44 protein-coding genes and 1 pseudogene are annotated in these 42,783 nt (G+C 61.0%); 34 read left to right on the top strand and 11 right to left on the bottom strand.

Annotated elements, in window-relative coordinates; all coding sequences use genetic code 11:
• A partial coding sequence (locus Q7T10_RS13605; protein ID WP_304749133.1) for a phosphoenolpyruvate carboxylase occupies positions 1-1,864 on the bottom strand: 1,864 nt, incomplete at its 3' end.
• Positions 1,865-1,967: 103 nt separating this feature from the next.
• On the opposite strand from Q7T10_RS13605, the gene hemC reads away from it, so the two are divergent.
• From hemC to Q7T10_RS13580, 5 genes are read left to right on the top strand one after another with little or no spacing between them, the layout of a single operon-like run.
• Positions 1,968-2,921, top strand: coding sequence for a hydroxymethylbilane synthase (gene hemC, locus Q7T10_RS13600; protein WP_304749130.1), 954 nt, complete (start codon positions 1,968-1,970; stop codon positions 2,919-2,921).
• Positions 2,922-2,923: 2 nt separating this feature from the next.
• Complete coding sequence (locus Q7T10_RS13595) at positions 2,924-3,721, top strand: uroporphyrinogen-III synthase (protein WP_304749128.1); 798 nt, start codon at positions 2,924-2,926, stop codon at positions 3,719-3,721.
• Positions 3,718-4,788: a uroporphyrinogen-III C-methyltransferase gene (locus Q7T10_RS13590; protein ID WP_304749125.1), complete on the top strand. Its 1,071-nt coding sequence runs from the start codon at positions 3,718-3,720 to the stop codon at positions 4,786-4,788. Before Q7T10_RS13595 ends, Q7T10_RS13590 begins: the two co-directional genes overlap by 4 nt.
• Before the next feature lie 2 nt (positions 4,789-4,790).
• On the top strand, positions 4,791-6,077 hold the full coding sequence (locus tag Q7T10_RS13585; RefSeq protein WP_304749122.1) for a heme biosynthesis protein HemY: 1,287 nt from the start codon (positions 4,791-4,793) through the stop codon (positions 6,075-6,077).
• 34 nt (positions 6,078-6,111) lie between these two features.
• Complete coding sequence (locus tag Q7T10_RS13580; RefSeq protein WP_304749119.1) at positions 6,112-7,185, top strand: GGDEF domain-containing protein; 1,074 nt, start codon at positions 6,112-6,114, stop codon at positions 7,183-7,185.
• Positions 7,186-7,260: 75 nt separating this feature from the next.
• On the opposite strand, the gene Q7T10_RS13575 is transcribed toward Q7T10_RS13580, so the two are convergent.
• Complete coding sequence (locus tag Q7T10_RS13575) at positions 7,261-10,254, bottom strand: Rne/Rng family ribonuclease (RefSeq protein ID WP_304749116.1); 2,994 nt, start codon at positions 10,252-10,254, stop codon at positions 7,261-7,263.
• A gap of 522 nt (positions 10,255-10,776) precedes the next feature.
• Here Q7T10_RS13575 and Q7T10_RS13570 point away from each other — a divergent pair.
• The 4 genes from Q7T10_RS13570 (at position 10,777) to Q7T10_RS13555 (ending at position 13,997) form a co-directional block, all read left to right on the top strand.
• The gene (locus tag Q7T10_RS13570) at positions 10,777-11,796 is read left to right on the top strand and encodes an RluA family pseudouridine synthase (protein ID WP_304749114.1); all 1,020 of its coding nucleotides are present in this window, start codon (positions 10,777-10,779) and stop codon (positions 11,794-11,796) included.
• A complete protein-coding gene (locus Q7T10_RS13565) occupies positions 11,774-12,460 on the top strand; it encodes an HAD family hydrolase (protein ID WP_304749112.1) in 687 nt (228 codons plus the stop codon). The genes Q7T10_RS13570 and Q7T10_RS13565 overlap by 23 nt, the downstream gene beginning before the upstream one ends.
• 93 nt (positions 12,461-12,553) lie before the next feature.
• A complete protein-coding gene (locus tag Q7T10_RS13560; protein ID WP_304749110.1) occupies positions 12,554-12,925 on the top strand; it encodes a Rieske 2Fe-2S domain-containing protein in 372 nt (123 codons plus the stop codon).
• A 1-nt stretch (position 12,926) separates the two neighbouring features.
• Positions 12,927-13,997 carry a S49 family peptidase gene (locus Q7T10_RS13555; protein WP_304749107.1) on the top strand — a complete coding sequence of 357 codons (1,071 nt, stop codon included), beginning with the start codon at positions 12,927-12,929 and terminating at the stop codon, positions 13,995-13,997.
• Positions 13,998-14,004: 7 nt separating this feature from the next.
• Here Q7T10_RS13555 and Q7T10_RS13550 read toward each other — a convergent pair whose 3' ends face one another.
• Positions 14,005-14,793 carry an SAM-dependent methyltransferase gene (locus tag Q7T10_RS13550; protein WP_370653769.1) on the bottom strand — a complete coding sequence of 263 codons (789 nt, stop codon included), beginning with the start codon at positions 14,791-14,793 and terminating at the stop codon, positions 14,005-14,007.
• 2 nt (positions 14,794-14,795) lie between these two features.
• Positions 14,796-15,389, bottom strand: a complete 594-nt coding sequence (locus tag Q7T10_RS13545; protein ID WP_304749102.1) for a Maf family nucleotide pyrophosphatase — start codon at positions 15,387-15,389, stop codon at positions 14,796-14,798.
• A 25-nt stretch (positions 15,390-15,414) separates the two neighbouring features.
• On the opposite strand from Q7T10_RS13545, the gene Q7T10_RS13540 reads away from it, so the two are divergent.
• The 22 genes from Q7T10_RS13540 to nagZ all read left to right on the top strand — a co-directional run bounded on the left by Q7T10_RS13540 (position 15,415) and on the right by nagZ (position 34,854).
• Positions 15,415-15,963, top strand: a complete 549-nt coding sequence (locus Q7T10_RS13540; protein ID WP_304749099.1) for a DUF177 domain-containing protein — start codon at positions 15,415-15,417, stop codon at positions 15,961-15,963.
• Positions 15,964-16,071: 108 nt separating this feature from the next.
• Positions 16,072-16,254: a 50S ribosomal protein L32 gene (gene rpmF, locus Q7T10_RS13535; RefSeq protein ID WP_105259923.1), complete on the top strand. Its 183-nt coding sequence runs from the start codon at positions 16,072-16,074 to the stop codon at positions 16,252-16,254.
• Positions 16,255-16,361: 107 nt separating this feature from the next.
• Entirely contained in the window at positions 16,362-17,411 is a 1,050-nt protein-coding gene (plsX, locus tag Q7T10_RS13530) for a phosphate acyltransferase PlsX (protein ID WP_304749087.1), read from the top strand.
• Positions 17,412-17,414: 3 nt separating this feature from the next.
• Entirely contained in the window at positions 17,415-18,392 is a 978-nt protein-coding gene (locus Q7T10_RS13525; protein ID WP_304749085.1) for a beta-ketoacyl-ACP synthase III, read from the top strand.
• Positions 18,393-18,454: 62 nt separating this feature from the next.
• The gene (gene fabD, locus Q7T10_RS13520; RefSeq protein ID WP_304749082.1) at positions 18,455-19,411 is read left to right on the top strand and encodes an ACP S-malonyltransferase; all 957 of its coding nucleotides are present in this window, start codon (positions 18,455-18,457) and stop codon (positions 19,409-19,411) included.
• 1 nt (position 19,412) lies between these two features.
• Positions 19,413-20,159 carry a 3-oxoacyl-ACP reductase FabG gene (fabG, locus tag Q7T10_RS13515; protein WP_304749079.1) on the top strand — a complete coding sequence of 249 codons (747 nt, stop codon included), beginning with the start codon at positions 19,413-19,415 and terminating at the stop codon, positions 20,157-20,159.
• Positions 20,160-20,271: 112 nt separating this feature from the next.
• A complete protein-coding gene (gene acpP, locus Q7T10_RS13510; protein ID WP_114973157.1) occupies positions 20,272-20,511 on the top strand; it encodes an acyl carrier protein in 240 nt (79 codons plus the stop codon).
• 150 nt (positions 20,512-20,661) lie between these two features.
• Positions 20,662-21,909 carry a beta-ketoacyl-ACP synthase II gene (gene fabF, locus Q7T10_RS13505; protein WP_304749074.1) on the top strand — a complete coding sequence of 416 codons (1,248 nt, stop codon included), beginning with the start codon at positions 20,662-20,664 and terminating at the stop codon, positions 21,907-21,909.
• 50 nt (positions 21,910-21,959) lie between these two features.
• Entirely contained in the window at positions 21,960-22,427 is a 468-nt protein-coding gene (locus tag Q7T10_RS13500) for a hypothetical protein (RefSeq protein ID WP_304749071.1), read from the top strand.
• Positions 22,405-23,082 (top strand): RNA polymerase sigma factor RpoE, encoded by a 678-nt coding sequence (rpoE, locus tag Q7T10_RS13495; protein ID WP_304749068.1) that lies wholly within the window; start codon positions 22,405-22,407, stop codon positions 23,080-23,082. Before Q7T10_RS13500 ends, rpoE begins: the two co-directional genes overlap by 23 nt.
• 24 nt (positions 23,083-23,106) lie before the next feature.
• Positions 23,107-23,748: a sigma-E factor negative regulatory protein gene (locus Q7T10_RS13490; protein WP_304749065.1), complete on the top strand. Its 642-nt coding sequence runs from the start codon at positions 23,107-23,109 to the stop codon at positions 23,746-23,748.
• 71 nt (positions 23,749-23,819) lie between these two features.
• A complete protein-coding gene (locus tag Q7T10_RS13485; RefSeq protein WP_370653770.1) occupies positions 23,820-24,842 on the top strand; it encodes a MucB/RseB C-terminal domain-containing protein in 1,023 nt (340 codons plus the stop codon).
• Positions 24,843-24,882: 40 nt separating this feature from the next.
• Complete coding sequence (locus Q7T10_RS13480) at positions 24,883-26,349, top strand: DegQ family serine endoprotease (protein WP_304749062.1); 1,467 nt, start codon at positions 24,883-24,885, stop codon at positions 26,347-26,349.
• A gap of 507 nt (positions 26,350-26,856) precedes the next feature.
• A complete protein-coding gene (gene lepA, locus Q7T10_RS13475; RefSeq protein WP_304749060.1) occupies positions 26,857-28,668 on the top strand; it encodes a translation elongation factor 4 in 1,812 nt (603 codons plus the stop codon).
• Positions 28,668-29,633, top strand: coding sequence for a signal peptidase I (lepB, locus tag Q7T10_RS13470; RefSeq protein ID WP_304749059.1), 966 nt, complete (start codon positions 28,668-28,670; stop codon positions 29,631-29,633). Before lepA ends, lepB begins: the two co-directional genes overlap by 1 nt.
• 28 nt (positions 29,634-29,661) lie before the next feature.
• Positions 29,662-30,015, top strand: coding sequence for a DUF4845 domain-containing protein (locus Q7T10_RS13465; protein ID WP_304749057.1), 354 nt, complete (start codon positions 29,662-29,664; stop codon positions 30,013-30,015).
• Between the two features lie 25 nt (positions 30,016-30,040).
• Positions 30,041-30,727, top strand: coding sequence for a ribonuclease III (gene rnc / locus Q7T10_RS13460; protein WP_304749056.1), 687 nt, complete (start codon positions 30,041-30,043; stop codon positions 30,725-30,727).
• Between the two features lie 86 nt (positions 30,728-30,813).
• Positions 30,814-31,761: a GTPase Era gene (gene era, locus Q7T10_RS13455; RefSeq protein ID WP_304749054.1), complete on the top strand. Its 948-nt coding sequence runs from the start codon at positions 30,814-30,816 to the stop codon at positions 31,759-31,761.
• On the top strand, positions 31,748-32,500 hold the full coding sequence (gene recO / locus Q7T10_RS13450) for a DNA repair protein RecO (protein WP_304749052.1): 753 nt from the start codon (positions 31,748-31,750) through the stop codon (positions 32,498-32,500). Before era ends, recO begins: the two co-directional genes overlap by 14 nt.
• Before the next feature lie 8 nt (positions 32,501-32,508).
• The gene (locus Q7T10_RS13445) at positions 32,509-33,276 is read left to right on the top strand and encodes a pyridoxine 5'-phosphate synthase (protein ID WP_304749050.1); all 768 of its coding nucleotides are present in this window, start codon (positions 32,509-32,511) and stop codon (positions 33,274-33,276) included.
• A gap of 30 nt (positions 33,277-33,306) precedes the next feature.
• The gene (acpS, locus tag Q7T10_RS13440) at positions 33,307-33,705 is read left to right on the top strand and encodes a holo-ACP synthase (protein WP_304749048.1); all 399 of its coding nucleotides are present in this window, start codon (positions 33,307-33,309) and stop codon (positions 33,703-33,705) included.
• A 66-nt stretch (positions 33,706-33,771) separates the two neighbouring features.
• Positions 33,772-34,854, top strand: a complete 1,083-nt coding sequence (gene nagZ, locus Q7T10_RS13435) for a beta-N-acetylhexosaminidase (protein WP_304749046.1) — start codon at positions 33,772-33,774, stop codon at positions 34,852-34,854.
• A gap of 19 nt (positions 34,855-34,873) precedes the next feature.
• Here nagZ and Q7T10_RS13430 read toward each other — a convergent pair whose 3' ends face one another.
• A complete protein-coding gene (locus Q7T10_RS13430; protein ID WP_304749045.1) occupies positions 34,874-35,101 on the bottom strand; it encodes a hypothetical protein in 228 nt (75 codons plus the stop codon).
• 149 nt (positions 35,102-35,250) lie between these two features.
• Between Q7T10_RS13430 and Q7T10_RS13425 the strand changes: the two genes are divergently transcribed.
• Together Q7T10_RS13425 and Q7T10_RS13420 are read left to right on the top strand one after the other, a co-directional pair.
• The gene (locus Q7T10_RS13425; RefSeq protein ID WP_304749043.1) at positions 35,251-35,613 is read left to right on the top strand and encodes a translation initiation factor Sui1; all 363 of its coding nucleotides are present in this window, start codon (positions 35,251-35,253) and stop codon (positions 35,611-35,613) included.
• A gap of 2 nt (positions 35,614-35,615) precedes the next feature.
• Complete coding sequence (locus tag Q7T10_RS13420) at positions 35,616-35,828, top strand: DUF3820 family protein (protein ID WP_304749041.1); 213 nt, start codon at positions 35,616-35,618, stop codon at positions 35,826-35,828.
• A gap of 39 nt (positions 35,829-35,867) precedes the next feature.
• On the opposite strand, the gene Q7T10_RS13415 is transcribed toward Q7T10_RS13420, so the two are convergent.
• From Q7T10_RS13415 to lysS, 3 genes and pseudogenes are all read right to left on the bottom strand, one after another.
• Positions 35,868-37,085 carry a polysaccharide pyruvyl transferase family protein gene (locus Q7T10_RS13415; protein ID WP_304749038.1) on the bottom strand — a complete coding sequence of 406 codons (1,218 nt, stop codon included), beginning with the start codon at positions 37,083-37,085 and terminating at the stop codon, positions 35,868-35,870.
• Positions 37,086-37,089: 4 nt separating this feature from the next.
• Complete coding sequence (locus Q7T10_RS13410) at positions 37,090-37,635, bottom strand: YgjP-like metallopeptidase domain-containing protein (protein WP_304749035.1); 546 nt, start codon at positions 37,633-37,635, stop codon at positions 37,090-37,092.
• 43 nt (positions 37,636-37,678) lie between these two features.
• A pseudogene (lysS, locus tag Q7T10_RS13405) lies at positions 37,679-39,232 on the bottom strand (lysine--tRNA ligase).
• Between the two features lie 190 nt (positions 39,233-39,422).
• On the opposite strand from lysS, the gene Q7T10_RS13400 reads away from it, so the two are divergent.
• Positions 39,423-39,989, top strand: a complete 567-nt coding sequence (locus tag Q7T10_RS13400) for a YggT family protein (RefSeq protein WP_304749033.1) — start codon at positions 39,423-39,425, stop codon at positions 39,987-39,989.
• Between the two features lie 36 nt (positions 39,990-40,025).
• Here Q7T10_RS13400 and accD read toward each other — a convergent pair whose 3' ends face one another.
• The 3 genes from accD to trpB form a co-directional block, all read right to left on the bottom strand.
• Positions 40,026-40,898 (bottom strand): acetyl-CoA carboxylase, carboxyltransferase subunit beta, encoded by an 873-nt coding sequence (gene accD / locus Q7T10_RS13395; RefSeq protein ID WP_304749030.1) that lies wholly within the window; start codon positions 40,896-40,898, stop codon positions 40,026-40,028.
• An 87-nt stretch (positions 40,899-40,985) separates the two neighbouring features.
• Positions 40,986-41,807, bottom strand: a complete 822-nt coding sequence (gene trpA / locus Q7T10_RS13390) for a tryptophan synthase subunit alpha (protein WP_304749029.1) — start codon at positions 41,805-41,807, stop codon at positions 40,986-40,988.
• Positions 41,804-42,783, bottom strand: a 980-nt coding sequence (gene trpB / locus Q7T10_RS13385) for a tryptophan synthase subunit beta (RefSeq protein ID WP_304749026.1), incomplete at its 5' end; no start/stop codon positions are given. The genes trpA and trpB, both read right to left, overlap by 4 nt.

Here is a 42,783-nt window from a genome sequence, read left to right as displayed (position 1 = left end):
TGTTGACGCTGTCGAACAGCTCGACCAAGGCGGTCTCGGCCCGGTACAGCTCCCAGTTGCTGGTGAAGATGCCGCCGTCCTTGTTGGTGTCGGAGTAGCCGAGCATGATGTCCTGCTCGGCGCCGGAGCGCTGCACCAGCTTCGCCACGCCGGGCAAGGCATAGAAGGCCCGCATGATGGGCGCCGCGTTGCGCAGGTCTTCGATGGTTTCGAACAGCGGGACCACGATGAGGTCGTTGGTGGATGCACCGTCCAGCGTGCCGTGCATCAGGCCCACTTCCTTTTGCAGCAGCAGCACTTCGAGCAGGTCGCTCACGGTTTCGGTGTGGCTGATGATGTAGTGGCGAATCGCTTCCTTGCCAAAGCGGGCGCGCGCACTCAAGGCGGCTTCGAAAATCGCCAGCTCGCTTCGGGCCAGCTCCGAATAGACGTTGCCCAGCACCCGCAGCGGCCGGGCGTCGTTGAGCATTTTCAGGAGCAGCGCACGTTTGGCCATCTCATCGAGGCTGCTGTAAGCCGCCTCGATGCGCGCCACCGCCAGCAGTTCGGCCACGACTTCTTCATGCTTGTCGGAACTCTGGCGCAAGTCGACCGTGGCCAGGTGAAAGCCAAACACTTCGACCGCGCGGATCAGGGGGTGCAGACGTTGCGCCACCAGCGCGGCCCCATGGTGGGCCAGCAGCGAGGCCTCGATGGTGCGCAGGTCCGCGAGGAACTCTTCGGCGGTCTTGTAGGCGTTTTGGGGCGCTACGGCGTGGCGCGCGGCGTCGCCGCCGGTCAGGTCCTTGAGGGCCGCGGCCAGCCGGGCATAGACGCCAATCAGGGCGCGCCGGTAGGGCTCATCCTTGCGGTGTTCATTGGTGTCGGGCGAGCGCTCTGCGAGCGCTTGCATGTCGGGCAGGCAGTCCACCAGCATGGTGGAGAGCGACAGTTCTCCGCCCAGGTAATGCACTTCGGTCAGGTAGTGGCGCAGCGCGACGTCCGCCTGGCGGCGCAGGGCATGAATCAGTGTCTGCGCGTTCACATTGGGGTTGCCGTCCCGGTCGCCGCCGATCCACTGGCCCATGCGCAGAAAGCTGTGCACCGGGTGCTGGCCCAGCTCGCGTTCCAGGTCGGCATAGAGCTTGGGGATTTCACGCAAGAAGGTTGACTCGTAGTAACTCAAGGCGTTTTCCACTTCGTCGGCCACGGTGAGCTTGGTGAAGCGCAGGAGCCGGGTTTGCCACAGCTGCAACACGCGGGCGCGCATCTGTTCCTCGTTGGCGGCCAGTTCGCGGGGTGTCAGTGCATCCTTGTTGGCGTTGACGGACGCCGCCTTGACCTTGATGTCGTCGCGGGCCACGAGCAGCTGGGCGATGTCGCGCTCGGCGTCCAGGATGCTTTTGCGCTGGACCTCGGTGGGGTGGGCGGTGAGCACCGGTGAGACAAAGCTGGTCGCCAGCGTGTTGGCAATTGTCCTGGGCGATATCCCGGCCCAGCGCAGGCGGGCCAGGGCCACTTCAATGCTGCCTTCCTGGGTGTCGCCGGCGCGTTCGTGGATGGCCCGGCGCCGGATGTGGTGGCGGTCTTCCGCCAGATTGGCCAGGTGGCTGAAATAGGTGAAGGCCCGGATCACGCTGACCGTCTGATCGCCGCTCAAGCCCTTGAGCAGCTTTTTGAGCGCCTTGTCGGCCTCGTGGTCGGCGTCGCGGCGAAATGCCACCGACAGCTTGCGGATTTGCTCGATCAACTCGAATGCGGCCACACCCTCCTGCTCGCGGATGACGTCACCCAGGATGCGACCCAGCAGGCGGATGTCTTCCACCAGTGGGCGTTCGTTGTCTTTGGTGCGCGCGGGCGATGCGGATTTTGGCGGTTGGATCATGGCGTTTTGGAAGGGAGAGTTGCTCAGGACTGCAAGTCGGGCCATGCTAGCATCCTCCGTTCACCCAGGATTACCAACAGGTTACGACTTTGAGCAGCCGCGTATGAGCAATTTGACGATCACGATAGCAACACGGGAAAGCCGCCTGGCCCTATGGCAGGCCGAGCACGTCAAGGCACTGCTGGAGCAGCGCGGGCACCAGGTGAGCCTGCTGGGGATGACCACCAAGGGCGACCAGATTCTGGACCGCTCCCTGAGCAAAGTGGGCGGCAAGGGCCTGTTTGTAAAAGAACTGGAAGTGGCGCTGGAAGAAGGCCGGGCTGACCTGGCCGTGCATTCGCTCAAGGATGTGCCCATGGAACTGCCCGAGGGGTTTGTCCTCGCCTGCGTGATGGAGCGCGAAGACCCGCGCGATGCCTTTGTCTCCAACCACTACGCGACGCTGGCTTCATTGCCGCAGGGTGCCGTGGTCGGCACCTCCAGCCTGCGCCGCATGGCCCTGCTGCGCGCCCGGCGCCCGGACCTGAAGATCGAGCCTTTGCGTGGCAATCTGGATACGCGGCTGCGCAAGCTCGATGATGGGCTGTATGACGCCATCGTGCTGGCAGCGGCTGGCCTGAAGCGGCTGGGACTGGGTGAGCGCATTCGCAACACATTTGCGCCGGACGTAATGCTGCCCGCCGCCGGACAAGGTGCCTTGGGCATTGAGGTGCGCGCCGAACGCCGGGAGGTGATCGATGCCCTGGCACCGCTGGCGCACCAGACCACCTGGCTGGCGGTGTCGGCCGAGCGGGCGGTGAGCCGTGCCATGGGCGGGAGCTGCTCCATGCCGCTGGCCGCGTTTGCCACCCTCCACGCCGACACCTTGACCCTTGACGCGGCCTGGGGCGACCCGGAGGGCGTGCTGGAGCTGGTGTGCGTGCGCATCAGCGCGCCTGTGACCGATCTGGCGAGCGCCACGGCGCTGGGTGAGCGGGTGGCGGCCGATCTGCGCGCCGGCATTGCCGCCAAAGGGGGATCCATCCTGGCGCCGGGTGAGCCCCAGGGTAATACCTGATCATGCGGGTCATCGTTACCCGTCCCGAGCGCGAGGCGCAACGATGGGTGCGTGATCTGTCAGCGCACGGCCTGGATGCCGTGGCGCTGCCACTGATCCAGGTGGGTCCGGTGGACGATCCGGCCGATCTGGTGCAGGCATGGCGGCACCTGGCCGAGTACGTGGGGGTGATGTTTGTCAGTGGCAACGCGGTGGAGCATTTCTTTGCATCAAAACCGCCTCTAGCCCCCGAATTCAGTGCGCAAGCAGCTATCAAAACAAGAGCGTGGGCGACCGGCCCCGGAACGGCGCGGGCCTTGTTGCGTGAAGGTGTTGCGCCTGACCGGCTGGATGTCCCCGCGCTGGACGCCGGTCAATTTGATTCTGAAGCCCTGTGGCAGGTCGTTGGCGCGCAGGTGCACGCCGGTGATCGGGTGCTGATCGTGCGCGGTGGCGACGCCGCAGGCAGTGGCAGCCCCGGGCAGGGCACCGGGCGCGAGTGGTTTGCCAACCGGGTGGCGCAGGCGGGCGCCCGGGCCGATTTCGTCGTGGCCTACCAGCGCTACGCGCCTCAATTCAGCGCGCACGAATGTGAACTGGCGCGCCAGGCGGCCACGGATGGTGCGGTGTGGCTGCTCAGCAGCACCGAAGCAGTGGCCAACCTGAGCGCCTGGCTGCCCGGGCAGAGCTGGTCTCGCGCACGCGCGGTGGCGACGCACCCCCGCATTGCCGCGGCGGCACGGATGGCTGGTTTCGGTGTTGTTTGCGAGTCACGTCCGACGCTGCCGGATGTGGTGGCCTCTATAGAATCAATGCGATGAACTCCGATTCCACCGCCGAAACATCTGCCCATACGGGGGAAGAGGCGCCCGGGGCTGCGGATCGCCTGGCGGCCCGTGCCACGCCCACGCCCGCGCCACGCTGGGTCCTCCTGAGTCTGGGTGCGGTGGCGCTGGTCGCCCTGCTGGCCAGTGGTTTTCTGTGGCAACGGCTCTCGGGCGTCCAGGAGCAGCTGGCCCGGCAGAGCGGTGACGCCACGAGCCAGTCGGTAGAGGCCCGTACCATGGCCAAACAGGCGCAGGAACTGGCCCGGGAGACGGCGGCGCGGGTCACCGTCTATGAGACGCGCTTGAGCGAGATCGCGCTGCAACGCACGCAGCTGGAAGACCTGATGCAGAGTCTGTCGCGTTCGCGCGATGAGAACCTGGTGGTCGACATTGAGTCGGCCATCCGCCTGGCGCAGCAGCAGGCCCAGCTCACGGGCAGTGTCGAACCCCTGCTGGCGGCGCTGAAAAGTGCCGAGCAACGTGTGGTTCGCGCGGCGCAGCCCCGTCTGACGCCTTTGCAGCGGGCCATTGCGCGGGATATCGAGCGCATCAAGTCGGCGGCTGTCAGCGACACGCCGGGTCTTCTGGTGAAGCTCGATGAACTGGTGCACCTGGCGGATGAGCTGGTGGTGGCCAATGCGGTGGCGCCCGTCAATGCCACGGCTTCCACCCAGCGCCAGGGTCCGGATGGCACGCTCAAGTGGTGGCAGCGCAGTCTGCAGCTGGTGCTTGACGAGGCGCGCAGCCTGGTGCGGGTCAGCCGCATCGAGCAGCCTGAGGCGGCGCTGCTGTCGCCGGAACAGTCCTTCTTCGTGCGGGAGAACTTCAAGCTCAAACTGCTCAACGCCCGGCTGGGGCTGCTGGCGCGCCAACTTGAGTCGTCGCGCGCAGACCTGGCGGCAGCCTCGATGTCGCTGAACAAGTACTTCGACACGACTTCGAAAAAAACGCAGGCGGCGGCGAGCCTGTTGCAGCAGGTGCAGGCACAGATGAAGACGCTGCAATTGCCCCGCGTGGATGAAACACTGACCGCACTGACCACTGCGGCCGCTGGACGGTAGACATGCGGGCTGCCCTGTGGTTTCTGGCGTTGTTTGGTATGGCGGTCGCCATCGCCCTGTTTGCCGGCAATAACCAGGGCACTATCACGGTGTTCTGGCCGCCCTACCGGGTGGACTTGTCGCTGAATCTGGTCGTGCTGTTGCTGGCACTGCTGTTTTTTACCCTGCACGTGGCCTTGCGTGCCCTGGCGGCCCTGTTTGCCATGCCGGGCCACGCGCGGCGCTGGCGCATCCAGCACCAGGAGCGCGCCCTGCATCTCGCTTTGCTGGATGCACTCTCGCATCTCGAGGCTGGACGTTTTATCCGGGCCAGAAAAGCGGCAGAAACGGTGCTGGCGCGTGAGACTGCGATGACGCGCAGCGGTGAAACACTGGCCTATTCGGGGCGACTGCGCGCCCTGTCGCATTTGTTGGCCGCTGAAAGTGCCCATGCATTGCAGGACAAGGCGGCGCGCGAAGAGCATTTTCGCCAGGCGCTGGAACAGGCGTCAAAGCGCGACGCGCAGGAAGCCCGCGAGGGCGTGCAGTTGCGGGCGGCGCGTTGGGCGCTGGAGGACCACGATGCCCAGGGCGCCCTCCAGTGGCTGGATGATTTGCCTCAAGGCGCCTCCCGGCGCACGATTGCCTTGCGCTTGCGCTTGACGGCCGCACGCATGGCACGGCAGACGCGGCTGGCGCTGGAGACCGCACGCCTGCTGGCGAAGCACCGCGCATTTTCCGAAGTGGCTGCACAGGGGATTTTGCGGGGTCTGGCGCTGGAGCTGGTCATGACAGCGCACGACCCGGACCAGCTGCAAACGGTCTGGAACCAGCTGGATGCGCCGGAGCGGCTGATGCCCGACGTGGCCATCGAAGCCGCCCAGAGAATGTTGCAGCTGGGTGGCGATGTTGACGTGGCCCGCACTTGGCTCCTGCCGGTCTGGGAGCGCATGGTGGCGCAACCGGGCGCTTTGCCGGACGCGCAGCGCGTCCATCTCATTCGGGTGCTGGAAAGCGGTTTTGCCATGGCCTCGGGTGCGCCAGAGGCGGCGTGGCTGACCCGGATCGAGCAGGCGCAGATGGCCAATCCGGGCGACTCGGCCCTGCAGTACCTTGCCGGCATTACCTGCATGCGACTTCAGTTGTGGGGCAAGGCGCAGCAGCTGCTCAAGCAGGCCCTGCCGAGGTTGCAGGACGCGGGCCTGGAGCGAAATGCCTGGGCAGCGCTCGCGGAGCTTGCCGAGCGGCGGGGGGATGTCGCTGCGTCGACGCAAGCCTGGCAAAACGCGGCGAAGGCGGCAACCGCGTGACTCGCCGGAAATTCAGGACTATTATCTTCAATCTATGCGCACATTGATCGAACACATCTTGAAGCTGACCGACCATCGGGATCGGGATTTGCTGGAACTCACACTGTCCAAGGCGCTGATTGATCTGCTGCCCATCCAGCGCATCGTGATTGCTCGTGTGATGACTTGTGAGGGTGAGAGACGATGGCTCGAAGTGGCCCGTCTGGACGCAAAGGGTGGCGGCAAAGTGGTCGACCCCATGCGGGTGGACTTTGCATCGCTGCCCCGCCTGGACGATGCCCCGGACCGGCTGAAGTGTCTTCAGCGCCGTGAAACTGTCGAAATCGCGTGGGCCGGGGAAGAGGGCCCGCGCATCAACATGTTGCCCCTGTTTTCTGATTCCCGCAAGGATGACGAAGGTGTGATCGAGGTTCATTCTGAAGCCGCGCTCACGGCGGATGAGCTGCTGACCATTGAACAGCTGCGTCGTATCTACCGCAATATGTACTCCCTGCTGGAGTACAGCGACCGTGACGCGCTGACCGGCCTGCTCAACCGCAAGTCACTGGATGACGCTTTTTACAGCGCGGTTCTGGAAGAGCTCGACGGCGTCATCGGCGAGCCCAAGACGGCGGGATCACCCAAGGGTCAGGATCCGGAGCGCCGTCACCGTGTGCCGGCCAACTATTGGCTGGGTTCGGCCGTCGTTGACGACTTTGGACTGATTAACGACAAGCATGGCCATCTGATTGCGGAAGAGGTTCTCCTGCTGGTGGCCCGCGTGATGAACAACACGTTTCGCACCTATGACCGCATTTACCGTTTCGGGGGCGAGCATTTTGGCGTGTTGATGCATTGCCCGGATGAAGCGTTGGTGCTGGCCGCGTTTGAGCGTTTTCGGGCCAATGTCGAAAAGTTCAATTTTCCGCAGGTAGGCCGGGTGACGGTGAGTTGCGGTTTCACCAGTGTGATGGCGGATGACTCCCCCAGCAGCGCACTTGAGAAGACTGAGCGTGCGGTTGACTTTGCCCGGAGAAGCGGACGCAACAAGGTGTGCAGCCACCTCGGTCTGGTTCGTCGGGGTTTCTTTGGAGAAGTTCCGAAGGTTGGCGGCGTTGATATCTTCTGACCGGGATTGATGGTCAAAAAAAGGGCACTTCAAGTGCCCTTTTTTGCGGGCGCCCGGGAGGGCGCCGGTTTGACCTTACTGAGGCTCTTTTTCCTCAAAAGGTAGCATCATGTTGCGCAGGTCGCGCTTGGTTTCCACCAGGACCAGCGGACCCTCATCCATCTGCACCACTGCAGGCCGTTCGCGCGGCACGTGAACTGCTTTGGGCTCAGCAGCGATGGCCGCCTGGACTGCGGCAATCTTCTCGGCGTCCGAGTTCACCCAGCTCAAGCCGGAGTTCTGGGCCACCTGGGCCAGTTCGTCCAGCGGGAGCGCAAACGGCTGCAGTTTGGGCATGCCCGTGGCGGCTGCAAGCGGTGCCACTTTTGGTGCGGCGGAGGGTGCGGGCGCAGGGGTCGCTGGTGCCTGCAGCACGGGGGCCGCTGGAGGTGTTGGCACCGCCATGGCCGCCACCGGTGCAATTGCCGCCTCCGGCACAGGTGCTTCCGTGCTTGCGGTGAAGTAGGATTTGCGGGGCTCTGCCGCCATCTCCTCTTGCGCAGTCACTGGTTGACTGTCACGCGCCGGGCGTTCCTGGCGATCACCTTGCTCGGTGCGATCACCTCGGGGGCCGCGATCACGGCCCTGGCGATCACCCCGTGGGCGTCTTTCGCGGGTCTCGGCGCCTTCAGGACGTGGTGCCAGTTCACCAGCGACGTTGTTGCCCTGGTCGGTGCCTGATGCCGCATCCATTGCCACTGGTGCTGCGCGCTCGATCGGGGCGCTGCCGGGGATGTCAGTAGTGGCGCGGACGACGTCCCCGCCCGGGACGCTGGTTCGCGCACCTTCGTCCTGCTGACGGTTACGGTCCGGTCGACGATCATTGCGTCCGTCTGCACGCGGCTCGCCACGTTCATTCAGGTTGCCCTGTTCGCCGTTGTCGGCACGGGGCTCGCCACGGCCACGTCCACCCCGGCTGCCACGCCCGCCACGCTCTGAATCGCGGGGCGCGCGCTCTGGCCGCTGTTCATTTCTCTGTGCATCCTGGACTGTTCCGCCCATCGGTGCCTGCGCGGCATTCGCCACCACGTCCGCCATCGGTTTGCCTTCGGCATCGAAGCGCTCACGCTGGCCCTGAGCCGGGCGCTCACCGCGACCGCCTCTGCCACCACGACCGCCACGACCCTCGCCGCGGCCACCACGACCGCCGCGGCCGTCATCGCGACCTTCAGGCCGACCTTCAGCACGCGGCTCATTGCGACGCGCGCCATCACGGCCACCGCGGCCACCATCACGCTTGTCGTCTTTGCTGGCTTCAGTCGCCGGTTTGACCGGGGACTCAGGGGCCGCAGCGGGTACGAACAGGTGCTTGATCCAGCCAAAGAAGCCTTTTTCTGCCGGAGCAGGCGCTGCGGCAGCGGGGATCGGCCTTGGTGCAGCCACCACGGGCTTGGCAACTTCCGGCTTGGGAATGGCAGCAGGCGCCGGCGCATCGGGCAACACGCCCTTGATGATCGGCGTCTGCTTGTTGGTTGGTTCCTGGGAGCGACGTGTCACCAAGGTGGCGTCTTCCATTTCTTCCGCCATCTTGTAGCTGGCTTCGATATTGTCCAGGCGTGGATCGTCGTGTTTGAGGCGCTCCAGCTTGTAGTTCGGTGTTTCCAGCGTCTTGTTGGGTACCAGAAGCACGTTGATGCGCTGCTTGAGTTCGATCTTGGCGATCTCGGAGCGCTTTTCATTCAGCAGGAAGGATGCAACCTCAACCGGGACCTGGCACAACACCGACGCGGTGCTGTCCTTGAGGGACTCTTCCTGGATGATGCGCAAAATCTGCAGTGCACTCGATTCGGTGTCGCGGATGTGGCCAGAGCCGCCGCAACGCGGGCAGGGGATGGAAGCCCCCTCGCTCAACGCAGGGCGCAGGCGCTGGCGGCTCATTTCCATCAGGCCAAATTTGCTGATAGTGCCAAACTGCACGCGGGCGCGGTCTTGCCGCAGCGCGTCGCGCAGGCGGTTTTCCACGTCACGGCGATTGCGGCTTTCTTCCATGTCGATAAAGTCGATCACGATCAGGCCACCCAGATCGCGCAGACGCATCTGGCGTGCCACTTCGTCTGCGGCTTCGAGGTTGGTGCGGGTTGCGGTTTCTTCGATGTCGCCCCCCTTGATCGCGCGCGCCGAGTTGACGTCTACCGAAACCAGCGCTTCGGTGTGGTCGATCACGATGGCGCCACCGCTGGGCAGCTGCACGGTGCGGGCGTAAGCTGACTCGATCTGGTGCTCGATCTGGAAACGGCTGAACAAAGGTGCATCGTCGCGGTAGCGCTTCACCCGGGCAGCGTGTTCCGGCATGACGTGGGCCATGAACTGCTGGGCTTGTTCGTACACGTCATCGGTGTCGATCAGGATGTCGCCGATGTCGTTATTGAAGTAGTCGCGGATAGCGCGGATGACGAGACTGGATTCCTGATAGATCAGGTAAGCACCCTTGCCACCTTTGGCTGCACCGTCAATCGCGGACCACAGTTTGAGCAGGTAGTTCAGGTCCCACTGCAGTTCCGGCGCGCTGCGGCCAATGCCGGCGGTGCGTGCAATGATGCTCATGCCGTTGGGGTATTCGAGCTGGTCCAGCGCTTCCTTGAGTTCAGCGCGGTCTTCGCCTTCGATGCGGCGCGAGACGCCACCGCCACGCGGGTTATTGGGCATCAGCACCACATAGCGGCCAGCCAGCGACACAAACGTGGTCAGCGCCGCGCCCTTGTTGCCGCGTTCTTCTTTTTCCACTTGCACCAGAAGTTCCTGGCCTTCGCGAATGGCGTCCTGGATGCGGGCCTGGCTCGCCGACACACCTTGCTGGAAATACTGTTTGGAAATTTCCTTGAACGGCAGGAAGCCGTGGCGATCTTCGCCGTAGTCGACAAAGCAGGCTTCCAGGGAAGGCTCAACGCGGGTGACGACCGCCTTGTAGATGTTGCCCTTGCGCTGTTCTCGTCCTTCAATTTCAATTTCGTAGTCGAGGAGTTTTTGTCCGTCGACAATCGCCAGGCGGCGTTCTTCAGCCTGCGTGGCGTTAATCAGCATCCGTTTCATGGGTAGCATTCCTTCAATTCAAATAATCAACATGCTCTTGACGAGCTTTGATACCGGAACTGACGCTTTGAATTGAGGAGGAATTGCCGGAGAACCGAGACTCAAACGATAAGTCTTGGCGTAGGCGCGTGGAGGGGAGCGAGGAGGTTGGGTTGTGGAAGTGCTATTGAATTAATAGCTGGTTGCGCCCGTCCTGCGGGAGCTGATGACCGATCCATGCCAAAAAACGGGGCGAAAACGCTCCGTAGGCACATATGAATCAGGCTCATCAACACAAACATCTCGCTTCATTCCGTTCACAGACAGACTGTCTGTGAACTTGGGGTATTCCGTATCAGTTTTTCAATGCGTCGCCTTGACCGTTCGCTCTGCAGGCCACTACAAGCATCTGGCTTGCGGTTTGCGTACATTGCGCCCGGCGGTATCGACCTTCTGGCGGGGCTGGCGATGGTGGGTGAACTAAACTCCACCTAAATTACGAGTTAACTTTCAGTTAAATCAACCACTTACAGCGCATCGCTAGTGAAACACATTATAGGGGGCAATCCCCCACCGCAGTTACCCCAGGTCAAAACGGTACTCGTAGATGAGGACTCTGCGGGGCAACGGCTGGACAACTTTCTGATGCGTCACCTGAAAGGCGTGCCAAAGACCCATGTCTACCGCATCATCCGCAGTGGTGAAGTCAGGATCAACAAGGGTCGCGCCTCCGCTGATTCCCGCGTGCAGGCGGGCGATATGGTGCGGCTGCCGCCGGTAAGGATTTCTGAGCGAGTGGCCGAGAAAACCCAGGCGATGGCGGACAGCGTGGCGCGGGGTGCCCCGGCGCGCGAATTTGCCATTCTGTTTGAAGATGAGTATTTGCTCGCCATTGACAAGCCCGCGGGCGTGGCAGTTCACGGCGGGTCCGGGGTGAGTTTTGGCGTGATCGAGCAGTTGCGCATGGCCAGACCCCAGGCCAAGTTTCTGGAATTGGTGCACCGACTGGACAGGGAAACCAGCGGCATCCTGTTGATTGCCAAGAAGAGAAGCGCCCTGACGAACTTGCAGGACCAGTTTCGCGAGCGCGAAACCGGCAAGACCTATCTGGCGCTGGTGGCCGGGCGCTGGCCCGCCAACAAGAAGGTGCTGGACAAGCCGCTTCACAAGTACCTGTTGCCTGATGGTGAGCGGCGCGTCAAGGTGGTGTCCCGGGATGATCCCGACGGTATGCCCTCCGTCACCTTGGTGAAGGTCAGGGACACGGCAGGCACCGGTTTTACCCTGCTTGAAGTGACCATCAAGACCGGGCGTACCCACCAGATCCGGGTCCACCTTGCGAGTGAAGGCTATCCGATCGCGGGCGATGACAAATATGGCGATTTCGACCTGAACAAGACGCTGCTGCGGGCTGGAAAATTACCCTCCCTCAAGCGGATGTTCCTGCATGCGTGGCGCCTGCAGTTCAACCATCCGGCCAGCGGTGAACGTGTGGAGTTGCTGGCCCATTTACCCTCTGACCTTGAAGCGTTTGCGACCCATGCTGCACCCTCTCCCTCCTGACAAGCCGACATCACGCCAGTTCGATTTGATCGCTTTTGACTGGGATGGCACGTTGTTCGATTCGACCGCCATCATCACGCGCTGCATTCAGAACGCGGTGCGTGACGTGGGCGGCGTGGTGCCTAGTGACAAAGATGCGGCTTATGTCATCGGCATGGGCTTGATGCAGGCACTGGCGCACGCCGCGCCCGATGTGCCCGCAGACAGATACCCCGAGTTGGGCGCGCGTTACCGTCACCATTACATCGCCCACCAAAACGACATCAGTCTGTTTGCAGGGGTGTTGACCATGCTGTCTGATTTGAAATCGCGTCAGCACTTGCTGACGGTGGCCACCGGCAAAAGCCGGCATGGCCTGGATGAAGCACTGCAGGCGGTGGAACTCAAAGGCATGTTCGATGGGTCACGCACCGCGGATGAGACGGCGGGCAAGCCACATCCCCGCATGTTGCAGGAGTTGATGCGTGAATTTGATGTGGATCCTGCGCGCACCCTCATGATCGGCGACACGACGCATGACCTGCAGATGGCCCTCAATGCGGGTTGCCCCAGCGTGGGTGTGAGCTATGGCGCGCATGAGCCCGACGCCTTCATTGCCCTGAACCCCCGCTACGTGGCCCATTCTGTGCGCGAACTGCACGACTGGCTGCTGGAAAATGCGTAGCCCCCACGGTTGTCACTGCGTGTACTCCCTGCCCCCCGAGGGAGCCGTCGCCGGCCTTGGGGCGGCCCTGCGGCCGGCGCATGCCTGAATTCCATGAACGACGAAACGCTGATTCCCCTGTGCAACGCGGCTGATCTGATCAATAGCAGCGAAGCCGTTCCGTTTGACGTGATCTATTGCGGCCAGACCTGCCGCGCCTTTGCCATTCGGTACCAGAATCAGGTGTACGCCTACCTGAACCGTTGCGCCCATGTGCCGATGGAGATGGACTACCAGCCGAACCGGTTTTTTGACTCCACCGGCCACTGGCTGATGTGCGCCACCCATGGCGCGACGTATCAGCCACAGACCGGCGCGTGCCGCAGTGGCCCCTGCCGGGGTGGATTGATCAGGATTGATACGTCCGAGCGTGATGGAGTCGTGCACTGGCATACTGCCCATAACCTGAAACCCCTTGAGTTCTGAAATGACCGACCCCCTTATTCCCGACCAGCGCCCCGGACAACCGGAGGCAACCCGTGCGCCTGATGTGGCATTGAATCAGGCATCAGCCCCTGTCAGTGGTGCGTCATCCGCTACTAAAAATGGAGCAAAGGAGGCCTCGCCTGATAGTCCGGGCTGGGAGCGCGCCACGCTGGAAAAACTCGCCTTTGCGTCGCTGACGGAGCAGCGGCTGGCACGCCGCTGGCGCAATTTTGTCCGGCTGGCCTGGCTGGCATTTTTCATCCTCATCACCTGGATTGTGATCAGTCGCAACGGTCCGGCCAAGGATGGATTTATGCCCCATACGGCGGTGGTGGAGGTCAAGGGTGAGATAGCGTCCGGTGCCGAAGCCAGTGCGGAGCTGATCGTGGCCGCCTTGCGGGGCGCGTTTGAAGATGAGGGCGCACAGGCGGTGGTCTTGCTGATCAATTCGCCGGGTGGCAGCCCGGTGCAGGCCGGCATTATCAATGACGAGATCCGGCGCCTCAAGGCAAAACACAAGAAGCCGGTGTATGCGGTGGTCGAGGAGTCCTGTGCTTCCGCCGCGTATTACATCGCGGTGGCGGCTGACAGGATATTCGTCGACAAGGCCAGCATTGTGGGCAGCATCGGCGTGCTGATGGACGGCTTCGGTTTTACCGGGCTGATGGAGAAACTGGGTGTGGAGCGTCGGCTCATGACGGCGGGCGAGAACAAGGGTTTTCTTGACCCATTCAGCCCGCAAACCGAGCGGCAGCGCGCTTTTGCACAGACCATGCTCGACCAGATTCACCAGCAGTTCATCGATGTCGTCAAAACCGGGCGCGGCACCCGGTTGAAGGAGACGCCCGAAACCTTCAGCGGCCTGTTCTGGAGCGGCCAGCAAGCCATTGAACTCGGGCTGGCTGACCAGTTGGGCAACCTTGACTTCGTGGCGCGGGAAGTGGTCAAGGCCGAGGAAATCATTGACTACACCCGCCGCGACAACGTGGCAGAGCGGTTGGTCAAGCGTTTTGGTGCAGCCATTGGCGAAGGCTCAGTGCGCGCCATCAGGTCGAACGCTGGACTCCGGTAATTGATCCCTATCGACCCAGGGCAAATACCGCCGGGGTTGAGTTGTTCAGCGTGGAAGCCTTGTGTCGCCAGTTCTTCACGGTGTCGCTACGGCAGGCGCCGCTTGCAAGGGTGAGGCCGCTGCTGACGGCGAGGCGGGTGTTGTGCTGAAGCGTCTGTAGCAGCGTCTGCATCATGGCCGCGTTGCGGTAGGGCGTCTCAATGAACACTTGGGTCTGGCCGGTCTTCAGGGCGAGCGATTCGAGTTCACGCAGGCGCTGGGCGCGCTCCGAGGCGTCTTGCGGCAGGTAACCCACAAATGCAAAGCTCTGGCCATTGAGTCCGCTGGCAGCCAGCGCCAGCAAAATCGACACCGGGCCAGTCAAAGGCATCACCTCAATCCCCAGATCGTGGGCCGCACGCACCACTGATGAGCCGGGGTCTGCGACGGCAGGCATGCCGGCTTCGCTGACCAGGCCCACGTCATGGCCGTCCAGCGCGGGCGTCAGCAGATGGCGAGCATCAAAGTTGCCGGTGTGGTCTCCTTTCTTGTGCACCTCACGTGGCAGTTCCTGAATGTGCAGTGCCTGAAGCGGGCTGCTCAGGGGCACGATTTCGTTCACGCGTTTCAGATAAGCGCGCGCCGATTTGGCGTTTTCGCAGACCCAGTATTGCAGCCTTGCCGCTACGGTCAGCGTGCCCAAGGGCATGGTGTTTTGCAGGTCCATCTGGCTGTCGCAGCCGAAATCCAGTGGGGCCGGGACAAGGTAGAGGCGGCCGTGGGTCGTCAGCGTGTCATTTTTTGACGTTGTGGCCATGGTCATAGCAGTCTGACGCCCGCAGCCTGGATCATCCGGCAGGTGCGGATCAGCGGAAGACCGACCAACGCCGTCGGGTCATCGTTGTCGATGGACTCCAGCAATGCAATGCCCAAGCCTTCGCTTTTGGCGCTGCCTGCGCAGTCGTAAGGGGTTTCAGCCAGCAGATAGGTTTCGATTTCCGCGTCTGTGAGATCACGGAACTTCACCTTGACCTGGGCCAGATCCATTTGTGCGAATCCAGTCTCGAGGCACACCACCGCCACCGCAGTCTGGAAAATCACGGTTTGACCGCGCATTTCATGTAGCTGCGCCACCGCACGCGTGTGGTTGCCCGGCTTGCCGAGGGCGTGGCCGTCCAGGTCGGCCACCTGGTCCGAGCCGATCACCACGCATGCTGGAAACTGTGCGGCCACGGCGCGGGCCTTGCTCATGGCCAGCCGACATGCAAGTTGCTTCGGTGATTCAGACGGTTGTGGTGTTTCATCGACATCGGGTGCGGCAACTTCAAATGGAATGCGCAGGCGCTCCAGTAATTCACGGCGGTAGGGCGAAGTGGAGCCCAGGACGAGCTTTCGGTGAGTGGATTCAGACATGCCGTGATTCTCTTACACTGCGGGCATGAAACAAGAGTCTCCCCCCATCCAAATGGACGTCAAGGCGTTCGCGCAGTCCGCTGGTGAAATTGCTGGCCACGATTCGCTATCGAAATATGAGCGTTTGATGCAGGAAACGCAAGGTCTGGGCGCTGATCGGCTTCTGAACTGGTCTGCGCGCGGTGAGTTGCGCGCCGACGAGGCGGGCGTCGGGCAGGTCTGGCTGCATTTGACAGTCGACGTCAGTTTGCCCCTGACATGCCAGCGTTGCCTGGGTCCGGTGGACATCGCGGTGCTCGTGAACCAGTCGTTTCGCTTTGTTGACAGCGAAGAAGCGGCCGAGGTGCAAGATGAAGAGGCCGAGGAAGACGTGCTGGCCCTGAGCCAGGACTTCAACTTGGCGAATCTGATCGAAGATGAAGTGCTGATGGCCCTGCCGGTGGTTCCCCGCCACGAGGAGTGTCCAGTCGATCTCAAACTGGCGGCCGTGGACCCGGGATTTGATGCGGCATCTGCCGAGAAACGTAATCCTTTCGCGGTGTTGGCGAAGCTGCAGGGCGGGAAATCCAGCTGAGAGGACGAGGTGCGCTATAATCTAAGGCTTCACGCGATTTCGTAAGTCGCGTGTTCCACTAACCCAAGATGTTGCGGCGTTCGCAACATGAACGTCAAGGAGCAGATCATGGCTGTCCAGCAGAACAAAAAATCACCTTCCAAGCGCGGTATGCACCGTTCGCACAATGCGCTGGTCGTGCCGGGCATTGCGGTCGAGTCCACCACGGGCGAAACCCACCTGCGTCACCATATCAGCCCTACCGGCTTTTACCGTGGCCGCAAAGTCCTCAAGACCAAGTCTGAAGCCTGATAGCTCTCATTAGGTCAAGGCCCGAGGCTACCGTGTTTGTAGCGTCGGGCCTTTGTTTTTATAGTCCCGGTATCCTGTTGCCACTTGCCTGGTTGCACTAGTTTTCCATGATCACTATCGCTGTCGATTGCATGGGAGGCGACCATGGCCCCCGTGTCACGCTTCCTGCCTGCCGTAATTTCCTGGAGCGAAACGCTGATGTGCAGTTGCTCTTGGTGGGGTTGCCAGAAAGCCTGAGCGCGTTTTCTCATTTGCGCGCCAAAATCATTGCTGCCAGCGAGGTGGTTGGCATGGATGACTCGCTCGAAGTAGCGCTGCGGCGAAAAAAAGACTCGTCGATGCGAGTGGCCATCCAGCAGGTCAAGGACGGGGTGGCGCAGGCGGCTGTGTCAGCTGGCAACACCGCTGCATTGATGGCGATCTCGCGCTATTTGCTCAAAACCCTGGATGGCATTGACCGCCCGGCAATCGCCGGACAGATTCCCAATGCCAAGGGCGATGCCACCACGGTCCTGGATATGGGCGCGAATGTCGATTGTTCGGCCGAGGATCTGTTGCAGTTCGCGATGATGGGCTCTGCCCTGGTGTCCGTTCTCAGTGGTAACGACAATCCCACGGTGGGTTTGCTCAATATTGGCGAAGAAGCTATTAAAGGTAACGAAGTCATAAAAAAAGCGGGCGAACTGCTTCGATCTGCATCTAAAGCAGGTGATTTGAATTTTTATGGCAATGTTGAGGGCAACGACATCTTCAAGGGAACGGCCGACATTGTTGTCTGTGACGGCTTCGTCGGCAATGTTGCTTTGAAAGCCAGTGAGGGCTTGGCGACCATGATTGTTGACTTCTTGAAGATCGAGTTCTCACGCAATATTTTGACGAAATTGGCGGCAATTGCCGCCTATCCCATCATATCGGCGCTTAAAAAACGAATGGACCACCGTCGTTACAACGGTGGTGCCTTGCTTGGTTTGCGCGGACTCGTGTTCAAAAGCCATGGCTCGGCCGATGCGCTGGCGTTTGAGTACGCTTTGACGCGGGCGTATGATGCAGCCCGAAATAACTTGCTTGACCGTGTTCAAGTGCGGATTGCTCACGCTGCGTCCCTTCTGGTCGCTAGCGACTCACCCGTACAGCCCGACGCGGCCACACTCGCCTGAACAATGACACTTTATTCACGCATCACCGGTACCGGCAGCTATCTCCCTCCGCGTCGATTGACCAACGACGAGCTGGCGGCTGAGCTCGCCACACAAGGGGTTGAAACCTCCGACGACTGGATTGTTGAGCGCACGGGGATTCGGGCGCGTCATTTTGCTGCGCCGGATGTCTGTAGCAGCGATCTGGGTGTTGAGGCGGCGCGCCAGGCCTTGCAGGCGGCGGGTGTCTTGGCCACCGATATTGACCTGATCATCGTCGCGACGTCCACCCCCGACATGGTTTTCCCTTCGACAGCCTGCATTTTGCAGAACAAATTGGGTGCCAATGGTTGCGCGGCGTTCGACGTGCAGGCCGTGTGCAGCGGCTTTATTTATGCGCTGACCGTGGCCGATGCGATGATCAAGACTGGCACCGCCAGCAAGGCACTGGTGATTGGCGCAGAAGTCTTTTCGCGCATTCTGGATTTCAAGGACCGTACCACTTGCGTGTTGTTCGGTGACGGTGCCGGCGCCGTCGTGCTGGAGGCATCCGATACGCCCGGCATTCTCGCCAGCGATTTGCATGCGGATGGCAAGCATGTTGGCATTCTTTGCGTGCCGGGTCACGTGTCGGGTGGCAATGTGCTGGGCTCCCCGTTGTTGAAGATGGATGGTCAGGCTGTATTCAAACTGGCGGTGGGCTTGCTCGATGAAGCTGCCCGCACGACGCTGGCCAAGGCCGGCAAGACGGCGGCTGATATCGATTGGCTGGTTCCGCACCAGGCCAACATTCGCATCATGCAGAGCACCGCCAGGAAGTTGAAGCTGTCGATGGATAAAGTCATCGTCACGGTGGACCAGCATGGAAACACCTCGGCCGCTTCCATTCCGCTGGCGCTGGATTTCGCGGTGCGCAGCGGAAAAGTCAAACCCGGTGAGTTGCTCATGCTTGAAGGCGTGGGTGGTGGCTTCACCTGGGGTGCTGTGCTATTGAACTTGTAGCTGATCGCGCAGGCAAGGCAATCGCTGGAGCCTTCTTTAACTGAAATATTGACATGAATAGCATGAAACCTTTTGCTTTCGTTTTTCCCGGGCAGGGCTCTCAGTCCGTGGGTATGCTGGATGCGTGGGGTGATCATCCGGTGGTGCTTGAGGCGCTCAAAGAAGCGTCGGATGCGTTGGGTGAAGATGTTGCCAAGCTCATCAAAAACGGCCCCAAGGAAGCGCTGGCCCTGACGACCAATACCCAGCCCGTCATGCTGGTCGCCGCAGTGGCGGCGTACCGGGTCTGGATGGCTGAGACCGGTGTTGCGCCCTCTGCGGTGGCTGGACATTCGCTGGGCGAATATTCGGCCATGGTGGCCGCCGGTATGCTGACGCTGAACCAGGCCGCGCCTTTGGTGCGCTTCAGGGCTCAGGCTATGCAGGACGCGGTTCCGGTGGGCGTGGGCGCCATGGCCGCCATTCTGGGGATGGATGCTGCAAAAGTCATCGCGGGCTGTGCTGACGTGACAAGGAGATTTGGCGAAGGGTCAGCTGAGGTCGTGGAAGCTGTCAACTTCAATGATCCTGCGCAGACAGTCATCGCCGGCAGCAAGGCCGCGGTTGAGAAGGCATGCGAAGTTCTCAAGGCCAACGGCGCCAAGCGCGCCTTGCCGCTGCCGGTGTCGGCGCCTTTTCATTCGAGTTTGATGAAACCGGCGGCCGAAAAACTCCGGGAAAAACTGGAATCTGTCGAGTTTTCATCACCGCAAATCGTGTTGATCAACAATGTTGATGTCGCGGTCGAGGTCGATGCTGATCGCATTCGCGATGCGCTGTATCGTCAGGCTTTTGGGCCCGTGCGCTGGGTGGAGTGTGTGCAGGCCATCAAGGCGCGTGGCCTGACTGCGATTGTGGAATGTGGCCCCGGCAAGGTGCTGGCGGGCATGGTCAAACGCATTGATCCGGAATTGCACGGCATGGCGCTTCTGGATCCGGCCAGTCTGGCGGATGTGAGAAATACACTTTTAGGTGCTTAGCATGAGTGACATTCAGTTTGAAGGCCAGGTCGCCCTGGTCACGGGTGCGTCGCGTGGCATAGGCGCGGCCATTGCCCTGGAACTTGCAAAACGTGGGTTGAAGGTCATTGGTACCGCCACAACCGATCAAGGCGCCGAAAAAATTGGGCAGACCCTGTCGGCTTTTCCCGGTTGCAGTGGACGGACCTTGAATGTCAATGACGGGCAGGCAGCCGAAGACCTGATTGCTGCAATTGTCAAAGAGCATGGCGGGTTGCAGGTCCTGGTGAACAACGCCGGTATCACACGCGACAACCTGGCCATGCGCATGAAGGACGAAGAATGGGATGCGGTTCTGGACACGAACCTCAAGGCCGTGTTTCGCATGAGTCGCGCCGTGATGCGTACCATGATGAAGCAGCGTTATGGACGCATCATCAGCATCACGTCCGTGGTGGGCGCCTCGGGTAACCCGGGGCAGGCCAATTACGCCGCAGCGAAGGCGGGTGTCGCGGGCATGACCCGTGCGCTGGCCCGTGAGCTCGGTTCGCGCAGCATTACCGTCAATTGCGTGGCGCCCGGGTTCATTGAAACCGACATGACGGCCGGCCTGCAGGAAGACCAGCAAAAAGCCTTGTTGACGCAAATACCGCTGGGACACCTCGGCAAGCCATCGGACATCGCCCATGCCGTGGCCTACCTGGCTTCTCCACTGGCGTCCTACGTGACGGGCCAGGAATTGCACGTCAACGGCGGCATGTTTATGTAAGCCGGTTACATATAAAGATCAAGCCGATTTATCCGTTCGGCAGTCGGATTGGGGAATGGCCCCGAAGCCCGGCTAAAATCGCGGATTGATTTACTACCCTCAGAGGGAACCTATGAGCGATATCGAAGCACGCGTTAAAAAAATCATTGCCGAACAACTCGGTGTGGAAGAGTCACAAGTGACCAGCGAAAAAGCCTTTGTGGCTGATCTGGGCGCAGACTCCCTTGACACTGTGGAACTGGTGATGGCACTGGAGGATGAGTTTGGAATTGAAATTCCTGACGAAGACGCAGAGAAAATCACGACGGTGCAAAACGCGATCGATTACGCCAATACGCACAAGAAAGCGTAAGGTGTGGCATGTGCGACGCGCCAAAGCGTCGCCATGCTGATTGTGGCTGGCTGTGACGGAGGACTGCACGGGCCTTGGTCCCGCCCATAAGCCTGGCCTCATGCCGCTCCAGGCGGCTTTCTTTAGATCAACTACTGACTGCAAATTCCTATGTCCCGTCGTCGCGTTGTCGTAACAGGTTTGGGTTGTATCAGTCCCGTGGGCAACACGGTGGCCGATGCCTGGACCAACCTGCTTGCCGGGAAATCCGGCATTGATCTGATCACCAAGTTTGATGCTTCAAGCTTCGCCTGCAAGATCGCCGGCGAAGTCAAAGGCTTTGACCTGGAGTCCTATATCAGCGCCAAAGAGGCGCGCACGATGGACACCTTCATTCATTTCGGTATAGCAGCGGCCACTCAGGCTGTTGCCGATGCCGGTTTGCCAACGGGTGAGGCACTGGGCGATGAACTGGCCACCCGTATTGGCGTTGTGCTGGGCTCGGGCATTGGCGGTTTGCCCATGATTGAGAGCGTGCACTCGGAATATGTGCAGCGCGGGGCGCGTCGCATTTCCCCATTTTTTGTGCCTTCCACCATAGTCAACATGGTCGCTGGTCACGTGTCGATCCGCTTTGGCTTCAAAGGGCCCAATATCTCCATTGTGACGGCCTGCACTACGGGCCTGCACTGCATTGGTGAAGCCGGTCGCATGATTGAATACGGCGATGCGGATGTCATGATCGCGGGTGGCTCTGAGGCAACGGTCTCGCCGCTGGGGGTTGGTGGTTTTGCTGCTATGCGCGCTTTGAGTACCCGCAACGACGATCCCCAAACAGCCTCGCGTCCGTGGGACAAGGACAGGGACGGTTTTGTTTTGGGTGAAGGCGCCGGTGTGATGGTGCTCGAAGAGTACGAGCACGCCAAGGCACGCGGTGCCAGAATTTACGCTGAGTTGGCAGGTTTTGGCATGAGTGCGGATGCCGGCCACATGACAGCCCCCAATATGGATGGTCCGCGTCGCGCCATGCTGGGCGCGATGCGCAATGCTGGCGTGAACGCAGACCAGATTGATTACCTGAATGCCCATGGGACGTCCACGCCGCTAGGCGACTTGAATGAAACCAACGCCATCAAGGCGGCGTTGGGCGATCATGCGAAGAAGACGGTGGTCAACTCTACCAAGTCCATGACAGGGCACTTGCTGGGTGGCGCTGGCGGCATCGAGTCGGTGTTTACCGTGCTGGCCCTCCATCACCAGAAGAGCCCGCCCACCATCAATATTTTCAACCAGGATCCCGAGTGCGATCTGGACTACTGCGCCAATACCGCGCGTGACATGAAGATCGATGTGGCCCTGAAAAACAACTTCGGTTTTGGTGGTACCAACGGCTCGCTTGTTTTCAAGCGCGCACCGTAGCGTTTCCTTCGACCACTGAGTCAAACATCCATCACCTGATTGATTCCACGATGCACAGCGCCCCAGCGGTCAGCTTTCCGGTGGGGCGTTCGCGTTTTCAGGGCTGGCTGGTGGGGCTGGCCGGCTTGACCGGAGCGGTTGGTGGCCTGCTTTGGCGCTATCAGGCGGAACCCGCGATATGGCGTCAATGGCTATTTGCCTTGACCCTGCTGTGTGCCTGCACCCTCGCGGCTGGTGCCTGGTTCCGCTCCCCAAGGGGGCACTTGCGCTGGGACGGGCAGGCCTGGAGTTGGACATTCGCTGAGCGCTCGGTTGGCGGGTTGCTGACAGTCCATCTCGATTTACAGTTTTTCCTGCTGCTGAGTCTGCGCCTGGACGCCGGCTCCCGGATATGGTTCTGGCCGGAGCGCGGTGCTGAGCTGACTGCCTGGAACGCTCTGCGCCGTGCTGTGTTTTCTCGCGCCGCCCCAATCCACGCCCCGGACTTGGGTTCCGATGTCGATTGGGCACGCAGGTGAAATCGTGAGCGCAGAGCCGACAAAGCCCCCATTGAGGCCACCGCCCGGGACTGCCGACAACAGCGACGTTTTGCTGGTAGAGCGGGCCGTGGCGGGGGACCAGGGTGCTTTTGAGCTGCTCGTCATCAAGTACCAGCGTCGAATTCAGCGTCTTGTTGGCCGCATGGTGCGCGATGTGGATCTGGTGGAGGACATTGCCCAGGAGACATTTATCCGGGCCTACCGGGCGTTGCACCAGTTTCGCGGTGACGCCCAGTTCTATACCTGGCTGTACCGCATCGCGGTCAATACGGCCAAGAAATTCCTGCTGGATCTCAAGCGCGACCCTACGGTGTCGGAGAACGCATTCAAATCAGATGTTGATGGCGATGAAACTTCCTGGTCTGGAAATGAACCAACAACCGATGAAACGCCTGAGTCCGTATTGGCTGCGAAGGAGATCGCCACAGCGGTGAATGCCGCCCTGGAGGCTTTGCCAGAAGATTTGCGGCAAGCATTGACGTTGCGGGAAATTGAAGGCTTGAGTTATGAGGAGATTTCGGAAGCGATGAGTTGCCCGATCGGTACCGTTCGCTCCCGGATTTTCCGCGCGCGCGAGGCCATATCCGTCAAAGTGAAGCCGATGCTGGAAAAGCAGACCGGCAAGCGATGGTGAGACCCGGTCAGATTGGAAATGATGATGCAAGAAATACAGAACAATCGTGAACTGGTGTCGGCGCTGGCCGACGGGCAGTTGCGCGAGGAAGAGTTCGCCCGAACGGTCGAGTCGGTGTGCCACTCTGACGATTTGCGCATGTCATGGCATGCCTATCATTTGGTGGGTGACGTGCTGCGCTCTGGCGAGACGATGGCCGGCGCTCACGACGCCGCATTCGTGCAGCGTCTGAAGCAGTCTTTGGCACAAGCGTCTCGGCCTGCACCGGAAATGGATGCTCCTGATTTGATAGCTGTCGATGCATTGTTGACGAGGACCAGGGGCTCCAATGGGTCAGAAGATCTGGCTGCCAACGACAGCCGTTTCCGCTGGAAGCTGCTGGCCGGGCTCGCCTCGCTGGCCGCCGTATCGGTGATTGGATGGCAGGCTTCGACCGGTTGGGGTGATCAGAATGGGGCAGGGCAACTCGCTCAGGTGCCGGTGCAAAGTGGCCAGCCCGAGGTCGTGTTACGACAGCTTGTGGCCGGCGCTGAGCCACAGGTCATGATCCGCGATCCACAACTCGATGCGCTGTTGGCCGCGCACAGGCAGTTTGGCGGCACGTCGGCGCTTCAGATGCCGGCAGGGTTTCTGCGCAATGCAACATTTGAGGGAGCAGACCGTTGAGACGGATGCATAGAGTGGCTGACAAAAAAGCATTCGGCAAAGCGCTGACCCGCGTGGCAGTGGCGGGACGCATGGCCATCATTCGTGCCGCGGCGACGATCCTGCTCATGCTACTGGGCTCGCTGGTGGCGGCGCAAGCGGAAAACGCCTCCGTGCGACCCGTGATGGGCGACAGCAAAGTGGCAGACCGCACTGTGAATGACTGGTTGATGCGCATGCACGAGGCGTCGCGTCGGCGCGCGTATGTCGGCACTTTTGTGGTCTCGGCGGGCGGTGCCATGTCCAGCGCCCGGATTTGGCATGTCTGTGATGGCGAGCAGCAGATAGAGCGGGTCGAATCTCTCACGGGAGCTCCCCGGTCCACATTCCGGCGCAATGAGCAGGTGATGACCTTTTTGCCGGAGAGCCGTGTCGTCGTGGCAGAAAAACGTGAGTCACTGGGTCTTTTTCCGAATTTGCTGCAATCAAACGACTCCTCCATTGCGCAGTATTACCGTGCCCGGGTGACCGGCCGCGAACGTGTCGCCGGTTTTGAGGCCGATGTGGTGCACCTGCGGCCCGAAGATGGTTGGCGCTTTGGCTATCGGATCTGGGCCGAAAAGAAGACGGGCTTGATGATCAAGCTGCAGACCCTGGACGGCGATGGGCAAGTGCTGGAACAGGCCGCTTTTTCTGAGCTGCAACTGGACGTCCCGGTCAGCATGGCCAAGCTGACCCGGATGATGGGTAACACAGAGGGTTATCAGATCGAGAAACCCGAGATGGTGAAAACCACGGCTGCCGCCGAGGGCTGGGTCTTGAAGAATGCAGTGCCCGGTTTCAAGTCCATGAATTGCTACAAGCGGTCGGTGGGTGCGGCAGCCGACACTCGCCAAGAGGGCACCCTGCAGTGGATTTTTTCTGACGGGCTGGCGTCGGTATCGCTTTTTGTCGAGGCATTCGACTCCCGGCGCCATGCCCAGCCGGGCGCTCTGGCCATCGGCGCCACCCACACGCTGACGCGACGCGTTGGCGACTGGTGGCTGACGGCTGTGGGCGAGGTGCCGGCCCAGACGCTTGCCGCTTTTGCGCAGGGGCTTGAGCGGGCCAAGTGACACCCCATATACCAATTTGTTTTTCAAGGAAAGGTCGATGATGATTCAAATCGATTGGAAGAAGCTGAACGCGTATGTTCTGACCGCTGCCAGCGTCCTGACGCTGACGGTCGCGTTGGCGCCCGTTACGTCCGCAGTGGCTCAGGTGCGCACTTTGCCGGACTTCACAGATTTGGTGGAGCAGGTGGGTCCGTCGGTGGTGAACATTCGCACGCTTGAAAAAGTGACGGCCCGTAACGGCTCGGGCGCGCCCGGCGAAGAGGAAATGCTGGAGTTTTTCCGTCGATTCGGACTGCCGATGCCCAATATCCCGCGCCAGGCGCCACGTCCGAATCGCCCTGCGCCGGACGAGGAAGAGCAGCCACGCGGCGTGGGATCGGGTTTCATCCTGTCGGCCGACGGCCTCATCATGACCAATGCACACGTCGTTGACGGGGCGGACGAAGTGATCGTGACGCTCACCGACAAACGCGAGTTCAAAGCCAAGATCATTGGCGCTGACAAGCGCAGCGATGTTGCGGTTGTCAAGATCGAAGCCACGGGCCTGCCTGCGGTGAAGGTCGGTGATGTGACCCGGCTCAAGGTTGGTGAGTGGGTGATGGCTATCGGATCTCCGTTTGGTCTGGAAAACACCGTGACGGCCGGCATTGTCAGCGCCAAGCAGCGCGATACCGGTGACTACCTTCCGTTCATTCAGACCGATGTGGCGATCAACCCCGGCAATTCGGGCGGCCCACTGATCAACATGCGTGGGGAAGTTGTGGGCATCAACAGCCAGATTTATTCGCGCTCTGGCGGTTCCATGGGCATCTCGTTTGCCATCCCGATGGACGAAGCGGTTCGTGTCAGCGAGCAGTTGCGGGTGTCTGGCCGTGTCACGCGCGGTCGCATCGGCGTGCAGATTGACCAGGTCACCAAGGACGTGGCGGAGTCCATCGGCTTGGGTAAACCGCAAGGGGCACTGGTGCGCAGTGTCGAGGCCGGCGGGCCAGCCGAGAAGGCGGGCGTCGAGGCGGGTGACATCATCACCAAGTTTGAAGGGAAAGTGGTCGAGAAGTCCAGCGACCTGCCGCGCATGGTGGGTGGGACCAAACCGGGCACCCGCAGTTCGCTGACCGTGTTTCGGCGGGGCGGATACAAGGAGTTGACAGTTACAATTGCGGAAGTCGAGGCTGACAAGCCCGTCCGAAAAGCGGTCGACAAGGACGACAAGCCCAAGGCATCATCGGCCGGGCAGGCACTCGGGTTGGCGGTCAGCGAGTTGACTGACGCACTCAAGAAGGAGCTCAAGATCAAAGGCGGCGTGAAGGTCGAAGCTGCCACGGATGCGGCTGCCCGCGCCGGCGTGCGTGAGGGTGACGTGATCGTGGCGGTTGCCAACGTGACGGTTGCCAACGTCAAGGAGTTCGACGCGGCAGTGCAGAAGCTGGACAAGAACAAGCCCGTCAATGTGCTGCTGCGACGGGGTGAATGGGCCCAATACGCAGTGATTCGACCCACACGCTAAGCATCGGCAATTGTGAGAAGACCCCGATCTGGAGTCGGGTTTTGGGTCTTTTTGGCTGAATTGCCCTTCAAAAGAACGATGGAAAAATATATTTCGACCTGTTTTTTCAATGAATAGATGTTGGCATTCACTAACTTTCAATTCGGGTAGTTGCCATTTTGGTTAGAATGGAGGCGGATGATCAAGGATTACAGGCATATCGCAAGAGCCTTAGTCCACGATACGGGATGAACTGGAATCACCCACAAGCGGTCCACAGTTCACCCACAAGTTGTCCAGATGTTCATTCGCCAAAATTGTTAATAAGTTGTGTATAAAGTTCTTGTTGCTGCATGGCAACGCCTCATGGTGACGGTTTTTTGGGCTGTACGTTCCTGGCTTTTTGCCTACAATGAAGCTCCAACCTTCGCAGTTGCCAATGATTGTTGGTTCAGGGCGCGTCAGCATTCGACGCGCCCTTTTTTCTTGTCTCATCGTTTTAATTCAATCACTTAAGTGTTCCCGTTGATGAATCACATCAGAAATTTCTCGATCATTGCGCACATTGATCACGGCAAATCCACATTGGCGGATCGCTTGATTCAGCGTTGTGGCGGCTTGCAGGAGCGGGAGATGCAAGCCCAGGTGCTGGACTCGATGGACATCGAGAAAGAGCGTGGGATAACCATCAAGGCGCAGACCGCAGCACTGAAATACAAAGCGCTCGATGGCCAGATTTACAACCTCAATCTGATCGATACACCGGGGCACGTGGACTTCTCCTATGAAGTGAGTCGTTCACTCTCTGCGTGCGAAGGCGCACTGCTGGTGGTGGATGCCAGCCAGGGTGTTGAAGCGCAAACCGTTGCCAACTGCTACACCGCCCTGGAGCTTGGCGTCGAGGTGGTGCCCGTGCTCAATAAAATGGATTTGCCGAATGCAGATCCTGAGAACGCCAAAGTTGAAATTGAAGATGTGATCGGCATTGATGCCACCGATGCCATCGCGTGTTCGGCCAAGACCGGCATGGGCATTGACGACATTCTCGAAGCGGTGGTCGCCAGAATTCCGCCGCCCAAGGGCAACCCGGCTGGGCCCTTGCGCGCCATGATCGTTGACAGCTGGTTCGACACTTATGTCGGCGTGGTGATGCTGGTGCGCGTGGTCGATGGTCGACTGGCCAAGGGCGATCGCTTCAAGATGATGGCGACCGGCACGATGTACAACGCCGATAACCTTGGGGTGTTCACCCCCGCCAATGAGTCACGCGACTCACTGGAGGCGGGTGAGGTGGGCTATATCATCGCGGGCATTCGCGAACTGCAAGCCGCCAAGGTGGGTGACACCATCACCCTGATCAAACCCGGTACCGGCGGTGCCGCCTTCACGGCGACGGAACCGCTGCCCGGTTTCAAGGAAATCCAGCCGCAGGTGTTTGCCGGTCTGTATCCGACCGAAGCCAATCAATATGAAGGCCTGCGCGACAGCCTGGAGAAGCTCAAGCTGAACGATTCATCGCTGCACTATGAACCCGAAGTGTCGCAAGCACTGGGTTTCGGTTTTCGCTGTGGCTTTCTGGGTCTGCTGCACATGGAGATCGTGCAGGAGCGCCTGGAGCGCGAGTTTGACCAGGATCTGATCACCACCGCGCCCAGCGTTGTGTATCAGGTGGTGCAGGCGGACGGCGAAGTGAGGATGGTTGAAAATCCGTCCAAGATGCCCGATCAGGGCCGGATGGACGAGATACGCGAGCCGATCGTCACCGTGCATCTGTACATGCCGCAAGACTATGTCGGTGCCGTGATGACCTTGGCCAACCAGAAGCGCGGTGTGCAGATGAACATGGCCTACCACGGTCGCCAGGTGATGCTCACCTACGAGATGCCGCTGGCTGAAATTGTTCTGGATTTCTTTGACAAGCTCAAGTCCGTGTCGCGGGGCTACGCGTCCATGGACTACGAGTTCAAGGAATACCGGGCCGCCGACGTGGTGAAGGTCGACATTCTGCTCAACGGCGACAAGGTCGATGCGCTGTCGATCATCGTGCACCGCTCGCAGTCGCAATTTCGCGGCCGGGCGGTGGTGGCCAAGATGCGGGAGACCATTTCCCGCCAGATGTACGATGTCGCGATTCAGGCCGCCATTGGCTCCAATATCATTGCGCGCGAGTCAATCAAGGCGCTGCGCAAGAACGTCATCGCCAAGTGCTATGGCGGTGATATTTCACGCAAGCGCAAGCTCCTGGACAAACAAAAAGAAGGTAAGAAACGTATGAAGCAAATCGGTTCAGTTGAAGTGCCGCAAGAGGCATTTCTGGCAATTTTGCAGGTGGACGGCTGATGCAAGTTCTGACCTCCCTGATTCTGGCTGCCTTCGTGGGCTACGCCGGTGCCTGGTACTTTGGCATGGTGGAAGGCAACTTTGCACTGCTGCTATTTCTGGCAACCGTTGTGACCGGCGCTTACTGGCTGGCCGAGCGTTTTTATTTTCTACCCCAGCGGCAAAAAGCAGCAGCTCTGCTGGAAGCCGAAGCGGCCCAGCGTCGTGTGGAACTGGGCAAGCTGGGCATCAGCCAGGTGGATGGGGACATTGCTGTGGCCCGCGGACGCATCCTCGCGCAACCCTGGTGGCTGGACTGGACGGCCGGGCTCTTTCCGGTGATCATCGCCGTGTTTTTCCTGCGCTCATTCCTGTTCGAGCCGTTCAAGATCCCTTCAGGCTCCATGATTCCCACCCTGTTGGTAGGGGACCTTATCCTGGTCAACAAATTTCACTACGGTGTGCGCCTGCCAGTGATCAACACCAAAATCACCGAAGGCAACAAACCGCAGCGCGGCGATGTGATGGTGTTCCGCTACCCGCCCAAGCCCAGTCTGGACTACATCAAGCGGGTGGTCGGCGTACCCGGCGATGAAGTCGCTTATCTCAACAAACGCCTGACCATCAACGGAAAAGTGATGACAACGGTGGCGGTCCCCGAATTCTTTGACGAAGACGTGATGCGCTATTTCAAACAGTATGAAGAGTCCCTGGGCGAGCACAAGCACAGAATCCTCAACGACGATGACCGCCCTGCGTTTGTTCCGGGAACGGATGATTTCGCCTTCAAGCAGAACTGCCGCTACAGCGTCGAAGGGGTCGTCTGCAAAGTGCCGGAAGGCCACTACTTCATGATGGGGGACAACCGCGATAATTCGCTGGACTCGCGTTACTGGGGCTTCGTGCCTGACAAGAACATTGTCGGAAGAGCATTCTTTGTCTGGATGAACTTCAGCAGTCTGAAGCGCATCGGGTCGTTCAATTGAAATTGGCTTCACCATTAGGGGAAAATGTATGACGGTTCAGTTCAAGTCCAGGCAGCGCGGCGTGTCTTTTTTGGGGATCCTGGTGGTTGGCGGTTTGCTGGCCGTGACCGGGGTGATTACTGCGCAAGTCGTGCCGACGGCCATCGAATACCAGTCGGTTCTCAAAGCCGTCAACAAGGCGCGGGAAGGCAATTCAGTCGTTGAAGTGCGCACCATCTTTGACAAGGCGGCCGCGATCGACAACATCAACGCCATCAGCGGCAAGGATCTGGAGGTCACCAAAGAGGGCGACAAGATCGTCGTCAGTTTTGCCTACCAGCGCGAAATCCATCTGGCGGGCCCCGGTTACCTGACACTCAAATACGCAGGTCGCTCCAAATAATGCGCCAGGGCAGAGGTATTGGAGCGTGAATGAAGGGCTGATTGCGCTGCAGCGTCGCCTGCAGTATGAGTTTTCGAACGCGGGTCTGCTGACTCGCGCTGTGACGCACCGAAGTTTCTCAGCCGATCACTACGAGCGGCTGGAGTTTCTGGGTGATTCCGTCCTGAACCTCGCCGTCGCTGATTTGCTGTATGAGCGGCTGAGTGCCTTGCCTGAGGGCGACCTGTCCCGTGTGCGCGCCAATCTGGTCAAGCAGGAGACGCTGCACCAGCTGGCGGTCGAGCTGGGTTTGCCCGATGTAATTCGTCTGGGGGAGGGTGAGGCCCGATCCGGGGGGCAAAAGAGGCCTTCCATCCTGGCCGATGCCCTTGAAGCCATCATCGGCGCCGTCTATCTGGATGCGGGTTTTTCGGCGGCGCAAAGCCTGGTCCATCGCCTGTTCAAAGCGGTCGAAATCAACCCGGAAATGGAAGCCATTGGCAAAGACCCCAAGACCGAGTTGCAGGAGTGGCTGCAGGGGCGCAAAATGAATTTGCCGCTGTACCGGGTCGTGGGGACCCAGGGCGCGGCGCACAAGCAGACGTTTGACGTCGAATGTGAAATCATTGAACTCAATTTTTCAGAACGCGGCATTGGCGGCTCGCGCCGTGCCGGCGAACAGGCCGCAGCTGCTGCGATGCTGCAAACAATCAAGGCAAAGATCCGGCAATGACTGCAAAAAAATCCACAGATGCTACTAAATCAGTAGCTGTTAGCACAGATTCCACGGGGGCTGAAGGTCAAAATGATCTGGAAAGCATGCTCAAAGGCATGCGCACGGCCGCACCCGCAGACACCCCGGTTGAAGGGCAGCGTTGCGGCCTGGTCGCCATCGTGGGCAAACCCAACGTCGGCAAGTCGACCCTGCTTAACGCCCTGGTCGGCCAGAAGATCAGCATCACCTCGCGCAAGGCGCAGACTACGCGCCACCGCATCACCGGCATGCACACCCAGGGTGCCACGCAGTTTGTGTTTGTCGATACACCGGGTTTCCAGACACGCCACAACAACGCCCTGAACCGCTCGCTCAACAAGACCGTGCTGGGCGCTGTGGGCGATGTGGACCTGATTCTGTTCGTGGTGGAAGCCGGCATGTTCAACCAGGCCGATGCCAAGGTGCTGGCGCTGCTGAGCAAGGACATTCCCACCCTGTTGGTAGCGAACAAGCTGGATCAGGTCACCCGCCGCGCCGACATCGCGCCGTGGCTGCAGGAGATGCAGCAGCGCCACGCGTTTGCCGAGTTTGTCCCGATGTCGGCCAAGAACGCCAAAGACATTGAACGACTGCTCACGATTTGCGAAAAGTACCTGCCGGAGCAGGCCTGGTGGTACGCCGAAGACGAACTGACCGACCGCAGCGAGAAATTCCTGGCCAGCGAGACCGTGCGCGAAAAGCTGTTTCGTCTCACCGGGGACGAGTTGCCGTACACGTCCACGGTGGTCATTGACAAGTTTGAGGAAGAGCCGCCTGCGCGCAAGGGCCAAAAACGGCTGCTCAAGATAGCGGCCACCATCGTCGTGGAGCGAGACACCCACAAAGCGATGGTGATCGGCGACAAGGGCGAGCGCATCAAGCGCATCGGGACGGAGACCCGGGTCGAGCTGGAAAAGCTGCTGGATGCCAAGGTCTTCATCGAGTTGTGGGTCAAGGTGCGCTCGGGTTGGGCTGACGACGAAGCGCGGGTGCGCAGCTTTGGCTACCAATAAGCGCATCGCTGACGAACCCGCTTATGTCCTGCACCGCTACGACTGGAGCGAGTCGAGCCTGATTCTGGAAGTATTCACGCGCCACCACGGGCGCATTGCGCTGGTGGCCAAGGGCGCCAAGCGGCCCAGCTCCAGCTTTCGCCCCATCTTGTTGCCACTGCAGCCGCTGCACGTCGCGTTTGGCGGCGATGCCGAAATCCGCACCCTCAAAAGCGCCGAGTGGCAGGGCGGCCATGTCATGCCGACTGGCGACGCGCTGATGTCCGGCCTTTACCTCAACGAACTTCTGTTGCTGCTGCTGGCGCGCGATGACCCGCATCCGCGCTTGTTCGACGTCTACGCCAATGTGGTGCAGGTGATTGCGTCCGAGCACGGCGAGGTCCTGCAGTCTGCCCTGCGCGCCTTCGAGCTGTTGCTGCTGCGCGAGATCGGGCTGCTGCCCCTGCTGGACGCCCAGACCATGACACTGCTTGATCTGGACCCGCAGGCCCGCTACAGTCTGGTGCCCGAAGGTGGCCTGCGTCAGACCAATGCGGCGGATCGGGCCAGCCTCAGCGGCGCGCAATGGACGGCGCTACAGCAGTCGCTGGGTGACCGGGCCCCGTTTACTGCCACTTTGCGCGCCTGCTCTGAAGTGATGGCGGAGCTCAAACCCCAGTTGCGCACGCTGCTGACTTACCATTGTGGGGTGAATACCCTGCGTACGCGCCAAATGATGATTGACCTTCAATCCCTCTGAAGATAAACATGAACACGAACAGGACAGCGCTCTCGGTCAACCTGAACAAAGTGGCTTTGGTGCGCAACACGCGCCATCTGGGCATCCCCAGCGTCACGCGCGCGGCTACGCTGTGCCTGCAGGCGGGGGCCAACGGCATCACGGTGCATCCGCGTCCGGACGAGCGCCATATCCGGGCGGACGACGTGCGTGACCTGGCGGCGTTGATGAAGTCCTGGCCGGACCGTGAGTTCAACATCGAAGGCAATCCGTACCAGAACCTGATGGGCTTCGTGCGGGAATTCCGTCCGCACCAATGCACTCTCGTGCCGGACTCCGAAGGCCAGTTCACCAGCGACCATGGCTGGAATCTGGCCCACGACGCGGACCGTCTGCGTCCGCTCATTGCCGAGGCCCAGAGCCTGGGCGTGCGCGTCAGCCTGTTCATGGACGCCGACGCCCCCGCCATGGCCGCAGCCAAAGCCGTTGGTGCCGACCGCGTGGAGCTGTATACCGAGCCCTATGCCGCTGCCTGGGGCACCCCACAGCAGGATGCCGAGCTGAGACGTTTTGCCGCGGCCGCGCAAGCGGCGCTGGATGCCGGCCTGGGCGTCAACGCCGGACATGACTTGAACCGCGGCAACCTCAGTGCCTTCATCCGCGCAGTGCCCGGTGTGGCAGAAGTCTCGATCGGCCATGCCCTGATCGCCGATGCGCTGGAACTGGGCTACAGCGCCACGATTCAGGATTACCTGCGCTGCATCGACAGCGCGTTCGCCCCGGCCCGTTCGGGCTGAGCCTGCCGGGGCCGGTTAAAGGTTCGCAGCATGATCTACGGCATTGGCACCGACATCTGCGACGTGCGTCGCATCCGCGCCAGCCTGGGGCGCCACGGCGACCGCTTCGCCCTCAAGATCTTGAGCGAGGCCGAATTCGCTACTTGGAAGGCCCGCAGCGCGCGCTGGCCCGAGCGCGGCATCCGTTACCTCGCCACCCGCTTTAGCGCCAAAGAAGCCTTCAGCAAGGCCATTGGCATGGGCATGGTGATGCCCATGACCTGGCGCCTGTGCGAGATTGGCAAGCTGCCCAGCGGCCAGCCCACCATCGTGCTGCATGGTGTGCTGAAGGACTGGTTCGAAGCCCGCGGCCTGAGTGCGCACGTGAGCGTGACGGATGAAACCGACTACGCGGCCAGCTTCTGCGTCGTAGAGAAAAAAGACCTCTAGCCCCCGGTATTAAAGCGCCGGTAGCTATAAAATATATAGCAAATAATTTTCACTGAAAGTCCCTCCATGACACAACACGCCCCCCTCATCATCGACGTGGCTGGCCTGAGCCTGACCAGGACTGACCGCCAACGCCTCAAGCACCCGCTGGTGGGTGGCCTCATCCTGTTTGCCCGCAACTGGCAGGACCGGGCGCAACTGACCCAGCTGTGCCGCGACATCAAAAAAGTGCGTCGTGATTTGCTGATCTGCGTCGACCACGAAGGCGGCCGCGTGCAGCGCTTCAAGGCCGATGGCTTCACCCACCTGCCGCCGATGCGCGCTTTGGGCGAGATGTGGCTGCACGATGGCAAGGCAGGTGAGGGGGCCGGCGCCATGCAAGCCACCAATGCCGCTACCGCCTGCGGCTTTGTGCTGGGTGCCGAGCTGCGGGCCTGTGGCGTGGACTTCAGCTTCACGCCCGTGCTTGATCTTGATTTTGGCGAGAGCAGTGTCATTGGCGACCGCGCCTTTGCCCGTGACCCGCGCGTGGTGAGCCTGCTGGCCAAGAGCCTGATGCATGGCCTGCTGCAGAGTGGCATGGCCAATTGCGGCAAGCACTTTCCTGGCCACGGTTTTGTCAAGGCGGATTCACACACCGACATCCCGGTGGACAAACGCAGTTTGAAGGCCATTCTGGCTGATGACGCTGCCCCGTACGGCTGGCTCAATACCACGCTCAGCAGCGTCATGCCGGCGCATGTGGTCTACCCCAAGGTGGACGCACGGCCGGCCGGTTTTTCGTCGAAGTGGCTCAATGACATCCTGCGCGGCCAGCTCGGCTTTGGCGGCGCGGTTTTCAGCGACGACCTGTCCATGGCCGGCGCCCGGCTGATTGACGGCCAGGAGGTCAGCTATACCGAGGCGGCGGTCGCAGCGCTGAATGCGGGCTGCGACATGGTGTTGCTGTGCAACCAGTCACTGGACGGGGGCAGGGCAGTGGACGCCCTGATAGAAGGGCTGACCGAGGCACAAGTCAAGGGCGGGTGGCAGCCGCAGGAGGCCAGCGAACAGCGCCGTCTGTCCTTGTTGCCGCGCGCACCCGCAACCGAGTGGGACGCCCTGATGGTGCAGCCCGACTACATGCACGCGCTGGATCAGATTCCCTGACCCGGGCTGCCTTGACGCTCTAGGGTGAGCGGTGCAGCCGCGGCGATGACAGGGCCGTGATCATGTCCTGGGTTGCCGCATCGACGTTGGGGTGCCGTGCCAGCAGCTTGGCGCTGATGAGGAGGGCGCGCAGCTGTTGCAGGTCTTTTACCGTGGGGGCAACCTTGATCTGATCCAGGGCGGCCGCGCTGTTGCCACCCTGAATCAGGGCGGCGACCTTGGTCGCCCACACATTGGGACGTGACATGACGGGACTCCTCGGGACGGGTTGGCTCAGGGGTCATTTTGGCACATGGCCCTCGTGTCATTTGCGCGAGCAGCTATGAAAAACATAGCGGCTATCGGGTCCGTGCCATCCCCGACAATGAGGCATCCTTTCGTAAATGCAAAAACCCCATGAAATCCAGATCCACAAGTGGTGGCTTGGTCTACTCCACCGAGGCCGGGCGCATGTGTCCGGTGTGTCGTCAACCCAAGGCCAACTGCCGCTGCAGTACCGCCCCGGCGCGGGCGCCGTCGGACGGGGTGGTGCGGGTCTCGCGCGAAACCAAGGGCCGCGCCGGCAAGGGCGTGACACTGGTGCGGGGGTTGGCACTCGATGCGCTGGCGCTGGCCGCCCTGGGCAAGCAGCTCAAAACCGCCTGCGGCTCGGGCGGCACGGTCAAGGATGGGGTCATTGAGGTGCAGGGCGACCACTGCGACCGCGTCATCGAGATGCTGAAAAGTCAGGGCTTTGTCGTCAAGCGTGCCGGCGGCTGAGCATGAATCCTGAAGACCTGCAACTGCTGGTGACCCGTACCATGCCCTTTGGTAAATACAAAGGGCGGCTGATTGCCGATCTTCCGGGCGACTACCTGGCCTGGTTTGCGCGCGAGGGTGTCCCGAAAGGCGAAATAGGGCGCTTGCTGGCCCTGATGCACGAGATCGACCACAACGGCTTGTCGGATTTGCTCAAGCCGCTGCGCGGCACCTGAGCTCCCTGCCTTGATACGCCGCTGGTCTTGCAGGACTGCTCACGCCAGCGCGGCGTGCATCGCCTCGAAGCCCTGCCGGTACTGCGTGACCAGTCGTCTCGCGGTGCGCCGCAGCTGATCCGGGTCCACCGCCAAGGCATGGCGAATGCCCTGCGCGATGCCACCCACGTCAACCGTGGCGGGTACACCGGCTTCCTCCCAGGTCGCCGCGAATGCCGTTTGCTTGCCGGCGTGGTGGGTCAATGCCGGCTGGCGCAGGTTGATGCGTGGCAGGGCCAATGCCATCGCCACAATCCTGCCGTGCAGGCTGCTGCCGCAATAGGCACGACTGCTGGCGATCAGGGCGCAGATGTCCCAGGCGTCAAGCGATTCAAAAACCTTCACCGATGCTGAGCGCATGCGTGCGGCGACACGCTGGTAGCAGGCGAGATCGTCATGCCATGGTGCCGCACCGGCCCGGAAGAACACCACGCCCAGGCCGCTTGAAACCATGATCTGGTCAAGCTGGGCGGTGATCTCCGTCAGCGTCTCGTCGTCGCCGAAGTCCGCGCTGAATTGCACCGCGATGTAGCCCTGCGGCAAGTCGTACCGCATGTGCGCGACTTCGCCTTGTTGCCCGTGTTGCCGGATCAGCGTGGCGAAGAGCTCGGCCACCATCACGGCGGGATCGGGCATCAGGCGGGTCTTGATGCCGGCGGCAGTCAGGTGCGCCAGCGTCTGCCGGTCGCGAACGCTCACATCGTCCGCCGCCCCGAGATTCGCCAGGACCTCGACGCGCAGTGCGGGGTCGGCCTGGTCCAGATCGACACCGCCTACTGCGTTGTAGATCACCCGCGCCAGTCCGGGAAAACGCTGGCGCGACAGTGTGTAGGGCGCCAGCTGAGAGCTTCCCACGCTGCTGCGCACCCATTGCGTCTTTTGTTGCGGTCTGGCATCCAGATAGGCGAGGGTGTGCTGCGCCTGTTCGGGCGGCAATAGCATGACGGCAGCCTGCCACGCGCTGCAGGTGAGGATCTCGCCGCCGACATGGATCAGGATGGCCGTGCGCTCTTCCCATTCTGTCGCCAGCTCTGCCAGTGCCCGGACCGCATGGCCGCCGTAAGGTCGCAGATCACGGCTCGCCAGGCCGGCGAACACCAGATGTTCATGCGGTAGCAAGGCTGCAGCGATGTGGGGAAACAGCAGATCGCCAAAGTTATGGCGATCAAATGCGCCAAAGAGGATGATGGGCCGCTCCATGGCCGCATCGTACGGCATGACCTCAGGCTTCGCCCGGCGCGGCCTGCCCCCACAAGCGTGTGCCTGATGCGTCCAGATGGGTCAGGTACATGCGCACCTCAAACTCCAGCTGGTGGTAGCTGGGCTCCATGTAGGCGCAAAGCTGGTAGAAGGCCTTGTCGTGGGCGCGTTCCTTGAGATGGGCGAGTTCGTGAACCGTGATCATCTTCAGAAACTCCGCCGGCGCATCCTTGAACAGGGCGGCGATGCGAATTTCGCGTTTGGACTTGAGCTTGCTGCCCTGCACGCGCGAGATCGTGGTGTGGGTGCCCAGGGCGTGCTGAACGACCTGCAGCTTGCTGTCAAAGGCAACTTTGCTGAGCGGCTCGGCCCCGCGCAGGTAGGCCTGTTTGAGCTCCTGCACGTACTCAAACAGGGCCTTGTCGGTTCGAACGCCGTGGCCGCTGGGGTACTTGTTCTGCAGCCACTCGCCCAGGCGGTTGTTGGCGAGCAGCTGTTCGACCTGCGCCAGGGTGTCTTCGGCGTAGCCATGCAGGTACTTCAGTGGCTTCGTTGCTATTGAAGTCATAGCTGTCAGCGCAATCAATACGGGGGCTGGAGGCCTATTTAGCTCAAGCCTCCCGGCGCAGCGCGGGGAACAGAATCACGTCGCGGATGCTGGCGCTGTCGGTCAGCAACATCATCAGGCGGTCGATGCCGATGCCACAGCCACCGGCCGGTGGCATGCCGTATTCCAAGGCGCGCACGAAGTCGTGGTCGAAGTACATGGCTTCGTCGTCGCCACTGTCTTTGGCGGCCACCTGCGCGTGAAAGCGGGCGGCCTGCTCTTCGGCGTCGTTCAGTTCGGAAAAACCGTTGCCGAATTCGCGGCCGGTGATGTAGAGCTCAAAGCGTTCGGTCACCCCGGGTTTGTGGTCGCTGGCACGGGCCAGGGGGGAAATCTCGACCGGGTGCTCGCAAATGAAGGTGGGCTGCCACAGTTTTTCTTCCACGGTTTCTTCAAAGTACAGCACCTGCAGGCTGGCCAGCGAGCGGGTGGAGAGCTTGTGTTTGCCCTCGGTCAGACCGAGTTTGCGCAGGGCGCTGATGAGCCAGGCCTCGCTGTCGACCTTCAGGTCAACGCTGCCTTCAAGGGCTTCGCCCGCTTCGGTGTGCTTCATGATGGCTTCACGGATCGTCAGGCGTTCAAACGGCTGCGACAGGTCGACCGGCTTGCCGCCGTAACTCAGCTGCAGGGTGTCGACTGCCTTGTGCGCCGCATCGCGAATCAGGGCCTCGGTGAAGGTCATCAGGTCCTGGTAGTCCCAGTACGCCGCGTAGAACTCCATCATGGTGAACTCGGGGTTGTGGCGCACCGAGATGCCTTCGTTGCGGAAGTTGCGGTTGATTTCATACACGCGCTCAAATCCGCCCACCAGCAGGCGCTTCAGGTACAGCTCCGGTGCAATGCGCAGGAACATCTGCTGGTCCAGCGCATTGTGGTGCGTGGTGAAAGGCTTGGCGTTGGCACCCCCCGGAATCGGGTGCAGCATGGGTGTCTCGACTTCCAGGAAGTTGTGCGCCACCATGAATTCACGAATGCCGCTGACCGCTTAAGAGCGCGCCACAAAGCGCTTGCGCGCGGTCTCCTCAGTCATCAGGTCGACATAGCGCGGGCGGTCTTTGACTTCCTCGTCGTTCATGCCGTGGAACTTGTCGGGCATGGGGCGCAGGCTTTTGGTCAGCAGGCGCACGCTGGTGGCGTGGATGGAGAGCTCGCCGGTCTTGGTCTTGAAGACCTTGCCTTCGGCGGCCACGATGTCGCCCAGGTCCCAGTGCTTGAAGCTGGCGTACAGGTCCGCGCCAATGTCCTCGCCCTTGATGTAGATCTGGATGCGGCCGGTGCTGTCTTGCAGGGTGGCAAAGCTGGCCTTGCCCATGACGCGCTTGAGCATCATGCGCCCGGCCACCTTGGCGCTGGCGCCTTGCTCGATCAGGCCTTCCGGGGTCTGGCCGGCGTGGGCGGCAAACAAGTCGGCGGCGTGATCGCTCGGTTTGAAGTCGTTGGGGAAGGCCACGCCTTTGCCTTCAGCCTGCTGCTGGCGGATGGCCTTGAGTTTTTCGCGCCGCTCCAGGATCAGCTGGTTTTCGTCATGGGGAGCTAAGGGGGTGTTGTGATCAGACATGAGGGGCGCAATAGTAGGGGCAGCGAAGGCGGTGCAGATAAGGGCGGTCAGGGGCCTTTTTTGGCCGAAAGTGTAGATTTTAAGTGGCCCGCGACCTGTCGTTATGATGCTGTGAGATTTACATCCCTTAATCAGTTGAAGACAGAGCTGGCTGCGCGCTGCGTGGCGCTGACCTGTCCCGCAAATTTTCATGCTTTATCAAATCATTTCCCTGTTGCTTGAGGTCGTCACCGGCGTGTTGGGCGGCGCCTGTTTGTTGCGGCTGTACATGCAGTACCAGCGCATTCCCATGTCCAGTCGCTCGGGCAATCCACTGGGGCGCTTTGTCTTTGCCCTGACCGACTGGCTGGTGTTGCCGCTGCGGCGTGTGGTGCCGGCCTTGGGGCGCTGGGATCTGGCCAGCCTGGTGGCCGCCTACTTGCTGGAACTGACGCAGTTTGTCCTGCTGTGGCTGCTGGCTGGGGCGGATGGCGGCTTGTTCGCTGTGCCGATTCTGGCCGTTTTCGGCTTGCTGCGACTGGTCATTTCCGGGCTGACTGGTCTGGTGATTGTTTACGCGGTCCTGTCCTGGGTGCAGACCCGTTCCGTCATGTCGGATGTGATCGAACGGCTGTGCGCGCCGCCCCTGACGCCGATCCGGCGTGTGCTGCCGCTGGTCGGAGGCATTGATCTGTCGCCGCTGGTGCTGCTGGTGTTGCTCCAGATAGCCTCGATCTTGCTGGGTCACCTGCAGGGTCTGGCCTTGCTGGCAACCTGACTTTGCCGGCCTGACTTCCCGCAGTACCAGCGTTGCTCAGATCACCGCGTCAGCGGGCTGGCGCTGCAGCATGGCGAGCGTACTGGCCACGGTCTTGCGTAGTTCGCGGCGGTCGCAGATGAAGTCGATCGCGCCTTTGGTCTGCAAAAACTCGGCACGTTGAAAGCCTTCCGGTAGCGTCACGCGCACGGTGGACTCAATCACGCGGGGGCCGGCAAAGCCGATCAAAGCCTTGGGTTCGGCGATCACCACGTCGCCCAGGAAGGCAAAGCCGGCGCTCACCCCCCCCATGGTCGGGTCGGTCAGCACGCTGATAAAGGGCAGCCCCTTCTTGGCCAGCCGGGTGAGCGAGGCATTGGTTTTGGCCATTTGCATCAGGCTGAGCAGGCCCTCCTGCATGCGTGCACCGCCGGTGGAGGTGAAGCAGACAAACGGCACTTTCTGCTCAATGGCGGTATGCACGCCGCGCACAAAGCGTTCGCCCACTACCGAGCCCATGCTGCCGCCCATGAACTCAAATTCAAAGCAGGCTGCCACCAGGCTGATGCCGTGGACCGCGCCGCCCATCACCACCAGCGCGTCAGTCTCGCCGGTGTTTTCCAGTGCTTCTTTCAAACGCTCCGGGTACTTGCGGCTGTCCTTGAACTTGAGTGCGTCGACCGGCAGCACTTCCTGCCCAATTTCGAAGCGCCCCTCGTTGTCCAGAAATACATTGAGCCGAGGCCGCGCACCAATGCGGTGGTGGTGACTGCAGGTGGGGCAGACGTTCTGGTTTTGCTCCAGGTCCGTTTTGTACAGCACGGAGTCACAACTGGGGCATTTGATCCACAGACCTTCCGGCACGCTGCGTCGGTCGGCCGGGTTGGTGTGTTGAATTTTGGGGGGTAGCAGTTTTTCGAGCCAGCTCATGGGTTCACCTTAATTAGTTGAGGACAAAGATGGCTTCGCTATCGCGTAGCTGCAAATTGTCCCGCACAGTTTCAGTTCCGGGGTGGATTATGAATCCAGCGCGGTCCGGATTTCGCGCAGGAAGTTCTGGGCAACCGGCGCGACCTGGTCGCGCGGCTGGTCGTCAATCAGCTGGATGATTTTGCTGCCAATCACCACGGCATCGGCCACTTTGCCAATGGTGCGGGCGGTGGCAGCGTCACGGATGCCAAAACCGACGCCCACCGGCACCTTCACATGCTGGCGAATACGCGGCAACATGGCTTCCACCGCCCCGGTGTCCAGCGTGCCGGCGCCCGTCACGCCCTTGAGCGAGACGTAATAGACATAGCCACTGGCCACCGCGGCGACCTGCTGCATGCGCTCGTCGGTACTGGTCGGGGCCAGCAAAAAGATCAGGTCCAACCCATGGCTTTTCAGCTCGGCGGCAAAATCCTGGCACTCTTCGGGCGGGTAATCCACGATCAGCACGCCGTCCACGCCGGCTCCAGCCGCATCCGCCACAAAAGCGCTCTTGCCATCTTTGCGGTCGTGCTTTTGGTTGTAGCGCTCCACCGGGTTGGCATAGCCCATCAGCACCACCGGGGTGCTGGCGTCCTGGGTGCGAAAGGCGCGCACCATGTCCAGCACCTGCACCATGCCAATGCCTTGGGCCAGGGCCTTGTCGCCGGCTTTCTGAATCACCGGGCCGTCGGCGCTGGGGTCGGAGAAGGGCACGCCCAGTTCAATCACGTCGGCGCCGCCCGCCACCATGGCATGCATCAACTCGGGCGTGACATCCGCAAACGGGAAACCGGCGGTCACGTAGGGGATGAGCGCCTTGCGGCCTGTGGCCTTCAGGGCGGAAAAAGTAGCGGCAATACGGCTCATTTCGGCATCCTCACGATTTTCTCTGCGGCACCCAAAGAGGATGCTTCTCCGCCTTTCACCGATTGGCCTGTACAACTGGGACGGCAAAAAAAGTCGGCATTGCTCAGGTCGGCCACGGTGCCAATGTCCTTGTCGCCCCGGCCGGACAGATTCACCAGGATCGACTGGTCCGGGCGCATGGTCTTGGCCAGCTTCATGGCATAGGCCACGGCGTGACTCGATTCGAGCGCGGGAATAATGCCTTCGGTGCGGCACAGGTAGTGGAAGGCTTCCAGCGCTTCCTTGTCGGTGATGCCGACGTATTCAGCGCGACCAATATCTTTCAGAGAGGCGTGTTCCGGGCCGACGCCGGGGTAGTCCAGCCCGGCGCTGATGCTATGGGTCTCGGTCACCTGGCCGTTGTTGTCCTGCAGCACATAGGTGCGGTTGCCGTGCAGCACGCCGGGGCTGCCGCGTTGCAGCGAGGCCGAGTGACGGCCGGAGTCCATGCCTTCGCCCGCCGCCTCGATGCCGATCAGGCGGGTGTTTTCATGCTGGATGTAGGGATAGAAGATACCCATCGCGTTGCTGCCACCACCGACACAGGCGATGACCGCGTCGGGTTGCGCCGTTGTGCAACCCTGCTGCGCCAGCATTTCTGGCTTTTGCACCAGGCATTCAGTGCCGATCACGCTTTGAAAATCACGCACCATCATCGGGTAAGGGTGCGGCCCCGCCACGGTGCCGATGATGTAAAAGGTATTGTCTACATTGGCCACCCAATCGCGCATGGCCTCATTCAGGGCATCCTTGAGCGTACGGCTGCCACTCTCGACTGGCACCACGGTGGCGCCCAGTAGCTTCATGCGGTACACATTGGGGCTCTGGCGCTTGACGTCTTCACTGCCCATGTAGACCACGCATTCCAGGCCGTAGCGGGCGCAAATGGTGGCGGTGGCGACGCCGTGCTGGCCGGCGCCAGTTTCGGCAATCACGC

This window comes from Rhodoferax sp. (genome assembly GCF_030646845.1).
Lineage (GTDB): Bacteria > Pseudomonadota > Gammaproteobacteria > Burkholderiales > Burkholderiaceae_C > Rhodoferax.
Note: the sequence above shows the minus strand (reverse complement) of the source record. Positions and strands in the feature narration are given on the sequence as shown.

What these genes read in the sequence shown, in the direction of transcription:
- fabG (WP_304749079.1), top strand. Translation starts at nt 19,413, where the DNA reads ATGAGTGACATTCAGTTTGAAGGCCAGGTCGCCCTGGTCACGGGTGCG.
- Q7T10_RS13445 (WP_304749050.1), top strand. Translation starts at nt 32,509, where the DNA reads ATGAACACGAACAGGACAGCGCTCTCGGTCAACCTGAACAAAGTGGCT.
- acpP (WP_114973157.1), top strand. Translation starts at nt 20,272, where the DNA reads ATGAGCGATATCGAAGCACGCGTTAAAAAAATCATTGCCGAACAACTC.
- rpmF (WP_105259923.1), top strand. Translation starts at nt 16,072, where the DNA reads ATGGCTGTCCAGCAGAACAAAAAATCACCTTCCAAGCGCGGTATGCAC.
- rpoE (WP_304749068.1), top strand. Translation starts at nt 22,405, where the DNA reads ATGTCGATTGGGCACGCAGGTGAAATCGTGAGCGCAGAGCCGACAAAG.
- fabF (WP_304749074.1), top strand. Translation starts at nt 20,662, where the DNA reads ATGTCCCGTCGTCGCGTTGTCGTAACAGGTTTGGGTTGTATCAGTCCC.
- nagZ (WP_304749046.1), top strand. Translation starts at nt 33,772, where the DNA reads ATGACACAACACGCCCCCCTCATCATCGACGTGGCTGGCCTGAGCCTG.
- Q7T10_RS13490 (WP_304749065.1), top strand. Translation starts at nt 23,107, where the DNA reads ATGCAAGAAATACAGAACAATCGTGAACTGGTGTCGGCGCTGGCCGAC.
- Q7T10_RS13425 (WP_304749043.1), top strand. Translation starts at nt 35,251, where the DNA reads ATGAAATCCAGATCCACAAGTGGTGGCTTGGTCTACTCCACCGAGGCC.
- Q7T10_RS13575 (WP_304749116.1), bottom strand. Translation starts at nt 10,254, where the DNA reads ATGAAACGGATGCTGATTAACGCCACGCAGGCTGAAGAACGCCGCCTG.
- Q7T10_RS13430 (WP_304749045.1), bottom strand. Translation starts at nt 35,101, where the DNA reads ATGTCACGTCCCAATGTGTGGGCGACCAAGGTCGCCGCCCTGATTCAG.
- Q7T10_RS13590 (WP_304749125.1), top strand. Translation starts at nt 3,718, where the DNA reads ATGAACTCCGATTCCACCGCCGAAACATCTGCCCATACGGGGGAAGAG.
- Q7T10_RS13540 (WP_304749099.1), top strand. Translation starts at nt 15,415, where the DNA reads ATGAAACAAGAGTCTCCCCCCATCCAAATGGACGTCAAGGCGTTCGCG.
- Q7T10_RS13480 (WP_304749062.1), top strand. Translation starts at nt 24,883, where the DNA reads ATGATTCAAATCGATTGGAAGAAGCTGAACGCGTATGTTCTGACCGCT.
- Q7T10_RS13415 (WP_304749038.1), bottom strand. Translation starts at nt 37,085, where the DNA reads ATGCCGTACGATGCGGCCATGGAGCGGCCCATCATCCTCTTTGGCGCA.
- Q7T10_RS13585 (WP_304749122.1), top strand. Translation starts at nt 4,791, where the DNA reads ATGCGGGCTGCCCTGTGGTTTCTGGCGTTGTTTGGTATGGCGGTCGCC.
- trpA (WP_304749029.1), bottom strand. Translation starts at nt 41,807, where the DNA reads ATGAGCCGTATTGCCGCTACTTTTTCCGCCCTGAAGGCCACAGGCCGC.
- Q7T10_RS13550 (WP_370653769.1), bottom strand. Translation starts at nt 14,793, where the DNA reads ATGGCCACAACGTCAAAAAATGACACGCTGACGACCCACGGCCGCCTC.
- accD (WP_304749030.1), bottom strand. Translation starts at nt 40,898, where the DNA reads ATGAGCTGGCTCGAAAAACTGCTACCCCCCAAAATTCAACACACCAAC.
- plsX (WP_304749087.1), top strand. Translation starts at nt 16,362, where the DNA reads ATGATCACTATCGCTGTCGATTGCATGGGAGGCGACCATGGCCCCCGT.
- Q7T10_RS13545 (WP_304749102.1), bottom strand. Translation starts at nt 15,389, where the DNA reads ATGTCTGAATCCACTCACCGAAAGCTCGTCCTGGGCTCCACTTCGCCC.
- Q7T10_RS13420 (WP_304749041.1), top strand. Translation starts at nt 35,616, where the DNA reads ATGAATCCTGAAGACCTGCAACTGCTGGTGACCCGTACCATGCCCTTT.
- acpS (WP_304749048.1), top strand. Translation starts at nt 33,307, where the DNA reads ATGATCTACGGCATTGGCACCGACATCTGCGACGTGCGTCGCATCCGC.
- Q7T10_RS13485 (WP_370653770.1), top strand. Translation starts at nt 23,820, where the DNA reads ATGGCCATCATTCGTGCCGCGGCGACGATCCTGCTCATGCTACTGGGC.
- Q7T10_RS13595 (WP_304749128.1), top strand. Translation starts at nt 2,924, where the DNA reads ATGCGGGTCATCGTTACCCGTCCCGAGCGCGAGGCGCAACGATGGGTG.
- Q7T10_RS13560 (WP_304749110.1), top strand. Translation starts at nt 12,554, where the DNA reads ATGAACGACGAAACGCTGATTCCCCTGTGCAACGCGGCTGATCTGATC.
- hemC (WP_304749130.1), top strand. Translation starts at nt 1,968, where the DNA reads ATGAGCAATTTGACGATCACGATAGCAACACGGGAAAGCCGCCTGGCC.
- lepB (WP_304749059.1), top strand. Translation starts at nt 28,668, where the DNA reads ATGCAAGTTCTGACCTCCCTGATTCTGGCTGCCTTCGTGGGCTACGCC.
- Q7T10_RS13565 (WP_304749112.1), top strand. Translation starts at nt 11,774, where the DNA reads ATGCTGCACCCTCTCCCTCCTGACAAGCCGACATCACGCCAGTTCGAT.
- Q7T10_RS13555 (WP_304749107.1), top strand. Translation starts at nt 12,927, where the DNA reads ATGACCGACCCCCTTATTCCCGACCAGCGCCCCGGACAACCGGAGGCA.
- lepA (WP_304749060.1), top strand. Translation starts at nt 26,857, where the DNA reads ATGAATCACATCAGAAATTTCTCGATCATTGCGCACATTGATCACGGC.
- Q7T10_RS13400 (WP_304749033.1), top strand. Translation starts at nt 39,423, where the DNA reads ATGCTTTATCAAATCATTTCCCTGTTGCTTGAGGTCGTCACCGGCGTG.
- Q7T10_RS13525 (WP_304749085.1), top strand. Translation starts at nt 17,415, where the DNA reads ATGACACTTTATTCACGCATCACCGGTACCGGCAGCTATCTCCCTCCG.
- era (WP_304749054.1), top strand. Translation starts at nt 30,814, where the DNA reads ATGCTCAAAGGCATGCGCACGGCCGCACCCGCAGACACCCCGGTTGAA.
- Q7T10_RS13465 (WP_304749057.1), top strand. Translation starts at nt 29,662, where the DNA reads ATGACGGTTCAGTTCAAGTCCAGGCAGCGCGGCGTGTCTTTTTTGGGG.
- Q7T10_RS13580 (WP_304749119.1), top strand. Translation starts at nt 6,112, where the DNA reads ATGCGCACATTGATCGAACACATCTTGAAGCTGACCGACCATCGGGAT.
- Q7T10_RS13500 (WP_304749071.1), top strand. Translation starts at nt 21,960, where the DNA reads ATGCACAGCGCCCCAGCGGTCAGCTTTCCGGTGGGGCGTTCGCGTTTT.
- Q7T10_RS13410 (WP_304749035.1), bottom strand. Translation starts at nt 37,635, where the DNA reads ATGACTTCAATAGCAACGAAGCCACTGAAGTACCTGCATGGCTACGCC.
- fabD (WP_304749082.1), top strand. Translation starts at nt 18,455, where the DNA reads ATGAAACCTTTTGCTTTCGTTTTTCCCGGGCAGGGCTCTCAGTCCGTG.